General features: G+C 58.8%; 58 protein-coding genes (1 of these 58 cut by a window edge). 29 read left to right on the top strand and 29 right to left on the bottom strand.

The features are described from left to right. Both GZH91_RS00285 and GZH91_RS00280 read right to left on the bottom strand, forming a co-directional pair. Positions 1-1,075, bottom strand: the 5' portion of a protein-coding gene (locus tag GZH91_RS00285) for a CmpA/NrtA family ABC transporter substrate-binding protein (protein WP_147069629.1). 275 nt of this gene lie to the left of the window's left edge; only the first 1,075 of its 1,350 coding nucleotides appear in the window; it begins with the start codon at positions 1,073-1,075; its stop codon lies beyond the left edge, outside the window. Positions 1,076-1,136: 61 nt separating this feature from the next. Further along, positions 1,137-2,000 carry a sulfurtransferase gene (locus GZH91_RS00280; protein WP_147069627.1) on the bottom strand — a complete coding sequence of 288 codons (864 nt, stop codon included), beginning with the start codon at positions 1,998-2,000 and terminating at the stop codon, positions 1,137-1,139. A gap of 175 nt (positions 2,001-2,175) precedes the next feature. Between GZH91_RS00280 and GZH91_RS00275 the strand changes: the two genes are divergently transcribed. From GZH91_RS00275 to GZH91_RS00255, 5 genes are all read left to right on the top strand, one after another. Further along, positions 2,176-3,765, top strand: coding sequence for a sigma-54-dependent Fis family transcriptional regulator (locus GZH91_RS00275; protein WP_147069626.1), 1,590 nt, complete (start codon positions 2,176-2,178; stop codon positions 3,763-3,765). A 201-nt stretch (positions 3,766-3,966) separates the two neighbouring features. Beyond that, entirely contained in the window at positions 3,967-4,509 is a 543-nt protein-coding gene (locus GZH91_RS00270; RefSeq protein WP_147069624.1) for an OsmC family protein, read from the top strand. Positions 4,510-4,576: 67 nt separating this feature from the next. Then, on the top strand, positions 4,577-5,728 hold the full coding sequence (locus GZH91_RS00265; protein ID WP_147069621.1) for an acyl-CoA dehydrogenase family protein: 1,152 nt from the start codon (positions 4,577-4,579) through the stop codon (positions 5,726-5,728). A gap of 26 nt (positions 5,729-5,754) precedes the next feature. Next, positions 5,755-6,147 carry a DUF302 domain-containing protein gene (locus GZH91_RS00260; RefSeq protein ID WP_147069620.1) on the top strand — a complete coding sequence of 131 codons (393 nt, stop codon included), beginning with the start codon at positions 5,755-5,757 and terminating at the stop codon, positions 6,145-6,147. Beyond that, positions 6,144-6,338 carry a rubredoxin gene (locus tag GZH91_RS00255; RefSeq protein ID WP_443098174.1) on the top strand — a complete coding sequence of 65 codons (195 nt, stop codon included), beginning with the start codon at positions 6,144-6,146 and terminating at the stop codon, positions 6,336-6,338. Before GZH91_RS00260 ends, GZH91_RS00255 begins: the two co-directional genes overlap by 4 nt. Before the next feature lie 127 nt (positions 6,339-6,465). Here the strand turns inward: GZH91_RS00255 and GZH91_RS00250 are convergent, their stop codons facing one another. Then, on the bottom strand, positions 6,466-7,743 hold the full coding sequence (locus tag GZH91_RS00250; protein ID WP_147069616.1) for a YhjD/YihY/BrkB family envelope integrity protein: 1,278 nt from the start codon (positions 7,741-7,743) through the stop codon (positions 6,466-6,468). A gap of 82 nt (positions 7,744-7,825) precedes the next feature. Here GZH91_RS00250 and GZH91_RS00245 point away from each other — a divergent pair, with 82 nt between their 5' ends. The 9 genes from GZH91_RS00245 to GZH91_RS00205 all read left to right on the top strand — a co-directional run bounded on the left by GZH91_RS00245 (position 7,826) and on the right by GZH91_RS00205 (position 16,380). Then, positions 7,826-8,383, top strand: a complete 558-nt coding sequence (locus tag GZH91_RS00245) for a YqiA/YcfP family alpha/beta fold hydrolase (RefSeq protein ID WP_147069615.1) — start codon at positions 7,826-7,828, stop codon at positions 8,381-8,383. 35 nt (positions 8,384-8,418) lie between these two features. Continuing rightward, positions 8,419-10,296, top strand: coding sequence for a ribonuclease catalytic domain-containing protein (locus GZH91_RS00240; protein WP_147069613.1), 1,878 nt, complete (start codon positions 8,419-8,421; stop codon positions 10,294-10,296). A gap of 20 nt (positions 10,297-10,316) precedes the next feature. Continuing rightward, entirely contained in the window at positions 10,317-11,219 is a 903-nt protein-coding gene (locus tag GZH91_RS00235) for an energy transducer TonB (protein WP_147069611.1), read from the top strand. A 63-nt stretch (positions 11,220-11,282) separates the two neighbouring features. Next, positions 11,283-12,290, top strand: coding sequence for a class 1 fructose-bisphosphatase (locus GZH91_RS00230; RefSeq protein WP_147069609.1), 1,008 nt, complete (start codon positions 11,283-11,285; stop codon positions 12,288-12,290). A 357-nt stretch (positions 12,291-12,647) separates the two neighbouring features. After that, positions 12,648-13,208 carry a YqgE/AlgH family protein gene (locus GZH91_RS00225; protein WP_147069607.1) on the top strand — a complete coding sequence of 187 codons (561 nt, stop codon included), beginning with the start codon at positions 12,648-12,650 and terminating at the stop codon, positions 13,206-13,208. After that, positions 13,208-13,645: a Holliday junction resolvase RuvX gene (gene ruvX, locus GZH91_RS00220; RefSeq protein ID WP_147069606.1), complete on the top strand. Its 438-nt coding sequence runs from the start codon at positions 13,208-13,210 to the stop codon at positions 13,643-13,645. The genes GZH91_RS00225 and ruvX overlap by 1 nt, the downstream gene beginning before the upstream one ends. After that, the gene (gene pyrR / locus GZH91_RS00215) at positions 13,632-14,132 is read left to right on the top strand and encodes a bifunctional pyr operon transcriptional regulator/uracil phosphoribosyltransferase PyrR (RefSeq protein WP_147069908.1); all 501 of its coding nucleotides are present in this window, start codon (positions 13,632-13,634) and stop codon (positions 14,130-14,132) included. Before ruvX ends, pyrR begins: the two co-directional genes overlap by 14 nt. Continuing rightward, a complete protein-coding gene (locus GZH91_RS00210; protein ID WP_147069604.1) occupies positions 14,129-15,079 on the top strand; it encodes an aspartate carbamoyltransferase catalytic subunit in 951 nt (316 codons plus the stop codon). The genes pyrR and GZH91_RS00210 overlap by 4 nt, the downstream gene beginning before the upstream one ends. 2 nt (positions 15,080-15,081) lie before the next feature. Then, positions 15,082-16,380, top strand: coding sequence for a dihydroorotase (locus GZH91_RS00205; protein ID WP_147069602.1), 1,299 nt, complete (start codon positions 15,082-15,084; stop codon positions 16,378-16,380). Positions 16,381-16,766: 386 nt separating this feature from the next. Here GZH91_RS00205 and GZH91_RS00200 read toward each other — a convergent pair whose 3' ends face one another. Beyond that, positions 16,767-17,318 carry a gamma carbonic anhydrase family protein gene (locus GZH91_RS00200; RefSeq protein ID WP_147069600.1) on the bottom strand — a complete coding sequence of 184 codons (552 nt, stop codon included), beginning with the start codon at positions 17,316-17,318 and terminating at the stop codon, positions 16,767-16,769. A gap of 56 nt (positions 17,319-17,374) precedes the next feature. On the opposite strand from GZH91_RS00200, the gene GZH91_RS00195 reads away from it, so the two are divergent. Both GZH91_RS00195 and GZH91_RS00190 read left to right on the top strand, forming a co-directional pair. Continuing rightward, positions 17,375-19,399 (top strand): M3 family metallopeptidase, encoded by a 2,025-nt coding sequence (locus GZH91_RS00195; RefSeq protein WP_147069598.1) that lies wholly within the window; start codon positions 17,375-17,377, stop codon positions 19,397-19,399. Between the two features lie 25 nt (positions 19,400-19,424). Continuing rightward, entirely contained in the window at positions 19,425-19,985 is a 561-nt protein-coding gene (locus GZH91_RS00190) for a glutaredoxin family protein (protein ID WP_147069596.1), read from the top strand. A 50-nt stretch (positions 19,986-20,035) separates the two neighbouring features. Here the strand turns inward: GZH91_RS00190 and GZH91_RS00185 are convergent, their stop codons facing one another. Then, positions 20,036-20,989 (bottom strand): LysR family transcriptional regulator, encoded by a 954-nt coding sequence (locus GZH91_RS00185; RefSeq protein ID WP_147069594.1) that lies wholly within the window; start codon positions 20,987-20,989, stop codon positions 20,036-20,038. 191 nt (positions 20,990-21,180) lie between these two features. Between GZH91_RS00185 and GZH91_RS00180 the strand changes: the two genes are divergently transcribed. The 5 genes from GZH91_RS00180 (at position 21,181) to xth (ending at position 25,512) form a co-directional block, all read left to right on the top strand. Then, positions 21,181-22,656, top strand: a complete 1,476-nt coding sequence (locus GZH91_RS00180) for a ribulose-bisphosphate carboxylase large subunit (protein WP_147069591.1) — start codon at positions 21,181-21,183, stop codon at positions 22,654-22,656. Positions 22,657-22,676: 20 nt separating this feature from the next. Beyond that, positions 22,677-23,111, top strand: coding sequence for a ribulose bisphosphate carboxylase small subunit (locus GZH91_RS00175; RefSeq protein WP_147069590.1), 435 nt, complete (start codon positions 22,677-22,679; stop codon positions 23,109-23,111). A 79-nt stretch (positions 23,112-23,190) separates the two neighbouring features. Then, entirely contained in the window at positions 23,191-24,156 is a 966-nt protein-coding gene (gene cbbX, locus GZH91_RS00170) for a CbbX protein (protein WP_147069588.1), read from the top strand. Between the two features lie 28 nt (positions 24,157-24,184). Further along, positions 24,185-24,550, top strand: a complete 366-nt coding sequence (locus GZH91_RS00165) for a hypothetical protein (RefSeq protein WP_147069586.1) — start codon at positions 24,185-24,187, stop codon at positions 24,548-24,550. Positions 24,551-24,744: 194 nt separating this feature from the next. Next, the gene (xth, locus tag GZH91_RS00160; protein ID WP_147069584.1) at positions 24,745-25,512 is read left to right on the top strand and encodes an exodeoxyribonuclease III; all 768 of its coding nucleotides are present in this window, start codon (positions 24,745-24,747) and stop codon (positions 25,510-25,512) included. A 6-nt stretch (positions 25,513-25,518) separates the two neighbouring features. Here xth and GZH91_RS00155 read toward each other — a convergent pair whose 3' ends face one another. Genes GZH91_RS00155 through GZH91_RS00140 form a run of 4 tightly spaced genes read right to left on the bottom strand, consistent with a single transcriptional unit; the run spans position 25,519 to position 27,600 of the window. Then, positions 25,519-26,022 (bottom strand): hemerythrin domain-containing protein, encoded by a 504-nt coding sequence (locus tag GZH91_RS00155; protein WP_198415347.1) that lies wholly within the window; start codon positions 26,020-26,022, stop codon positions 25,519-25,521. Between the two features lie 16 nt (positions 26,023-26,038). Further along, positions 26,039-26,746 carry a thioredoxin family protein gene (locus tag GZH91_RS00150; protein ID WP_147069579.1) on the bottom strand — a complete coding sequence of 236 codons (708 nt, stop codon included), beginning with the start codon at positions 26,744-26,746 and terminating at the stop codon, positions 26,039-26,041. 8 nt (positions 26,747-26,754) lie between these two features. Then, on the bottom strand, positions 26,755-27,201 hold the full coding sequence (locus GZH91_RS00145) for a glycine cleavage system protein H (RefSeq protein ID WP_147069578.1): 447 nt from the start codon (positions 27,199-27,201) through the stop codon (positions 26,755-26,757). 3 nt (positions 27,202-27,204) lie between these two features. Beyond that, positions 27,205-27,600, bottom strand: a complete 396-nt coding sequence (locus tag GZH91_RS00140; protein ID WP_147069576.1) for a heme-copper oxidase family protein — start codon at positions 27,598-27,600, stop codon at positions 27,205-27,207. Between the two features lie 77 nt (positions 27,601-27,677). Here GZH91_RS00140 and GZH91_RS00135 point away from each other — a divergent pair, with 77 nt between their 5' ends. Beyond that, a complete protein-coding gene (locus tag GZH91_RS00135; RefSeq protein ID WP_147069574.1) occupies positions 27,678-28,355 on the top strand; it encodes a Crp/Fnr family transcriptional regulator in 678 nt (225 codons plus the stop codon). A 57-nt stretch (positions 28,356-28,412) separates the two neighbouring features. Here GZH91_RS00135 and ntrC read toward each other — a convergent pair whose 3' ends face one another. From ntrC to glnA, 4 genes are all read right to left on the bottom strand, one after another. After that, positions 28,413-29,819 carry a nitrogen regulation protein NR(I) gene (gene ntrC, locus GZH91_RS00130; RefSeq protein ID WP_147069906.1) on the bottom strand — a complete coding sequence of 469 codons (1,407 nt, stop codon included), beginning with the start codon at positions 29,817-29,819 and terminating at the stop codon, positions 28,413-28,415. Between the two features lie 6 nt (positions 29,820-29,825). Further along, on the bottom strand, positions 29,826-30,893 hold the full coding sequence (gene glnL, locus GZH91_RS00125; protein ID WP_147069571.1) for a nitrogen regulation protein NR(II): 1,068 nt from the start codon (positions 30,891-30,893) through the stop codon (positions 29,826-29,828). A gap of 81 nt (positions 30,894-30,974) precedes the next feature. After that, positions 30,975-31,424, bottom strand: a complete 450-nt coding sequence (locus GZH91_RS00120; RefSeq protein ID WP_147069570.1) for a DUF4124 domain-containing protein — start codon at positions 31,422-31,424, stop codon at positions 30,975-30,977. Between the two features lie 137 nt (positions 31,425-31,561). Continuing rightward, complete coding sequence (gene glnA, locus GZH91_RS00115; RefSeq protein WP_147069568.1) at positions 31,562-32,971, bottom strand: glutamate--ammonia ligase; 1,410 nt, start codon at positions 32,969-32,971, stop codon at positions 31,562-31,564. Positions 32,972-33,342: 371 nt separating this feature from the next. Here glnA and GZH91_RS00110 point away from each other — a divergent pair, with 371 nt between their 5' ends. From GZH91_RS00110 to mtgA, 3 genes are read left to right on the top strand one after another with little or no spacing between them, the layout of a single operon-like run. After that, positions 33,343-33,795, top strand: coding sequence for a rhodanese-like domain-containing protein (locus GZH91_RS00110; protein WP_147069566.1), 453 nt, complete (start codon positions 33,343-33,345; stop codon positions 33,793-33,795). 50 nt (positions 33,796-33,845) lie between these two features. Beyond that, positions 33,846-34,664, top strand: a complete 819-nt coding sequence (gene aroE / locus GZH91_RS00105) for a shikimate dehydrogenase (protein ID WP_147069564.1) — start codon at positions 33,846-33,848, stop codon at positions 34,662-34,664. Continuing rightward, positions 34,661-35,353: a monofunctional biosynthetic peptidoglycan transglycosylase gene (gene mtgA, locus GZH91_RS00100; protein ID WP_198415346.1), complete on the top strand. Its 693-nt coding sequence runs from the start codon at positions 34,661-34,663 to the stop codon at positions 35,351-35,353. The genes aroE and mtgA overlap by 4 nt, the downstream gene beginning before the upstream one ends. A 3-nt stretch (positions 35,354-35,356) precedes the next feature. Here the strand turns inward: mtgA and GZH91_RS00095 are convergent, their stop codons facing one another. Both GZH91_RS00095 and GZH91_RS00090 read right to left on the bottom strand, forming a co-directional pair. Beyond that, positions 35,357-35,797: a copper chaperone PCu(A)C gene (locus tag GZH91_RS00095; protein WP_147069563.1), complete on the bottom strand. Its 441-nt coding sequence runs from the start codon at positions 35,795-35,797 to the stop codon at positions 35,357-35,359. Positions 35,798-35,850: 53 nt separating this feature from the next. Next, the gene (locus GZH91_RS00090; protein ID WP_223264432.1) at positions 35,851-36,807 is read right to left on the bottom strand and encodes a hypothetical protein; all 957 of its coding nucleotides are present in this window, start codon (positions 36,805-36,807) and stop codon (positions 35,851-35,853) included. A gap of 106 nt (positions 36,808-36,913) precedes the next feature. Here GZH91_RS00090 and GZH91_RS00085 point away from each other — a divergent pair, with 106 nt between their 5' ends. Beyond that, a complete protein-coding gene (locus GZH91_RS00085; protein ID WP_223264431.1) occupies positions 36,914-38,185 on the top strand; it encodes an ATP-binding protein in 1,272 nt (423 codons plus the stop codon). Next, on the top strand, positions 38,182-38,721 hold the full coding sequence (locus GZH91_RS00080; RefSeq protein WP_147069562.1) for a response regulator transcription factor: 540 nt from the start codon (positions 38,182-38,184) through the stop codon (positions 38,719-38,721). The genes GZH91_RS00085 and GZH91_RS00080 overlap by 4 nt, the downstream gene beginning before the upstream one ends. A 13-nt stretch (positions 38,722-38,734) precedes the next feature. Here GZH91_RS00080 and GZH91_RS17905 read toward each other — a convergent pair whose 3' ends face one another. From GZH91_RS17905 to GZH91_RS00070, 3 genes are all read right to left on the bottom strand, one after another. After that, the gene (locus GZH91_RS17905) at positions 38,735-39,091 is read right to left on the bottom strand and encodes an EamA family transporter (RefSeq protein ID WP_223264430.1); all 357 of its coding nucleotides are present in this window, start codon (positions 39,089-39,091) and stop codon (positions 38,735-38,737) included. Then, positions 39,046-39,285, bottom strand: coding sequence for a hypothetical protein (locus tag GZH91_RS17900; protein ID WP_232522198.1), 240 nt, complete (start codon positions 39,283-39,285; stop codon positions 39,046-39,048). Before GZH91_RS17900 ends, GZH91_RS17905 begins: the two co-directional genes overlap by 46 nt. A gap of 212 nt (positions 39,286-39,497) precedes the next feature. After that, positions 39,498-41,330, bottom strand: a complete 1,833-nt coding sequence (locus GZH91_RS00070; protein ID WP_147069560.1) for a tetratricopeptide repeat protein — start codon at positions 41,328-41,330, stop codon at positions 39,498-39,500. 270 nt (positions 41,331-41,600) lie between these two features. Between GZH91_RS00070 and modB the strand changes: the two genes are divergently transcribed. Next, entirely contained in the window at positions 41,601-42,278 is a 678-nt protein-coding gene (modB, locus tag GZH91_RS00065; protein ID WP_147069558.1) for a molybdate ABC transporter permease subunit, read from the top strand. After that, positions 42,275-43,357 (top strand): molybdenum ABC transporter ATP-binding protein, encoded by a 1,083-nt coding sequence (gene modC, locus GZH91_RS00060; RefSeq protein ID WP_147069556.1) that lies wholly within the window; start codon positions 42,275-42,277, stop codon positions 43,355-43,357. Before modB ends, modC begins: the two co-directional genes overlap by 4 nt. 176 nt (positions 43,358-43,533) lie before the next feature. On the opposite strand, the gene hslU is transcribed toward modC, so the two are convergent. From hslU to dnaA, 11 genes are all read right to left on the bottom strand, one after another. Then, positions 43,534-44,877, bottom strand: coding sequence for an ATP-dependent protease ATPase subunit HslU (hslU, locus tag GZH91_RS00055; RefSeq protein ID WP_147069554.1), 1,344 nt, complete (start codon positions 44,875-44,877; stop codon positions 43,534-43,536). 3 nt (positions 44,878-44,880) lie between these two features. Beyond that, positions 44,881-45,417, bottom strand: a complete 537-nt coding sequence (hslV, locus tag GZH91_RS00050) for an ATP-dependent protease subunit HslV (RefSeq protein ID WP_147069552.1) — start codon at positions 45,415-45,417, stop codon at positions 44,881-44,883. 122 nt (positions 45,418-45,539) lie between these two features. Beyond that, positions 45,540-46,700, bottom strand: a complete 1,161-nt coding sequence (locus tag GZH91_RS00045; RefSeq protein WP_147069549.1) for an STAS domain-containing protein — start codon at positions 46,698-46,700, stop codon at positions 45,540-45,542. A gap of 280 nt (positions 46,701-46,980) precedes the next feature. Further along, on the bottom strand, positions 46,981-48,042 hold the full coding sequence (locus tag GZH91_RS00040) for a CobW family GTP-binding protein (protein WP_147069547.1): 1,062 nt from the start codon (positions 48,040-48,042) through the stop codon (positions 46,981-46,983). Positions 48,043-48,475: 433 nt separating this feature from the next. After that, a complete protein-coding gene (gene xerC, locus GZH91_RS00035; RefSeq protein ID WP_147069545.1) occupies positions 48,476-49,351 on the bottom strand; it encodes a tyrosine recombinase XerC in 876 nt (291 codons plus the stop codon). Further along, on the bottom strand, positions 49,348-49,986 hold the full coding sequence (locus tag GZH91_RS00030; protein WP_147069543.1) for a DUF484 family protein: 639 nt from the start codon (positions 49,984-49,986) through the stop codon (positions 49,348-49,350). Before GZH91_RS00030 ends, xerC begins: the two co-directional genes overlap by 4 nt. Positions 49,987-49,990: 4 nt before the next feature. Then, positions 49,991-50,824 (bottom strand): diaminopimelate epimerase, encoded by an 834-nt coding sequence (gene dapF, locus GZH91_RS00025; RefSeq protein ID WP_147069541.1) that lies wholly within the window; start codon positions 50,822-50,824, stop codon positions 49,991-49,993. 12 nt (positions 50,825-50,836) lie between these two features. Continuing rightward, complete coding sequence (locus GZH91_RS00020; protein ID WP_147069539.1) at positions 50,837-51,250, bottom strand: CoA-binding protein; 414 nt, start codon at positions 51,248-51,250, stop codon at positions 50,837-50,839. Positions 51,251-51,285: 35 nt separating this feature from the next. Then, entirely contained in the window at positions 51,286-53,682 is a 2,397-nt protein-coding gene (gene gyrB / locus GZH91_RS00015; RefSeq protein WP_147069537.1) for a DNA topoisomerase (ATP-hydrolyzing) subunit B, read from the bottom strand. A gap of 49 nt (positions 53,683-53,731) precedes the next feature. Continuing rightward, positions 53,732-54,838, bottom strand: a complete 1,107-nt coding sequence (gene dnaN / locus GZH91_RS00010; protein ID WP_147069535.1) for a DNA polymerase III subunit beta — start codon at positions 54,836-54,838, stop codon at positions 53,732-53,734. Between the two features lie 189 nt (positions 54,839-55,027). Continuing rightward, positions 55,028-56,377: a chromosomal replication initiator protein DnaA gene (gene dnaA / locus GZH91_RS00005; protein WP_147069533.1), complete on the bottom strand. Its 1,350-nt coding sequence runs from the start codon at positions 56,375-56,377 to the stop codon at positions 55,028-55,030.

Here is a 56,377-nt window from a genome sequence, read left to right as displayed (position 1 = left end):
CGTTGCGCACCTTGCCCAGGCCGTCGGCGAAGCGCCCGGTCATCACCTGCTCCAGCACCGGGATGGGCTGGTTGAGGTAATTCGCCGGGGCGATGGCCTTGATGATGTCGGCGCGGTTTTCCGGTTTGTGGGCGTAGTCAGTGGCGCTGGCAATGGCGCGGAACAGCGCGGCGAAGGTATTGGGATGGGTCTTGGCGAACCCCTCCGACACGCCGAAGGCGCAGCACGGATGGCCGTCCCAGATGTCGCGCGACAGGGTGTGGATGAAGCCCACTTCCTCGTACACTGCGCGCTGGTTGAACGGTTCCGGCCCGAGGAAGCCGTCGATGTTGCCGGCGCGCAGATTGGCCACCATGTCGGGCGGCGACATGATGCGCAGTTCCACGTCCTGGTCCGGATCCAGGCCATGTTCGGCCAGGAAATAACGCAGCAGCAGATTGTGAATCGAGTAGTCGAACGGCAGGCCGAACTTGAAGCCTTTCCACTGTTTGGGATCGAGCTTGTCCTTGTGCTTCACATGCAGGGTGATGGCCTGGCCGTTGATGTTCTCGATCGCGGCCACGGCCACCGGCTGTGCCTGCGAACCCAGCCCCAGGCTGATGGCGAGCGGCATTGGCGAGAGCATGTGCGAAGCGTCGTATTCCTTGTTCATCACCTTGTCGCGCACCACGGCCCAACCCGCTGTTTTGAGCAAAGAGACATTCAAACCCTCGCGCGAGTAGAAGCCCATCGGTCCGGCCATGATGATGGGCGTGGCGCAGGTAATGGGGACGAAGCCGATTTTCAGGTCGGTTTTTTCCAGCGCGGCACGGTCTGCAGCAAGCGCCCTGGCGGCGGATAGCGGAAAGAAAGTGGAAACCGCCGCCAGCGCAGTGCCCGCGCCCACCGCGCGAATAAAGTTGCGGCGCGTCTCGTCATGCGGAAACAGTGCGCGCATCACCGTGGATTCAACCACCCGGCTGATACGGGCGTCCTCGTCCTGCCGGTGCTCGGCCTGGCTGGCGTGGCGGCCACAGCTGCAACCCTTGCCGGAGAGCTGGATATTAGGATCAAACGGATCGTCAAAACCGGACATGGATATCTCCCTGATATTGATGGCTGATGTTGGTAGCGACTGGTTAAAAGTGATGTCAGTCTCAGGCAGCCGGAAAGCCTTCTTCAATCGGCAGCGCCGGGTCGCGTGACCACTCGTTCCATGAACCGAAGTAGATTTTCACGTCATGCACACCCGCCTCTTTCAATGCCAGAAAGGTATTGGAAGCACGCGCGCCCTTGAAGCAATAAATGTAAACCCTGGAGTGCGGCTGGATGCCGACGGTCTGGCACTCCGCCAGTACTTCATCGCGCGCCTTGAACTTGACCATGCTGCCCCCGTCTGCGGGCTTCATCAGCCGATACCACTCCAGCCATCGCGCGCCGGGGATACGGCCTTTGCGCGGGCAAAAATCCGGGCCGTAAGGCGAGGAGCTGGTGGCGATCCATTCGTCTACATCACGCACGTCCAGCTTGATCACTGACGGGTCATTCAGCGCTGCCAGCATTTCGTCCTTGTCCACCATTACCGCACCCGGTGCACTGGCGAGCGGGAATTGGGCGGGCGCAGGCAGAGTGGGCTCGGTGGTGGCGGGCAGGCCGGCGCTGACCCAGGCCTGATAACCGCCGTGCAGCACTCTGGCCTTGGGGTAGCCCAGATATTTGAGCAGAAAATAACCCCGGCAAGATTGCCCAAAACCGGTGTTCATGGTGTCTTCGTAGACCACTGCGGTTTCCTTGCCGGACAAGCCTGCCGCGCCAAATGCCGCGGCGAATTTGTGCTGCATGGCTTCCAGGCCTTCGTGGTCGGTGGTGGCGAGGTAGGTAAAAATCTCGCGCAGGTTGACCGCGCCCGGAATATGTCCCCTGGCGTAAGCACCCGGATCGCGCGTGTCGATTACCACGATGGGCTCGGTGGCCATGGCTTGTTGCAATTGTGCTGGTTCGATCAAGACTTGGCCGCTCATGCTGATTCCTTTTGTGCTGGTTTGGGCATGCATCACAAGAGCAGCAAACGTGCCAGTTCGACAAATCGCCTTTCCACGCCATCTGCAGCCTATGGCCAAGATCGCCAGTACGGCGTGCGTCCGGTTTTTGCTTACATTGTGTAGACAAATTGTTATTTCTGCAGGAGCTGCACCCATGCTTGACGCCCAAACCGCCCACCGTCCGCCACCGGAAATTCTGGTGGACGAAGAATTGCTGGTGATTCGCGAAGCCTCCGCACTGATGGGAAAAAGCCCGGATCAGAACTATGTCATCCGCGAGATTTTGCATTTGCTGTCCGAGTTGCTCGGCTTGAACCGGGGACGCGTGGTGCTGCCTGACGCCGAGAGTGCAGCGTTGCATATCGCCCACGCCTATGGATTATCCAGGCAAGAGATGAAACGCGGGCGCTTCCAGCCTGGCGAGGGGATCACCGGGCGCGTGATGCAGAGCGGGCAAATGGTGATTATTCAGGATGTGGATAATGAGCCGGCGTTCCTGTTCCGCAGCGTGGCACGTGAGCATCTGCCGCACGAAACGGTGTCCTTTATTGCCATGCCCGTGGAGCAGGGCGGCCAGGTGCTCGGGGTGCTCGGCGTGCACCGGCTGCGCGACCGCCCGCGACCGCTGGCGCGCGATCTGCAAATACTGAAAATTGCCGCCACGCTGATTGCGCAGGTAATCATGCTCAACCGTCACATTCAGGAACATACCGCGCGCCTGGAGTCGGAAAACCGTGAGCTGAAATGGGCGCTGAACAAGAATCCATCGACTCCGGGCGCATTTGGCATTGTCGGCGAATCCATGCCGCTGCGCCGCGCATTAAAGCAGGTTGAACAGGTGGCACAAACCGATGCGACGGTACTGCTACTGGGCGAATCCGGCACCGGAAAGGAGCTGTTCGCACGCGCCCTGCACCTGTCCAGTGCGCGCCGCGACCATCCCTTCATCAAGGTCAACTGCGGTGCGATTCCGGAAAACCTGTTCGAATCCGAGCTGTTTGGCTATGAAAAAGGCGCGTTTACCGGCGCCACCAGCAGCCGCCCCGGTTATTTCGAGCAGGCCAACAATGGCAGCCTGTTTCTCGATGAAATTGGCGACATGCCGCTGGCGATGCAGGTCAAACTGCTGCGCGTATTGCAGGAGAACACCATCCAGCGCGTCGGCGCACGCCGCGAAACCCCGGTCAATGTTCGCATCGTCGCCGCCACCAATCAGGATTTGCAGCAACTGGTGAGCCGCGGCAAATTTCGTCTGGATTTGTTTTATCGGGTCAACGTCATCCCAGTGCGGCTGCCTTCCCTGCAGGAGCGCCCGGAAGACATCCGCCATCTGGTGCGCTATTACCTGAACCAGATCAACCAGAGCTACCAGCGCAATGTGAATATCGCCCCGGATGCGCTGGAGCGACTGGCTGCTTATAGCTGGCCGGGCAATGTGCGGCAATTGCGCAACGTGCTGGAGCGGCTGGCGCTGCTCTCCGAGAACCGGCTGATTGGTGCCGCGGAGGTGGTCGCGGTGATTGCCGGTGAAACGGTCAGCGAGCCCGTGGCGCGCCCGGTTACCACGTTTGTGACCGCAACACCGGACGGTTTGCGCCCCTACCATGCAGTGCAGGCAGCCGAGCGCGACAGCATCGTGCAGGCACTGGCGCTATGTAATGGCAACAAGTCGCGCGCGGCACAGCACATAGGCATGACCTTGCGCCAGCTGAATTATCGGATTCAGCGCCTGGGAATTGCCTGACCCGACCGCGTACAGAAAGCTGTCGTGCAAATTGTTAACAATCTGTCTACCAGCAGCACCGTTTCAATTTCCCATACTGCCTGAAATAACATTTAAAATCATTGCATTACTTAGACAAAATGGCTCTGGCATGGCGCTTGCGTAGATATCGGCGTGCCCTACAGGCCACCAATATTCGTTTAACACCAGGAGGAATAAACCATGTCCGAAGTTGCCGCACTGAAAATGACCACCACGCTGACCCCGATAGATAAAAACGGGCTCGATGGGCTGGCGCAAAAAGGCAAGGCCAATCCACAGAATGTGGTCACGCTGAAAACAAGAACGGTATGCGAGAGCAAATTCCGCAACCTCAATTTCGTGCGCAACTTGCCCGCACATGTGATTGATGAGCCGCCCCACCTGCTCGGCGATGACAGCGCACCCAATCCTTCCGAAGCAGCCCTGGCCACGCTGGGCTCGTGCCTGTCGGTCGGCCTGCACGCCAATGCCGTCGCACGTGGCATCGCACTTTCCAGGATCGAGCTGGAGCTGGAGGGTGATATCAACGTCACCGCAGTATGGGGCGTGGGCGACGTGTCGCCGGGCAAGGTGCTGGGTTTTACCGATATTCGCGTCAAGGTGCATCTCGAAGGCGATGCCAGCGACAGCGAGCTGCAATCGCTCGTCGCACATGCCAATCAGTGGTCGCCGGTGGCCAATACCCTGCGCAATCCGGTGGGCGTGACGGTGGCCCTGGCCTGATGACAGAATTTAAAAAATGCGCATGGCTGCCTGTCCCGGGCAGCCAGGTGGGAAATAAGGAGCTGTGATGCAAGTCGAAATGTTGAAATATGCGCAGGAAGCCGACGCCGGTGAATCCCTGCCCGGCATCACCGCGCTGATCCGCGACCACCTTTGCCCGCACGTGCTGGATATTGATATCAAAGGCGAATACCCGGGTGAGTTTCTGCACCGGCTCGGCGCAATCGGCGGCTTTGGCGCGATGGTCGTGCCGCAGTTCGGCGGTACGGGCAAGGGGTTGAAAAACGCGGTGCGGGTAATCGAGGACGTGTCGCGCGAATGTGTTTCCACCGGCTTTCTGGTATGGGCGCAGAATGCCTGTGCCTGGTACCTGCAAAACAGCAGCAATATTGCGATTCGTAACAGCGTGTTGCCGCAAATCGCCGGGGGCAAGGTGTTGGGCGGCACCGGCCAGTCGAATGCAATGAAAGCCTGCGTCGCCATCGAGGAAAATCGCCTCAAGGCAGTGCGCGTGAATGGCGGCTATTGCGTGAATGGCACGCTGCCGTGGGTATCCAACATCGGCGCGGACCATTATTTCCACGTCGGCATAGACGTGGCCGGCGAACCGGGGTTGATGATCGCTCTGGTGCGCGGCGACTGCCCCGGCCTGACCCTCAGCCAGAATGCGCATTTTATTGCCATGGAGGGGACCAATACCTTTGCCTGCCAGTTCAAGGATGTATTCATCGCCGACGCTGCCGTGGTATCGCATCCGAGTGAATTCGAGCGCTTTCGCACGCGCACCAAATCCGCCTTTATCCTGATGCAGATGGGCATGGGACTGGGACTGGTGGATGCCTGCGTGAGCATGATGAAGCGCTCCAATAAAACCCACGGGCACGTCAACCGTTTCCTCGATGATCAGGCCGAAGATGTCGAAGCGGCGCTGCTTGGCGCGCGCGCAGCCTGTTACCGTCTGGCGGACAAAATTGACGCCTCGCCCGACACCGGCTACGAGCGCGACACCATCGCCCTGCGCCTGCTGGGCAGCGAGCTGTCGCTCAAGGCGGCCAACTCCGCCATGCTGCATCTTGGTGCCAAGGGATATCTGGTGAGCAACGCCGCGCAGCGGCGCATGCGCGAAGCCTACTTTGTGGCCATCGTCACCCCGGCCATCAAGCATTTACGCAAAGAGTTACACGACATCGACAGCGGCTGCCGCGTATGCAGTGCATAAACGCAGCGCATGACCACGGAGCCTGAATGATCACTTTCACCGTCAACCTGGATGTGGACGCCACGACCGCCAGGCTCACCGAGGCCATCCTCGCCGCACCGATGGGGCTGGTCGCACATATCGACGGCCAGGCCAACGCCGCCAGGCGCGGCATGACGGTGCCGGCCGACCAGATTCTGGAGGTATTCCGCCCGGATTTTGCGGTGCGCGTCTGGCAGGCAGACAAACGCGCCGGGATAGACATCCCGCTGCGCATCCATGTTTACGAGGCGGACGGCAAAACCCACGTCGCCATGCGCAGCCCGGACGCGGTGTTTGCCCCCTACGGCAACCTCCGGCTGGATGGAATTGCAGCCGAGCTGCAGCCGATTTTCGGCAAAATCCTGTCCAGCCTCACCCCCTACAGGCAGGCATCATGAACGCAATGACTGAAACTGGAACGCTGACCCGCAAGTGGGTCTGCATGATCTGTGACTACGTGTACGACGAGGCACGTGGCATCCCCGATGAGGGAATTGCCCCCGGCACCCGTTTCGAAGACATCCCCGACAGCTGGGCGTGTCCGGACTGCGGCGTGACCAAGAGCGATTTTGAACTGATGCAGGAATAGCCTTTAACCCTGTATCTTGAAAAACCGGGCTTGCAAACCCCGGGTTTAAACAGGCTGCACGGTTTCGCCTAACCCACACCACGGCATCAAACCGCTTGCTCATTGCCGTTTTTTCAAGACACATGGTTTAAGCTGTCCGCGCCTGATTCATCCGCTTCAGGCGCTGTGCCAGCGCGCCAATAATCTCCCGCGCCAGTGCTGGACTGGTCGCTATCAGTTCCTCCAGCACCTGCGGCGGGAAAGCAACCAGAAACACGTCGGTGTCTGCGATGACAGTGGCAGTACGCGACTCGCCCAGCAGATAGGCCATTTCGCCGAACATTTCTCCTGCCTGCAAGCTGGCAATTTTTACCGCCTGACCTTGTACGTCCCTGTATAGCGCCACCTGCCCGGATTGCAAGAAGTAGGTGAGTTGTGAGGTTTCGCCCTCCCGGATAATGGTTGTGCCCGCCGTAAGCGCCTGACCGTATTTGTGCAACAGGCGTTGCGAGCGACCAAACAGGAAGCGGTCGGCCAGCGTTGCCTGTTTGCCGCTGCTGGCCAGAAACAGTTTTTCCAGTCCCAGCACATCCACTCTGCCTGCCGCATACAGGCCCTGCGCCCATGCCAGAAAAATCACCGCCACGATATATACCCAGATCAGCGAAAACACCACTGTGCCCAGTGTGCCATAGATCGCCTGGTAGTTATCGAGGTGGACAAAATAACCAAACCCTGCCTTGAGTGCGAGGATGCTGAGCGCGCAAAGCAGGCTCACCAGCGCTGCCAGTTGGCGCGGTGGACGCGGAATGGGCATACGCCAATACGCAGTAAAAATCAGCAGCCACAGCACCAGAAAGGTAGCGACGCCCCCCGCCAGATCGAGATTGGCTGCCAGATGCGTGCCCAGTAATTCCATGCGCGACAAGTAGCCCAGCACGCGTTGCGCCAGTACCGCCAGCACAATCAAACCAAACGCCAGTGGCATGGCCAGCAGCGACACCAGCCAGGCGTGCCAGAAACTGCGCTTGCCGCCCGCGAAAATCACCCGAAACGCACTCTGCAGCGCGTTGAGCAGACCACGCGAGGCCATCACCAGGGTAAGCATGCTGGCGCCGCTGGCAATCGCGCGGGTCTGTTCCGGCAGCAAGCCCATGGCCTTGAGCGCGCCCAGGTTGAGCTGATCCCACAATGCCACAAACAGCAGCGGCATATTCGCCGCAAGTTGCGGCAACTGGGTAAACAAATTGGCCGCGTACAGCAGCAGCAACACAATGGGAACGATGGACAGCAAAAAATAGAACGAGATCGCCGCCGCATGATTGGCCAGCTCGTTGCGTAAAAACAGCTGCACCGATACATAGCCTACCTGGGTCAGCCAATCGAGGCGGTCGCGCGCCGGGGCGGATAATGGAAACCGTTTCATCACTGCAATTTAACCCGCTTTGCGCGGCGGCGGCCAGCCCTGCCTTATAATGCCGGATTAAACCGGTCACACCACGCCCGCAATGATCATTTACATTCACGGTTTCAACAGCGCATCCGGCTCGGGCAAGGCGCGCGAGCTCCATACCTGGCTTGCTGCACACGGGCGCGGTGCGGAGTTTGCCTGCCCCGATCTGCCGCATCGCCCGGCTGCCGCCATCGCGCTGTTGTCCGAACGGATCTCCGCATTGCCAGGCGCGCAGGTGAAGCTCATCGGCAGCTCCCTGGGCGGTTTTTACGCCACCTGGCTGGCGGATCGGTTTGACGTCAAGGCGGCGCTGATCAACCCGGCGGTGCATGTACAACACGCGCTCAAAAGCGCGCTGGGCCCGCAAAAGAACTACCACACCGGCGAGGAGTACGTATTCACCCAGCAACACCTGGATGAGCTCGCCGTGCTCGACAGGCCCGCGCCATTGCGTCCGCAGAATCTGTTGCTGCTGGTGGAAACCGGCGACGCCGTGCTGGATTACCGTGATGCGGTGAACTATTACGCTGCCAGCCGTCAGATTGTCGTGCCGGGTGGCGATCACGGTTTCCAAAGCTTTCCTCAATACATCGAAACCATTCTGGAGTTTTGAACGCCGGGACGCATTACGCGCCCGCGTTATTCACTATGTATTTACTTTACGAAGAAGACGGCAGCTTCAAGGCCGGCACCATCATCACCGACAATGACACCTCGTTGCAGGTGGATACCCAGCACGGCAAGCGTGCCAAGGTGAAGGCCATCACCGTGATGATGCGTTTTAACGCACCGGCGCCGGCGGAATTCATGGACGCGGCGCACGCCGTGCGCGACGAGGCGGACGCGGATTTTCTGTGGGAGGTGGCGGGCAGCGAGGAATTTGGCTTTGCCGATCTGGCACGCGAATATTTCGGCCACGAACCCAAGCCGGTGGAAGCGGCGGGGATACTGATGCGCCTGCACGAAGCGCCCATGCATTTCTACAAGAAGGGCCGCGGCCGCTACAAGCCCGCGCCACCCGAAGCACTGGCCGCCGCCAAGGCCGGCGTGGAACGCAAGCAGCGTGAAGCGGAACTGCTGGCACGTTATGTGGCGCAACTGAGCGCGTATCAATTGCCGGAAGAATTCGCCGCGCACCTCGACATGCTGCTGTACGCGCCGGACAAAAACCGGCTGGAGTGGAAAGCCCTGGACGACGTCTGCAAGGCCACCGGCCTGACCCCGGTCAAGCTGCTGGATCGGTGCGGCGCGATTCCCTCCAGCCACGATTACCATCTGGGCGCGTTCCTGCGCGAGCACTTCCCGCGTGGCACCGGTTTCGGCGACGCCCACGAACTGCCCGACCCGCCGCAACTGCCGGATGCGGGGGTACAGGCGTTCAGCATGGACGACGCCGCCACCACCGAGATTGACGACGCCTTTTCAGTCACGCGTCTGGACACCGGCAACTGGCGCGTGGGCATCCATATCGCCGTCCCCGCGCTGGGCATCGTGCCTGCATCGGCGCTGGACGAAATCGCCGCGCGCCGCCTGTCCACGGTGTATTACCCCGGCGGCAAGATCACCATGCTGCCCGATGCGGCCATCCACCATTACACCCTGGGCGAGACCCACACCTGCCCGGCGCTATCCATGTATGTGGAAGTGAGTGACGGCGAGTGGAAAGTATTGAACCAGGAAACCCGCCTGGAGCAAGTCCATATCGCCGCCAACCTGCGCCATGAGACGCTGGAGGCGCATTTCCATACCGGCAGCATCGCCAATGACAGCGCGGATTACCCGTTCAAGGCTGAACTCGACATGCTCTGGCATTTTTCCGGTGCGCTGGAGGCCGCGCGTGACAAAACCCCCGATCCCAACGTGCCGCCGCGTGCCGATTACAACTTCAAGGTGGAAAACGACCGCGTCAGCATTACCGACCGGGTGCGCGGCAATCCGATCGACCGCGTGGTGTCCGAGTTGATGATCTATGTGAATTCGGAATGGGGGCGCTGGCTGGCGGAAACCGACACCATGGCGCTGTACCGTACCCAGCAGAACGGCAAGGTGAAGATGAGCACCAGGCCCGCGCCGCACGTGGGGCTGGGCGTGGCGCAATACACCTGGGCGAGTTCGCCGCTGCGGCGTTATGTGGATCTGCTCAACCAGCGCCAGATCATGGCGCTGGCGCAGGGCGTGCCCCCCCCTTATGCGCCGAAATCCGAGGTGCTGTATACCGCATTGCGCGATTTCGAGGTGGCTTACGACGCCTACAACAACTTCCAGCGCAACATGGAGCGTTACTGGTGCCTGCGCTGGCTGGTGCAGGAAGGCATCACCGAAATCAACGCGGGCGTCATCAGGGAAAACCTGGTGCGCCTCGACGGTTTGCCGTTTGTGACGCGCGTGCACTCATTGCCGGAACTGCCGCCGGGCAGCCGCGTCAGCCTGGCCGTGGACGGCGTGGACTTGTTCGAGGTGGAACTGCTGTGCAGTTTCCGGCGCAGGCTGGACATGGCGCCTGCCACGGAACCTGCGGTCCAGTAATCCGGGCTAAAATACTGGCCATGACCGCGCCACCTCGTTTGTCCACCCGCACTTCCCGTCTCGGCATCACACCGCTGCTGGGAGGTGCGCTGCTGGCCTCATTGGGTATCCACCTGTTGTTGCTCGGCTTCAGCTTCAAATTGCCGCCGGTGCGCGAGGAAAACTTCCTCAGCCCGCCGCTGGAAGTCGTGCTGGTCAATAGCAAATCGGCCCGCAAGCCGCTCCAGGCCGACGCCCTGGCGCAGGCCAACCTGGACGGTGGCGGCAACACCGATCTCGACCGCCGCGCCAAAAGCCCATTGCCCGCCACTGCGGTGGATCAGCGCGAATCCGGCGCAGACAGGGCACAGCAGCGTGTCAGACAGCTGGAAGCGCAAGCGCGCCAGATCATGACCCGGCTCAAGTCCGAGCAAAGCCTGCCCAACATGCAGAATGCGACGTCGCCAACCGATGCCAAGCCGGTCGAGGCCGACCCCAGGCCGATAAGCCTGGTTGCGCGCAGCCTGGAAATGGCCAAACTGGAAGCGCAAATCTCACGCGAATACGACGCTTATCAAAAGCGTCCCAAGCGCATGTTTATCGGTGCGCGCACGCAGGACTACGTGTTTGCGCGCTATATCGAGGACTGGCGCATCAAGGTGGAACGCATCGGCAACCAGAATTATCCGGCAGCGGCGCGCTCACAAAAACTCTACGGCAAGCTGCAACTCACCGTGTCGATCAAGTCGGACGGCAGCCTCGACGACGTGGAGGTCACGCGCGGCTCGGGCTCCAAGATACTGGATGCAGCCGCTGTCGCCATCGTGCGTGAAGCGGCACCCTACTCGCCATTCCCGGAAGAGATGCGCAACAAGGCGGACATTCTGAGCATCACGCGTACCTGGAATTTCATCCCTGGCGACCAGCTCAGCAGCAACGACTGAGCTTGCCACCCGCGATCTGATACAATCGGACGTTTTGAACGTTATTCCAGAAAGGCCTTGGCCATGCATATCGGCACCACCATCACCCAGTTCATCATCGAAGAGCAGCGTCAGATCAAGGGCGCGACTGGTGATTTCACTTCGCTGTTGAACGACATCGTCACCGCCTGCAAGGTCATCTCCAATGCCGTCAACAAAGGTGCGCTGATCGGCGTGATGGGCAGCCTCGATTCAGAAAACGTGCAGGGCGAAACCCAGAAGAAGCTCGACGTCATCACCAACGAAATCTTCATCCAGTCCAACGAGTGGGCGGGCCACCTCGCCGCCATGGCTTCCGAGGAAATGGACGACGTCTACCAGATCCCCGGCCGATACCCGCGCGGCAAGTACCTGCTGGTGTTCGACCCGCTGGACGGCTCGTCCAACGTCGACGTCAACATCTCCGTCGGCACCATATTCTCCATTCTGCGCTGTCCCGGCGCAGGCGATGCGCCGACTGCCGAGTCCTTCCTGCAACCCGGTACCCAACAGGTCGCCGCCGGTTACGCGCTGTATGGTTCCTCCACCATGCTGGTGCTGACCACCGGCCACGGCGTCAATGGCTTCACGCTGGATCGCGACATCGGCGAGTTCATTCTCACCCACCCCAACATGACCATTCCCGCCGACACCCGGGAATTCGCCATCAACGCCTCCAACCAGCGTTTCTGGGAAGGTCCGGTCAAGCGCTACGTGCAGGAATGCCTGGAAGGCAAGACCGGTCCGCGCGCGCGCGACTTCAACATGCGCTGGGTCGCCTCCATGGTGGCCGAAGTGCACCGCATCCTGGTGCGCGGCGGCATCTTCATGTACCCCAAGGACACCAAAGACCCCGCCAAGGCCGGCAAACTGCGCCTGCTGTACGAGGCCAACCCGATGAGCTTCATCGTCGAGCAGGCCGGCGGCGCTTCCAGCACCGGCCGTCAACGCATCCTCGACCTGCAGCCGGAGGGCCTGCACCAGCGCGTGCCGGTGATCCTCGGCTCGAAAAACGAAGTGGAAAAAGTAGTGGCTTACCACAACGAAACCTGAATTTCAGGTCAGGAACAGACATAAGGGCACAGCGCTGACTGTGCCCTTATGTCTTTGGGCGATCAGTTTTACCCGCCGTCTTGAACTCGCGCAGCACCTGGGCGGCCAGGCCCTCCCAGATGAATTCCACGCGGCGGCCGGCGCGGTCGGCAATGCATCGAGAACGTCTGTGTCGAAAATGAATACAGGTATCGGGCACGGCTCGATTTCAGCGCATGGCAGCGGGCCGCGTGGTCGTCCAGACGCAGGTCGCGGCGCAGCTATACGAGTGCGGTATCGAATTCGGGCATGATATTCAGGGAAGAATTTGTCAGCTAAATTGTGATTGATGCCCGAGGCCGTTACAATTGAATTCACATGCAAACCGTCAACCTCACCGACCATTTCCTGATCGCCATGCCCAGCATGGCTGATCCCAATTTTTCCAAAACGCTGACCTATATCTGCGAGCATAACGAGCAGGGCGCGCTCGGGGTGATTGTGAACCGGCCCACCGATCTGGATATGGCGGCATTGTTCGACCAGATCGGCATCGAGCTGGAACGTACCGAACTGGCCGGGCAAGCCGTCTATTACGGCGGCCCGGTACAGACCGAGCGCGGCTTTGTGCTGCACCAGCCGGCGGGAGAATGGCAGTCCACCATGGCAGTGAATGACCGCCTCGGGCTGACCACGTCCAAAGACATCCTCGAAGCCGTCGGCCGCGGCCACGGCCCGGACAAGCTGCTCGTGTCGCTCGGCTATTCAGGCTGGTCGCCGGGACAACTGGAACATGAACTCGGGCAAAACGCCTGGCTCTCAGTCAAGGCCGATCCGCAGGTGATTTTTGACCTGCCGGTGGAAGAACGCCTGACCGCCGCAATGAAAATCCTCGGTATCGACTTTGCCATGCTGTCGGATGACGCGGGCCACGCCTGATGGGCTCGGGCAGCGTGCTGGGCTTCGATTTCGGCCTGAAACGCATCGGTGTGGCAGTCGGCACACTGGAACTCAAGCTTGCCCACCCGCTGGAGACCATCGCCATTGAAACCACTGACGCGCGTTTTGCCCGCATCGGCAAGCTCATCGAAGAATGGCAACCGGCACTGGCCGTGGTCGGCATCCCGCGCCGCGACGACGGCACACACGAATTTGCACCCACCTGCCTGCGTTTCGCCCAGCGCCTCAAGGGGCGCTTTGGCCTGAACGTGGCGCTGGTGGACGAAAGTTACAGCTCCGCTGCTGCCAGCTCGGCGCTGAACGAATCCGGCATTCGCGGGCGCCAGCAAAAATCCATGCTCGATCAGGTCGCCGCCCAGCACATCCTGCAACATTATTTCGACGAACCCGACCATGCCCATCATTACCTTGCCTGATGCCGAAACGCTCGTCGCCCAGCTGGCGGCGGCGATCAAACCCACGCTGACGCCCAACACCGTGCTGGTAGGCATGTACACCGGCGGCGTGTGGGCGGCGCAACAAATGCACGCGCTGCTTGACCCGGCCATGCCGCACGGCGACCTCGACATCTCCTTTTACCGCGACGACTTCAACCGCATCGGCCTGCACGCGCAGGTCAAACCGACGCGCCTGCCGTTCGAGGTGGAAGGGCGCGACATCCTGCTGGTGGACGACGTGCTCTACACCGGCCGCTCGGTGCGCGCCGCCATGAACGCACTGTTCGACTATGGCCGCCCGGCGCGCATCCGCCTTGCCGTACTGGTGGACCGGATGGGCGACCGCGAGCTGCCCATCATGGCCAATTTTGTCGGCAGCACCGCAACCGTGCCGCCGCACCAGCACATCCATCTGGTCCGCGACGACGCCGGCCATCTCAACCTCAAACTGGTTGATCTCAAATGACCCTGAACCCGCAACTCAACAAAGACGGCGCCCTCAAACACCTGCTTACCATAGACGGCCTGCCGCGCGCCATTCTCACCCACATCCTGGACACCGCCGAGGGCTTCGTTTCGGTCAGCGAGCAGGAGGTCAAAAAGGTGCCGCTGCTGCGCGGCAAGGCGATTTTCAACCTGTTTTTCGAACCCTCGACGCGCACCCGCACCACCTTCGAGATTGCCGCCAAGCGCCTGTCCGCCGACGTCATCAACCTCAACATCAACGCCTCCAGCCAGAGCAAGGGCGAAACCCTGCTCGACACCGTGGATAACCTCGCTGCCATGCAGGCCGACATGTTCGTGGTACGTCACGCCCAGAGCGGCGCCGCACACATGATTGCGCGCCACGTGGCGCCGCATATCCACGTCGTCAACGCCGGGGACGGCCGTCACGCCCACCCCACCCAGGGCTTGCTGGACATGTTCACCATTCGCAAATACAAGGGCGAATTCCACAACCTGCGCGTCGCCATCGTCGGCGACCTGCTGCACTCGCGCGTGGCACGCTCGCAAATCCACGCGCTGACCACGCTGGGCGTGCCGGAAGTGCGCGTCATCGCTCCCAAGACCCTCCTCCCCACCGGCGTCGAGCAGATGGGCGTGCACGTCTACCACGAGATGGCCAAGGGGCTGAAAGACGTCGACGTAGTCATCATGCTGCGCCTGCAAAACGAGCGCATGCGCGGCGCGCTTCTGCCCAGCGCCCAGGAATACTTCAAATACTACGGCCTCACCCCGGACAAGCTGGCGCTGGCCCGGCCCGATGCCATCGTCATGCACCCCGGCCCGATGAACCGCGGTGTCGAGATCGACTCTGCCGTGGCCGACGGCAAGCAATCGGTAATCCTGCCGCAGGTGACCTACGGCATTGCCGTACGCATGGCGGTGATGAGCATACTCGCAGGAAATTAAGCATGAAAATTCACATTAAAAATGGTCGCCTGATCGACCCAAAACACGGTGTCGATACCCGGGCAGACCTTTTTATCGCCGCAGGCAAAATCGCTGCCACCGGCAGCGCGCCCGCGGGTTTTCAAGCCAGCCACGTGATTGACGCCAGCAACTGCATCGTCTGCCCCGGCCTGGTGGACCTCGCCGCACGCCTGCGCGAGCCGGGCTTCGAGTACAAGGCAACACTGGAATCGGAAATGAATGCCGCATGTGCCGGCGGCATCACCAGCCTGGCCTGCCCGCCCGACACCGACCCGCCGCTGGACGAACCCGGCCTGGTGGAAATGCTCAAGTTCCGCGCCATGAACCTCAACCAGGCGCGTGTCTATCCCGTCGGCGCAATGACCCAGAAGCTCGAGGGCGCGCGCCTCACCGAAATGGCCGAGCTGCGCGACGCCGGCTGCGTGGGCTTCTCCCAGGCCGACGCCCCCATTACCGACACCCAGGTGCTGGTGCGCGCGCTGGAATACGCCGCCACCTTCGGCTTCACCGTGTGGCTGCGCCCGCAGGACGCCTACCTCGCCAAAGGCGGCGTGGCGCACGACGGCTTTGTCGCCACGCGCCTGGGTTTGCCCGCCATCCCCACCAGTGCGGAGACCGTGGCCCTCGCCACCATTCTGCTGCTGGCACGCGAAACCGGCGCGCGCGTGCATCTGTGCCGCCTCTCCGCCGCCGAGAGCCTGGCGATGGTACGCACCGCCAAAGCCGCAGGCCTCAACGTGAGCTGCGACGTCGGCATCAACCACGTCCACCTCAGCGAAACGGATATCGGCTATTTCGACACCAACTACCATCTGGTGCCGCCGTTACGCGGCCTGCGCGACCGCGACGCGATCCGCGCCGCGCTCGCCGACGGCACCGTGGACGCGCTGTGCTCCGACCACACCCCGGTGGACGAAGACGGCAAGCAAATGCCCTTTGGCGAATCCGAACCCGGCGCCACCGGGCTGGAACTGCTGCTGCCATTGACGCTGAAATGGGCACGCGAAAGCGGCACCCCGCTCAGCCAGGCGCTGGCGTGCATCACCCATCAACCCGCGCATATCCTTGGTCTCGACACCGGACACCTGGCCATCGGTCATGCCGCAGACATCTGCGTATTCGACCCTGAAGCCACATGGAAAGTCGAACCCGGCGTACTCAAAAGCCAGGGCAAGAACACCCCGTTTTTGGGTTATGAAATGCAGGGGAAGGTGCACGCCACGCTGGTGGACGGGCATGTAGTGTTCGAGGCGGGGAAGAATGGGCCGGGGCAGAGATAGCTACCCCGGCCGACCCTGCGTTTGCTCGCGCCTGACAGGCTCGCCTCTTGCATCGACCACCGCGAGCTGAAAAACACTTTTGCCAAGCCCGATGGCAACAGCAGTATTCGTCCTGGACTCCTGTCGCTGAAGAACGACCCATCCCCATGAGCACCAGTGCACCAGTTTGACGAAAAAAAGGGGGGAGTCCATCGCCGGCGTGAGACCGGTTGGCAATGGCGGAGTCCAAACAGGTTGAGCAGCGCGTTGATTTGCAGTGGTGCGAGGACTACGAGATTCGGATTGCAAAAGTAGAACGCGCCTATGGCAAACCTTCAGCCTGATTCTGCGGCCGAGAAGCGCGCGGCGCATCCTGGATTGCAGGGGCGATGGGAATGTCCCTGGCTTCAGCCTTGCTGATAATCCCGCGCCAGCTTCGCATAATGTTCTGCCGAGTAGTTGAAATACGCCAGCTCCGCGTCGGTCAGCGCCCGCACCAGCTTGGCGGGGCGGCCGATGTAGAGGTGGCCGCTTGACAGCACCTTGCCCTCCGGCACCAGACTCCCCGCACCCAGCAGCACGCGCGGCTCGATCACCACTTTGTCCATGACGATGGAGCCCATGCCGATCAGGCATTCGTCGCCTATCGTGCAGCCGTGCAGGATGACGCTGTGGCCGACGGTGACGTTGGCGCCGATGATCAGCGGGCTGCCGGCAGGATCGCGTCCGGTCTGGTGCGAGACGTGCAGCACGCTGTTGTCCTGGATATTGGTGCCGGCACCGATGCTGATACTATTGACGTCGCCGCGGATGACAGCGCCGCACCATATCGAGACGTTGTCGCCGAGGCTGACGTCGCCGATGACGCGCGCGCTGTCGTGAATCCAGCTGCCGCGCCCAATGCGCGGCCGCACGCCGCGAAAGACCTGAACATTCTGCGCTGAGGGTTGTCCTGACATGAGTGTTATCCTGAAAACGGTTATTATATGGTGCTGAATTTCTTACAGGTTGCGTCATGAATCCTTTGCTCGATTTTTCCGCTCTGCCGCGTTTTTCGCAAATCAAACCCGAACACGTCACGCCTGCGGTGGATGCGCTGCTGGCCGAGAACAAGGCGCTGCTAGAACAGCTCGCCAACGCTGCCGAGGCGCCGACCTGGAAGACTTTCGTGCAGCCGATGGAGGACGCCAACGAGCGCCTGTCGCGTGCGTGGGGGCCGGTATCGCATCTCAACAGCGTGATGAACAGCCCCGAGTTGCGCGAGGTGTATAACGCCAATCTGCCCAAGATAACCCAGTATTATGCCGAGATGTCGCAGAATCTGGCTCTGTTTGCCAAGCTCAAGGCGCTCAAGGACAGCGCGGGCTATATGACGCTGAATCCGGCGCAGAAGAAAATCATCGAGAATGAGCTGCGCGGTTTTCGTCTGGGCGGCGCGGAGTTGCCGGAAGACCGCAAACCGCGTTTCCTGGAAATTCAGCAGACGCTAGCCAAATTGTCGGCCAAATTCGAGGAAAACCTGCTCGACGCCACCAATGCATTCAGCCTGTTTGTCGACGACGCAGCCACGCTCTCCGGCCTGCCCGACGACGTGAAGCAGGCCGCGCGCGAAGCCGCCGAACGCGATGGCAAAGCAGGCTGGAAGCTCACCCTGCATGGACCTTCGTACATGCCGGTGATGCAGTACGCAGACAATCGCGCGCTGCGCGAGCAGATTTATCGGGCTTACGTCACCCGCGCGTCCGAGTTCGGCGCGCCCGACCTGGACAACACCGATCTGATCACCCAGATCGTCAGCTTGCGCCGTGAGGACGCCACCATGCTGGGCTTTGCCAGCTATGCGGAAGAGTCGCTGGCAACCAAGATGGCGGAAACGCCGCGGCAGGTAAAAGATTTTCTGAGCGAGCTGGGCGCCCGCGCCAAACCCCACGCCCAGCGCGACATGGACGAATTGCGCGAATTCGCCAGCGCCGATCTGGGGCTGGCTGATTTGCAAGCCTGGGATGTGACCTACGCCAGCGAAAAGCTGCGCGTGGCGCGTTATGCGTTTTCCGACCAGGAGGTGAAACAATATTTCCCCGAAACCCAGGTACTGCCCGGCATGTTCAAGCTGGTGGAGACGATTTACGGCCTCGATATTCGACCTTCCCATACCGAAACCTGGCACCCGGATGTGAAATTTTTCGACATCCGCGACCGCAGCGGCAGCCTCATCGGCCAGTTCTACCTCGACCTTTACGCGCGCGAACACAAGCGCGGCGGCGCGTGGATGGATGATGCGCTGACCCGGCGCCGCAAAAATGATGTCATCCAGACCCCGGTGGCGTATCTCACCTGCAATTTCTCCGCCCCGGTCGGCAGCAAACCCGCGTTGTTCACCCACGACGAAGTGATTACCCTGTTCCACGAATTCGGCCACGGCCTGCACCACCTGCTGACCAAAATCGAGGACCTGGGCGTGTCCGGCATCAACGGCGTGGAGTGGGATGCGGTGGAACTGCCGTCGCAGTTCATGGAAAATTTCTGCTGGGAATGGGAGGTATTGAAACACCTGACCCGGCACGTGGACAGCAAAGCGCCGCTACCGCGCGCGCTGTTCGACAAAATGATTGCCGCCAAGAATTTCCAGAGCGGCTTGCAGACCTTGCGCCAGATCGAGTTCGCGCTGTTCGACATGCGCCTGCACGACGACTTCGATCCCGCCACCGGCAAAACCGCGCTGCAACTGCTGCAGGAAATCCGCGCGCAGGTGGCGGTACTGATCCCTCCCGACTACAACCGCTTTCCCAACAACTTCTCGCACATCTTCGCGGGTGGCTATGCGGCGGGTTACTATAGCTACAAGTGGGCGGAGGTGCTGTCTGCCGACGCCTACAGCCTGTTTGAGGAAAACGGCGTGCTGTCGGAAACAGTCGGCCACCGCTTCTGGAGCGAAATTCTCGGTGTCGGCGGCTCGCGTCCGGCACTGGAATCGTTCGTTGCCTTCCGTGGACGTGAGCCGACCATCGACGCCTTGCTGCGCCACAACGGCATGGTGTAAATACATAAGGGGAGGGGGACAAGCCATGCGTAAACTTGCGGCTTCAATGGTTTTGCTGCTGTGCGCCACCAGCGTTTATGCCAGCCAGGTTTATCGCTGGGTGGATAAAAACGGCCATGTTCAATACAGCGACCAGCCGCCTCCCGCGGGCGTGAAAAAATCCGAGCAACGCACGATAGGCGGCAATGTGATTGACGGCCAGGACTCCTACCCGCTCAGGCAGGCCATGGCGAAAAATCCGGTTGCACTCTACGCAGGCGAGTGTGGTGTGTTGTGTGACGAGGCGCGCAAACTGCTCGACAAGCGCGGCATCCCCTATGCCGCCAGGGACCCGCAGAACCGCAAGCCCGACGCCGACGAACTGATGAGCCTGATTGGCGTCATGGAGGTGCCGGTGCTCAAGGTGGGCAACAAACCCATCAAGGGCTTCGACGCGGGCCGCTGGAACACGGCATTGGACGAAGCCGGCTACCCCAAGTCGAACACGCCTCTGCGCGAGCGCAAAACCGATGCTACGGCACCGGGCAGGGCGGTAAACAACCCGGCCGCCACGGACCAGTCGCAAACACCTGCGCCTAAAAAATAACTCATCGAGCACGCTCGGGACTCATGCTCGGGACTCATGAAGGGCGCGAACTACTCGGCCTTCTTCACCAGCCTGCCTGGGCGCCCGTGTTCTTGCGCGGACACCACCCCAATATACTTGGACGCCTGTCTGAGATAATCAACAAATGTGCTGGCCACAATGGATAACTGTTTGCCCGCGGGATACGCGAAATACCAGTGGCGCCGGATCGGGAAGCCCTGCACATCGAGCACCACAAATTGCCGTGCCGGTGCATCCAGCGCAAGCGTATGACTAGACAACACCGAAATACCCAAACCACCGATCACCGCCTGTTTAATCGCTTCATTACTACCCAATTCCATCCGCACTTTGAGCTTGAGCCCCTGCGTGGCGAACACCCGCTCTGTCGCCATGCGCGTTCCCGAACCCGGTTCGCGCAGTAAAAAAGGTTCTTCGGCTATACGCGCCAGAGGAATTTTTTTCTTTTTTGCGAGCGCATGATGCGCGGGAGCGATCACCACCAGGGTGTTCTCCAGAAACGCTTCCGCCACAGCATCCGCTTCTTCGGGCGGTTGGCCCAGGATGTAAAGATCGTCCTGGTTGGCCGCCAGGCGCTCCAACACACGCTCGCGGTTGGATACTTTGAGCGAGACCTCCACCCCCGGATACTGCTGGCAAAACATTCCCAGCAAGCGCGGCGCGAAATATTTGGCGGTGGTCACCACCGCGAGCCGGAGTTTGCCGGTCTTCAGCCCTTTCATATCCGCCGTCACCATCTCGAAATGCGCCAGATGCTCGAAAATGCCTCGGCAAGTTCGGTGCAACTCGTGCCCTGCATCGGTGAGATAAATTTTTTTGCCGACTTGCTCGAATAGCGGCAAACCAACTGCATCGGATAGCTTTTTGATTTGCATCGACACCGTGGGCTGGGTCAAAAACAGCTCCTCCGCTGCGCGCGTAAAACTGCCCAGGCGTGCAATGGCTTCAAACACTTCGAGTTGGCGCAAAGTACGGTGGCGCATGATTCGCTCCATCTAACCATAGACACTAGTCTATCGAACTCATCAAAAAAATTGACTGTTATTGATGGATTATCTTCAGCATGATGCCTGCAACGCGCTGAAACAAATACCTTTATATTTAAATGGGTATTGCCCACCCTTATCTTATTAGGCGGGCACGGTGCGGTTTTTTTAACAATTAGGAGAAGACCATGACATCTGAAACGATCAAAGAAGGTAAAGACCGCTACAAAGCTGGCGTACTGCCCTATAAGAAGATGGGCTATTGGGAGCCCGACTACCAAGTCAAAGAGACCGATGTGGTGGCATTGTTCCGTATTACGCCGCAAGAAGGCGTGGACCCGGAAGAAGCCGCTGCTGCCGTGGCTGGCGAATCCTCTACTGCAACCTGGACGGTGGTATGGACTGACCGTTTGACCGCATGCGAGCTGTATCGCGCCAAGGCTTACCGCGTGGACCCGGTGCCGAATACCGGTGCAGGCACCAAAACCGAGGCCCAGTTTTTTGCCTATATCGCTTATGACCTGGATTTGTTCGAGGGCGGCTCCATCGCTAACCTGACGGCGTCCATTATCGGTAACGTGTTTGGCTTCAAGGCCGTTAAAGCCTTGCGCCTGGAAGACATGCGCATCCCCGTGGCATACCTGAAGACCTTCCAGGGTCCGGCTACCGGCATCGTGGTTGAGCGTGAGCGTATGGACAAGTTTGGCCGCCCGCTGCTGGGCGCCACCACCAAACCCAAGCTGGGTCTGTCTGGCCGCAACTATGGACGCGTGGTGTACGAAGGGCTCAAAGGCGGTCTCGACTTCATGAAGGATGACGAGAACATCAACTCGCAGGCCTTCATGCACTGGCGCGATCGGTTCCTGTATTGCATGGAAGCGGTCAACAAGGCTTCCGCCGCAACCGGCGAAGTCAAGGGCCATTATCTCAACGTGACCGCAGGCACCATGGAAGAAATGTACGAGCGCGCTGAATTCGCCAAAGAGCTGGGTTCGATCATCATCATGATCGACCTGGTGATCGGCTATACCGCGATCCAGTCCATGGCCAAATGGGCACGCAGGAACGACATGATCCTGCACCTGCACCGCGCCGGTAACTCGACCTATTCGCGCCAGAAAAATCACGGCATGAACTTCCGCGTGATCTGCAAGTGGATGCGCATGGCGGGGGTGGACCACATCCACGCCGGTACCGTGGTCGGCAAGCTTGAAGGCGACCCGCTGATGATCAAGGGCTTTTACGACACGCTGCGCGAAACCCACACGCCGCAAAACCTGGAGACCGGTCTGTTCTTCGATCAGGACTGGGCCTCGCTCAACAAAGTCATGCCGGTGGCATCGGGCGGCATCCATGCCGGTCAGATGCACCAGTTGATTCACTACCTGGGCGAAGACGTGATCCTGCAATTCGGCGGCGGCACCATCGGCCATCCGCAAGGCATCCAGGCAGGCGCGGTGGCTAATCGCGTGGCCCTGGAAGCGATGATCATGGCGCGTAACGAAGGCCGCGATTATCTCAAGGAAGGCCCGCAGATTCTGGAGGCGGCTGCCAAGTGGTGTTCCCCGCTGAAAGCCGCACTGGATACCTGGAAGGACATCAGCTTCAACTACGAGTCCACCGATACCCCCGACTTTGTGCCGTCCACCACGGCCAGCGTTTAATCATTTAAGGAGAAACCACCATGATGACCAATCCTGGCAATCGGATCACGCAAGGGCAGTTTTCATTCCTGCCCGATCTCACCGACCAACAGATCACTGCGCAAATCAAATACGCGTTGAAAAAAGGTTGGGCGCTGAGCGTCGAGTACACCGATGACCCGCATCCGCGCAACACCTATTGGGAAATGTTCGGCATGCCGATGTTTGATTTGAAAGATCCCGCCGGGATCCTGATGGAGGTCAACAACTGCCGCAAGACTTTCCCCGACCATTACATCCGCGTGATGGCTTTTGACTCCACACGCGGCGTGGAAAGCCCAGCCATGTCTTACATCGTCAATCGTCCGAAGAAAGAACCGGGCTTTGGTGTGGTACGGCAAGAAGGGCCCGGCCGCACCATCCACTACACCGTGCATTCCTATGCCACGGACAAAGCGGAAGGCGAGCGTTATTAAACACGCAGCCGTCACGGTGACGAGTGTGATGTAACACGCGTCACCGTTTTTCACCCTTGTGGCTACCGGAACCGTTGTTATGAGCGATACGAATAATCCTGACAGCGCGCAACGCTCTACCGTACTGGCAGATGATGCGCAGGTCGATCTTGAGGCCGAATTTCAGGCCTCAAATGTTCAAGAAGTGCTCGATAAGCTCGACCGCGAGCTGATCGGGTTGAAGCCGGTCAAGACGCGCATTCGCGAAATCGCGGCGCTGTTATTGGTGGACAGGCTGCGCAAGCAGTTTGCACTGACCTCCGAAACCCCCACCCTGCACATGAACTTCACCGGCAACCCCGGTACCGGCAAGACCACTGTGGCCATGCGTATGGCCGAGATTTTGCATCGCCTGGGCTATGTGCGCGAAGGCCATCTGATTTCCGTGACCCGCGATGACCTGGTCGGACAATACATCGGCCACACCGCGCCCAAAACCAAAGAAGTCATCAAAAAAGCCATGGGCGGCGTGTTGTTCATCGACGAAGCCTATTATCTCTACAAGCCGGAAAACGAGCGCGACTATGGCGCGGAATCCATCGAGATCTTGCTCCAGGTCATGGAAAACAACCGTGACGACCTGGTGGTGATTCTGGCCGGCTACAAAGACCGCATGGACAGGTTCTTCTCCAGCAATCCCGGCATGCGCTCGCGCATCGCGCACCATATCGACTTCCCCGATTACAGCGCGCAAGAATTGCTCGCCATCGCCAAACTCATGCTGGCGGCGCAGAACTATCGCTTCAGCCCAGCGGCGGAACAGGCTTTTTCCGAATACCTCAAGCTGCGCATGAAACTAGAGCACTTCGCCAATGCGCGTTCGGTACGCAATGCGCTTGACCGCGCACGGCTACGTCAAGCTAATCGCCTCTTCGCTTGCGGCAAGAAAACGCTCACCAAAATCGATCTGATGACCCTTGAGGCAGAAGATATTTTGGCCAGCCGGGTGTTTGTGGACGGCCAACCCGACAGCGAACCCGGTGCCGATACGGCGGTGCAAAAATAGGCCCGCGCATCATGGCGCCATAAGCCGCATGGACGCGCCGCACGAAACGCTGCCGCTACGCATATTTCCCAAGCAGATTGAGGCGGCCTGTTATAACCGGGTGCGGCTCGCATTGCTGCGCCTGGGAAACCCCTTGCGCATAGCGCTGGTGCAACATCGCGGTCTGGAAGTCATCCTGCACGACGATATCTGGCTGTGCATCGATAGCCTGGCTGACGGGCAGGCGGTGCTGGCGTGGCGAGAATTCCAGGTTCACGCGCGTGATAACCTGCACCAGCCCGTCGCTTGTGAACTGTGGCTATACCATAACTGCGCCGGTCTCATCATGGGGGCAGCGCTGGATGATTTACGGCAAACGGTCGAACAGCAATTGGCGCAACCCGGCGCAACATGAAAGACCGGTCACCACAGAGCACGGAATCCACATGGCCTGGCGGCGGAACACTGCCGCGCGTCGGTCAAAGTCATCGGCAGCGAGGGCATCCATCCCGATCATGCCGCCTTTGGCTGCCAATTATTACGCCCGTCGCACATGATAGAATCCGTAGCGGCCTGTGCCGCATGGATAAAAGTTTTCGACGTATACATATGAAAATAGCCACCTGGAACGTCAACTCCCTCAAGGTTCGCCTGCCGCAATTGCTCGATTGGCTGGCCGTGCGCCAGCCCGATGTGGTGTGCCTGCAGGAAACCAAGCTGGAGGACGGCAAATTTCCGTGCACCGAAATCGCCGCCGCCGGGTATCAAGTCGTTTATGCAGGACAAAAAACCTACAATGGCGTAGCCATTCTCAGCAGGCAACCGCTGCTTGACGTGGCGGCGGGCATGGCTGGCTTTGATGACCTGCAACAACGCGTGCTCGCCGCCACGGTGGATGGCATTCGGGTGATCTGTGTCTATGTGCCCAACGGCCAGAGTGTGGATTCGGACAAATATCTGTACAAGCTGGCCTGGCTGCAGGCACTTACCAAGCTGCTCGGGGACGAGCTTGCGCGCTACCCGAAACTGGTCGTGCTGGGCGATTACAACATCGCTCCCGATGACCGCGACGTGCACGACCCGGCAGCGTGGGCGGGCTCGGTACTGGTATCCGAAGCGGAGCGGGCAGCGTGGCGCGGCTTGCTGGCACTGGGATTGCAAGACAGCTTTCGCCTGTTCGAACAGCCGGAACAGACCTTCAGCTGGTGGGATTACCGCATGGCCGCGTTCCGCCGCAACAGGGGGCTGCGCATTGACCACATCCTGCTCTCCGACGCCTTGGCATCCACCTGCACCGCGTGCGTTGTGGACAAGGACATACGCCGCCTGGAACGTCCCTCCGACCATGCGCCGGTAGTGGCGGAGCTGGCCAGATAGCAGCCGCTATATTTGCCGGCGCGCCTGCATGACGCGGCCCAGAACACCCAGCGCCGCTGCATCCAGATAACGTTCGGCAAGCGGAAAGATTTCCTGCTCTTCCACGGCGATATGCGCGCGTGTCAGCGCCACGAATGGCTGCACGGGGAGGTCGGCTGGCGCGCCTCTGGAAATGGCTTGCAAGGCGGCCTCCAGCTGAACCCATAGCGTATCCAGTTCGCGGTGCTGGACCACCAGGTTTTCCAGCACTGCGCGCTGGAAGGCCGGAAAACCCGAATGGGCGCGCAGTGCCGGAAACAGATCGCGCTCTTCATCTTCGTGATGCAGCGGTGCCCCGACCTGGAAATAGCGCAGAATGCGCGCCGCTGCCAGCTGCGCATCCTGGTCGGCACCGTGCCGTCGCAGATGCGACACCAGCCGCTCCAGGGTATCGCAATGGCCGAGGATGCGTTCATGGCAGGCGCGCAGCAGGCCGAGCGGATCATCGAATCCTGGCGCTGGTTTGGGCATAAGCTGCATGGCCTGGCTACGCCCCCGGTTGAATATGCACCTGGATGGCCATGCCGTTGTTGCGCGGCTTGGGCCATAGCACCGGCCAGATGCGCACGGTAAACACCAGCAGCGACAGCCATATCAGCGCGCCGCCGGCGATGACCACAGGATAGACCCCCACCAGGAAACCGGCGCTGTAAGCCAGCAACCCGGCATGCACCAGACCCATCTGTATCCACGGCCACACGCCCATCAGGATAGGGTTGCCGGTAAACCGCGGCAGCATGTGCGCGCCCAGGCCATACACCAGCATCAGCATGAAACCCACCGTGACGAGATGCAGCGCCACCGGGCGTGCCGGGCCGGACAGCAGCGCACCGTTAATGACCAGCCCCAGCCCGCCCAGCATCAGGTAGACCATGGCGCCCAGAATGAACAGGCGGTTATCCGGCGACAGCGCGAGGCCGGCATGCTGCATGCCGGCCTTCTGCCTGGCGGATGCGCCAGCCACCCAGGCACGCGCTTCGGCAAAGGTTTGCACACCGATGCCCTTCAATTCACCGTCGATCACCAGCGCCGGGATGGTCTTCAGGCGCAGCCGGCTCACCAGGGCGCGCCCCTCGGGCTGGCCCATATCCAGCACCGCGAATTCGATATCCTTTTCTTCGGCCACCTCGCGCCAGATTTTTTCCGACTGATGGCAGGAGGCGCACCATTCCGAAACCAGCAATTCGACTTTCATGTTTGTTCCTAATCCTGGCAGCGCATGCACTGCACGCCATAGCGCTCTATCCATGCCTTGAGCGCTTCCTGTGCGGTGCTGCCGGTGGTGAGATGGGCCAGCGCCATGGCCGGGTCGTCCGGCTTCATGCGCACCAGCCAGGCGTCGTGGTAGGGATCGATATTGATCAGGTTGGGGTTGGCCAGTACCGTCTCGTTGCGCGCCACGATCACGCCGGGGAAGGGCGCCGGGATGCCGCCCGCCCACTTGCCCGACTCCAGCCGTGCCATCGGTTTTTTCCATTCTCGATGGGTGCCGGCGTCCTTGATCCATACATACTGGACCTTGCCCGACATGGTCTGCGCCGGGTCGGTGAGGCCGATGGTGCAGGTGCCGTCTTCTTCCGGCCGCACCCAGACGTAATCCAGATCGTAGTAGAGGTCTTCCGGCAGTTCGCAGCCGCGGTGTTCGGACATGATTTATCTCCATGGTCCATGGGGCTTGACGGTGAACAGCATATTGACGCCGAACAGTACAATGGCGGAATAAGCGATCGCGCCGCCCAACAGCACCAGCCAATTGAGCAGGGTCAGCCAACCGGCTATCATGAGCGGCAATCCGGCGTTGGCGAGATAGAGCTGCCAGTTCGCCATGCGCTCGGAATGCAGCGCATTGCCGGAAAAGCGCGGCAGCACGTGCAAGGCCACGCCATAGATCATCATCAGGATGAAGCCGAGCAGCATGATATGGCCGTGCATGCGCGCCACGTTACCGGGAATCAGGCCTGGGGCGCTCAAGTGGACAAGCGCGACCAGTCCCCCTAGCAGGCCGTAAACGAGAGCAATGGTAACAAACCAGCGATTGCGCTTGTGCATGGCGGGCCTCCAGTGACACCTGAGGCACCAGCCTAGCCGGTTTGTTTTGTTAACACCTTGATCTAGATCAAACGCCCATGCCAGCTCCACCCGACATCAAGGATTTCCGCCTCGCCTACCTGTTCCGCGATCTGGATCGGGCGCTGCTTGCACAAATCGCGGAGCGTGCGTGCTGGCGCGAGCTGGACGCCGGCGCACCGCTGTTCGCAAAAAATGATCCGGGCAACCGGTTTTATCTGGTCAAGACGGGGACGATGAAGCTGTTTCTGCTTGCGGAAGATGGGCAGGAACACGTCATGGAACTGATCGGGCGCGAGCAGCTGTTCGCCGAGGCGGTGATGTTCATGGGCGGGCGCTACCCGGTCCATGCAGCCGCGCTGGAGCCAACGCGACTGATTGCCTTCGACGCCGATTTTTTCCTGGGACTGCTGCGCGGCAATACGGATTTATGCCTGGCCCTGCTGGCTGCAATGAGTCGGCGCGTGCATGGCCTGGTTACGGAAATTGATCGTCTCGCCCTGCAAACCGGCGTGCAACGCTTTGCCCAATACCTGCTTGCCCAGCCCGCGCAAAAAACCGCCGGCACCCGCATTGTGCGCCTGCCGGCGACCAAACAGACGATTGCCTCGCTGCTGGGTATCCAGCCGGAGACGCTGTCGCGCATCCTGTCCAAGCTGCGTGACGACGGCTTGATCCAGGTCAGCGCTGAAACCGTCGTCGTGCTCAAGCCCGACGCGCTGGGTCGTATTTCCTGAAATACCTGCATGAATCCCTGCTTCAGGGGTATCTGGCATGCAGCGCTTTGCCGCTGCTTATTCTGCAGGTGCGTCTTTGCTTTCCAGGCCCAGTTCCTGAATCTTTCGCGTCAGGGTGTTGCGTCCCAGACCCAACAGATTGGCGGCCTCTATGCGCCGGCCACCGGTGTGCTTGAGCGCAACCGTGATGAGCGTTTTTTCAAATTCCTGGGTGAGTCCATCGATAATCCCCACTTCGCCCCGGCCCAGTGCGGCATCCGCCTCGCGTGCCAGCGACTGCGCCCAGTTGCCGCCGGTAGGCGCAAGGCTGCCTGCACCCAGCAGCTCGGGCGGCAAATCGGCTACATCAATATTTTGCCCGGGCGCCATCACGGTGAGCCAGTGGCAGACGTTTTCCAGTTGGCGCACGTTGCCGCTCCACGCCAGCTGACCAAGATATTTGAGTGCCGCATCGGAGAGCTTTTTAGGTTCCACGCCCTGTTCGCGTGCCGTCTTCTGCAAAAAATGCCGCGTCAGAATGGGAATATCCTCGCCTCGTTCACGTAACGCAGGCAAACGTAAGCGAATCACATTCAGACGATGGTAAAGGTCTTCACGGAACAGGCCTTCTTTCACCCGTGTTTCCAGGTCCTGATGGGTGGCGGCAATCACCCGCACATTCACCTTGATCGGCTGGTGGCCGCCCACGCGATAAAACTGCCCATCCGCCAGCACCCGCAGCAGGCGGGTTTGCAGCTCGGGCGGCATGTCGCCGATTTCGTCCAGGAACAGGGTGCCCCCGTCGGCCTGCTCAAACCGGCCACGACGCTGGGCCTGTGCGCCGGTAAAGGCACCACGCTCGTGGCCGAACAATTCGGACTCCAGCAAATCCCTGGGGATAGCCGCCGTATTCAGCGCAATGAAGGGCTTGGCTGCACGTGGGCTGTGGCGGTGCAGGGCCGACGCGACCAGCTCCTTGCCGCTGCCGGATTCGCCGGTGATAAGCACCGTGGTATGCGATTGCGAAAGCCGGCCAATGGCACGGAATACCTCTTGCATGGCGGGCGCCTGACCGAGGATTTCCGGCACCGCCTCGCTTGGCGCAGCAGCTTCGTCTTCGCGCAGGCTCTCGTCAATGGCGCGGCGGATCAGCTCGATGGCATGATCCACATCGAATGGCTTGGGCAGGTATTCGAACGCACCACCCTGAAACGCGGCGACGGCAGATTCCAGGTCCGAATAGGCGGTCATGATGATGACGGGAAGGCGCGGATAGCGTCCTTTGAGCCGTTGCAGCAAATCCAGGCCGGAAGCGCCCGGCATACGGATGTCGCTCACCACCACCTGCGGGGTGTCCTTTTCCAGTGCGGCTTCGACCTCCTGCACCGAGGAGAAGCTCATAAACGGAATACCCTCGCGCTTCAGGGCTTTTTCAAACACCCAGCGAATGGAGCGGTCGTCGTCGATAATCCAGACAGGTTTCATCATGATTTATAGTCCGTTAGCCTTGCTGCCGTTTTGTCCCAGCGGCAACAGCAGGGTAAAGCAGGTATGCCCGGGGCGGCTGTCCGCCTCGATGGTGCCCTGATGCTGGTGCACAAACGTCTGCGCCAGGGTCAGGCCAAGACCACTGCCGCCTTCGCGTGCCGACACCAGCGGATAAAAAATCCGGTCGCGTACCGATTCCGGGATGCCCGGACCGTTGTCAATAATCTGGATTTGCACCGCCAGCGGGTGGCGCTTCATGGTCAATGTCACCTGCCGTGCAATCCGCGTACGCAGCACGATTTCGCCCTCGCCGTGCAGCGCCTGAACTGCATTGCGCACGATATTGAGGGTGGCCTGGATAAGCTGTTCACGGTCTCCGGTAATGTCAGGGATGCTGGTGTCATAGTCGCGACGGATAGTGAGCCCGCGCGGGGTTTCCGCCAGCACCACGCTACGTACCCGCTCCAGCACTTCAAGAATGTTTACTGCACTGATTTGCGGCAAGCGGTGTGGCGTAAGCAGCCGATCCATCAACGATTGCAGGCGGTCGGACTCCTGGATGATGACCTGGGTATATTCGCGCGTTTCTTTGGGCAGCTCGTGCTCCAGCAACTGCGCCGCACCACGGATGCCGCCCAGCGGGTTTTTGATCTCATGCGCGAGGTTGCGGATCAGTTCGCGGTTGGCCTGCTGTTGCAACAGCATGCGCTCGTCGCGGGCGATTTTGAGTTGTTGATCCATGGGGTGGAACTCAAGCATGAATGCCACCGGTGCACTTTCCAGCGGGGTTACCGTGCAGCTCACCTGCAGGCGGTTGGCGTTCACTTCCAGGACAAGTTCGTGCTCGGTAAAACTGGCATTGTGCGAGAGCGCATAATCGAGCGCTGCGTGTAATTGGGTCGGGGAGTTGAACAGCGCATCCAGCGGCATGCCTGCGGCCTGGCTGGCGGAAAGGCCCAGCAGATTTTCGGCGGCGGGGTTCAGATAGCATACCTCGCGTGCCGCATCCAGCGCCAGCACCGCGGTGGCCAGGAGTTCCAGACCCATCAACTGGCTGTCTATAACTTGCATCGTGAGGGGCTGGGTTTTGGTAATTTGAGTGAACGCATCCAGCAGGTTTAGCAAGTACCGCGCCAGAAATACAGAATGGAATTATTTAATGCTGGCCAACTCTTTTTTCAGGGCACGGATGTTGTCTTCGTGAAGCTTGACGATATCGCGCAGTTTGTCGTTGCGCGCACGCCAGCTTGCACTGCCTGGCTGTTCCCCGCTGCGCAGGACTTCACCCGCTTTTTGCGCCGCCGTCGCTTCTGCCAGATTGCGCTCTTCAGTGCGCAGTTCGTCCTGCAATACGCTACGCCGCAAATCATCGCGCTTGCGCTGGGTACTGCCATCCACGCGCGGGAAATTGGCCGGCGCGCCTACTTCTTTTTTGCGCGCAGGTGCGGCGGGGGTTGCAACTGGGCCCAGATTAAGTCGCTTGGCGCCGCGCTTGGGCAGGTTGGTGTAGGTGACTTGTCCGGATTCATCCACGTATTTATAAATTTCTGCGTGGACGGGTAGGCAGACGATAAGGCCGATGATGAGCAGGGCTGCTTTCATATCCAGAATGGGTAAAGACAATACACGCTATAACGGCCGGAACAGCGGAGAGTTTATGGCAAACGCGGGCCATGAACAATCCATGCACAAAAAAAGGGCGGGAAAATCCCGCCCTTTCTGCGCTGCGATACCCTTGATTACAAAGAGTAGTACATTTCGAATTCCACCGGGTGGGTGGTCATGCGGAAGCGGGTAACCTCTTCCATTTTCAGCTCGATGTAGGCATCAATCATCTCATTGGAGAACACGCCGCCACGCGTCAGGAACTCGCGGTCCTGGTCCAGGTGCTCCAGCGCCATTTCCAGCGAGTGGCACACTTTCGGAATCTTGGCTTCTTCTTCCGGCGGCAGATCGTACAGGTTCTTGTCCATCGCATCGCCGGGGTGGATCTTGTTCTGGATGCCATCCAGGCCGGCCATCATCATCGCCGTGAAAGCAAGATAGGGGTTCGCGGTCGGATCCGGGAAACGCACTTCGATGCGACGCGCTTTATCGCTGGCCACGTAAGGAATGCGAATCGAGGCGGAACGGTTTTTGGCGGAGTAGGCCAGCATCACCGGGGCTTCGAAACCGGGCACCAGGCGCTTGTAGGAGTTGGTGCCGGGGTTGGTGATGGCATTCAGCGCCCTGGCGTGTTTGATGATGCCGCCGATGTAATACAGCGCGGTCTCGGAGAGGCCGGCATAACCATTGCCCGCGAACAGGTTTTTGCCATCTTTCCAGATGGACTGGTGCACGTGCATGCCTGAACCGTTGTCGCCCACGATGGGCTTGGGCATGAAGGTCGCGGTTTTGCCATAGGCGTGGGCGACATTTTGCACCACGTATTTAAGGGTCTGGGTCCAGTCAGCGCGCTTGGTCAGAGTGCTGAACAGCGTGCCGATTTCGCACTGGCCGGCAGTGGCGACTTCGTGGTGGTGCACTTCCACCGGCACGCCCATGTCCTCGAGCGCCAGGCACATGGCGGAACGGATGTCCTGCAGGCTGTCCACGGGGGGGACCGGGAAGTAGCCGCCCTTCACGCCGGGGCGGTGGCCCATGTTGCCGCCTTCGTACTTTTCGGCAGAGCTCCAGGCAGCCTCTTCGGAATTGATTCTGACTGACGTGCCGGACATGTCGGTATGCCAGGTCACCGAATCGAAAACGAAGAATTCGGGTTCAGGGCCAAAATAGGCAGCGTCACCAATACCCGTGGATTTGAGGTAGGCCTCGCCGCGCTTGGCGATGGAACGCGGGTCACGGTCATAGCCTTTCATGTCACTCGGCTCAATCACGTCGCAGGTCAGGAGCAGTGTTGATTCGTCCATGAACGGGTCCATGCGGGCGCTGTCTGGATCCGGCATCAGGATCATGTCGGAGGCCTGGATACCTTTCCAGCCGGCGATGGAGGAACCGTCAAAGGCGTGGCCGTCGGTGAACTTTTCTTCGTTGAGCTGTTTCACTGGCACGGTTACATGCTGCTCTTTGCCACGGGTATCGGTAAAACGAAAGTCAACGAACTTCACATCGTTTTCCTTGACCAATTTCATTACGTCGGCTACCGCCATTTAAATCTCCTCATTGAGTTGCGTTTGCATAAAAAATGGATGCACTTTCCCGCTGGGGCACTGTTGCAGCAGAAAACATGCCAGCAAAAAAACGCGCACCCCGTACCCTGGTTTTTGCAGCAGGCGCGGCTTATGTATGCTGATATTACCAAGTGCCGGACAGACAGCTGGGTGAACGGCCTCCCAAGACCGACAATTGTGCCACAAGCGCTTTCATCTCAGAAACAAAAAACGCGCCCTATTTTGGGGCGCATTGGCACAAAAATGCCTCATATTGGTGCCTATATGGATCTGCTCGCGTATATGCCTCCTCAACACGATTCTGGCTATACTGAAATCAGGATTTTACAACACACAGCAAGGAAGCGGCCATGCCCACCATCAGCGCCATTCTCGAACGCGCCCAACAACGCGGCAAGCTGGCCGGGTTGCCCTATGCAGGTGCGCTCACCCCCACCGAGGCACATTTCATCTGGTGCCATGCCCCCGGTACCCGCCTGGTGGACGTGCGCTCGCACGCGGAATGGGATCTGGTCGGCGAAATTCCCGGTACCGTGCAGCTGGAGTGGCAAGCCTATCCGGGCTGGGTGCTTAACCCCTACTTCGTGCAGCAACTCAAACAGCAAGTGGATGTGGAGGCGCTGGTCATGTTCATCTGCCGCAGCGGCGGACGTTCGCACCAGGCAGCCGTGGTTGCCCACAACGCGGGCTATACCGAAGTCTACAATGTGCTGGAGGGCTTCGAAGGCAACAAAAGCGCGGACGGCAGACGGGGCCAGGGCTGTGGCTGGAAAGCCGCCGACTTGCCATGGAAGCATCGCTAGCCCGCCATTATCCGCTAAAATCGGCGCAGTTTTTTATTCAGTGAGCCGCCATGTCCCACCTTTATGCCGTTATCGGCAACCCGATCGGGCATTCAAAATCGCCGCAGATTCACGCTGCTTTTGCCCGTGAAACAGGGCAGGATATGGTCTATGAGCGTCTACTCGCGCCACTGGACGGGTTCACTGCCGCGGTAAATGCATTCCGCCGTGCGGGAGGTGCCGGGGTAAACGTGACCGTGCCATTCAAGGAACAGGCCTTTGCGTTGGCGGACTGGCTCTCCGAACGCGCGCGACTCGCGGGTGCAGTCAACACCCTGAAATTTACCGACGTGCGTATTGAGGGCGACAACACGGATGGCGCCGGACTGGTGGCCGACATCACGCGCAATCTCGGTTTTGGCATTGCCCGCAAACGCATACTGATCATGGGTGCGGGTGGCGCGGCGCGTGGCGTAGTCTTGCCGCTCCTGGCTGAGCACCCGGCGCTACTGGTCATTGCCAACCGCAGTGTGGGCAAAGCGGTGCTGCTGCAACATCAATTTTCCCCCTACGGAGTAGTGGAGGCGTGCGATTATGCGGCCCTGGCCGGGTTGCAGTTTGACCTGGTTATCAATGCCACCTCGGCCAGCCTGACGGGCGAGCAGGTGCCGTTGCCAGCCAATCTCTACGCACAGAACAGCCTGGCCTACGACATGATGTACGGCACAGGCGAAACGCCATTTCTCGCGCATGCCCGCAGTCACGGCGCAGGGCGGTGCGCGGATGGGCTGGGGATGCTGGTCGAGCAGGCAGCAGAAGCGTTTTATGTTTGGCGCAAGCTGCGCCCGGCGACCGCGTCGGTGATTGCGATGCTGCGCCAACACGCATGATGGGAAAATGGATACGGCGCGGTCTGCTCGCGCTGCTGGCGCTGGGGCTGTGCTATCAGCTGTGGATTTTCGCCCATATATGGTGGTGGGTGGATCACAACCCGGCCAACAGCGCGTTCATGGATGAACGCCTGGACATCCTGCAGCAGAACAACCCCGACGCCGAACTGCGCCACAAATGGGTACCGTACGCACGAATCTCCGGCAACCTCAAGCGTGCACTCATCGCGGCAGAAGATGCGCGTTTTCTCAGCCATGATGGCTTTGACTGGGAGGGCATCCAGCTCGCCGCGGAAAAAAACCTGAAACAAGGCAGGATCGTCGCAGGCGGATCCACCATCAGCCAGCAACTCGCCAAGAATTTGTTTCTGTCGGGCAACCGCACACCGTGGCGCAAGATCGAGGAAGCGATCATCACGGTGATGCTGGAAAAAATGATGCACAAACGCCGCATTCTGGAGATCTACATGAATGTAATCGAATGGGGCAATGGCGTATTCGGTGCACAGGCAGCGGCACATTATTATTATCGCAGCTCGGCAGCAGCGCTGACATCGGCACAGGCCGCCAAACTTGCCGCAATGGTGCCCAATCCACGCTACTACGACACCCACCGCAACGCACGCGGCCTGTTGCACCGCGCAGCCATCATCCAGGCGCGCATGGGTTCGGCGGCGGTACCGCGCTGAGCCTCAATGCATCATCTGGCCATTCAGGTCGCGCACCTGGGCGGTGACGTCCATGGTTTCACGCTTTTTGTCCGCTGTTTCGATGGTAAGCTTGATCGGCACCGTCTCGCCGGTTTTGAACGGCCGTTTGAGATCAAACAGCATCAGGTGAAAACCACCTGGCGCGAGTTTCACTGTCTTGCCCCTGGGCAGCGGCAATGCTTTGACCTCACGCATTTCCATCACGCCATGATGGATCCGCATGAAGTGTATTTCCATGCTGCCGGCTGCCGCACTCTGAACGCCAACCAGCCTGGCATTTACCGGGCTGGTAATGTCCATGTAAGCGCCCGCCACCTGTTGGCCTGGTACGGTGGCACGCATCCAGACATTCTCCACTTTCACGTCTGCAGCCATTGCAGTCTGCGCAATAAACGCCAACGCCAGCATCCCAAATCGACCCATCTCTAATACTCCTTGAATTGATTTCGTCCAATGGTAACGCGCCACAGCGGGGTTTAGAAGCGCACGTTCACCCCTGCCGCAGCCGTCCAGTCGGCGGTGAGCTGGGTGCCGCGCACCGACTGATACAGCGGTAGCTGCACAAAACCATATAGGCGCGTGTCCTTGCTTACAGCAAATGCCAGCCCCGGGCTGATGTGCGCGTACTCGCCACCTGAATCAGCAGGCTCCGCGTTGCTGCCACTATCCCGATCTTTCCAGCGCAGGTTAAGCTGGAGCAAGCCTTGCAGGCGAGTCGTCAGCGCCTGCGCATAACCGGCATCCAGGCTCACCGTATCGCCCGGCCGGTAATTGTCGCGGATCGCGACTGCATGTTGCCACTGAATCTGGCTAAACCAGTTGCCGCCTGGTGCGCCGGGTGCGCCATAAAATGCACCCGCCACGACGTCGGTGCTGCCACTGCCGGGCTGCAGGCTGCGCTCCGCCAGTTCGCCGCCGGCATTGCGTTGTGCAATGCTGCCGGTCGGCAGTTTCACGCCAAAGCGCAATCCGGCGCTGGCCGGCGACGTGTGGCCGGGATCAAAACGGTACAACCCGAGCAGCTGCACATCGCCCAGCGCGGAAAATTTCCAGGTCTCTGGCTGCGCGCCATTGATCGGGTCGTTGTGGATATGCTCATGCTTGCGCGCGACAACCGGCAAGCGCAGCGCAATACCCCAGTTCGAATCCAGGCTGTGATCCAGGGTGGCGATGGTATTGCGGTTGAGGGTTTTGACTTCGTCATGCGTATCCGCAATGCCCGCCGCCGCGGCTTTTGCGGTACCCGAACGCAGCTGGCCCTGGCGTACCCATTCGTAGCGCAGGTCGAGCCGCGTTCCGCTGTGTTCCCACGCTCCCTGGATTCCCCAGTCGCTATTGAGCGTACAGAATGCAGCACCGCAGCTGGCATTGGCCATTTCGCTGCATGACGCCAGCGCCACGGACAGCATCAAGACATTGGTTTTTTTCCGCATGGTTTTCTCCCGTTGTGGAAGGGATTGTCCCGCCATGTCCTGCGCCATGGAATGCGACTAATTGTCGCAGCGATGCACGTATCGCTGCAGCGTACAATGACACGCCATGATGTTTACCAACCGTTTTCGCACCGTTCCCGTCGCCGGCATGTTGCGCCGCCTGTTTGTGCTGCGCCTGTATGCCATTGCGGGGCAGGCGCTGGCGATAACCGGCGTCAACTTTGGTCTCGACATCCGGCTTCCGCTACTGCCAATGCTTGTGGTAGTAGGGCTGCTTGCGCTGCTCAACCTGGCGACCTGGGTGCGCCTGGCGCAGCCCTGGCCGGTCACCGCCATGGAGTTTTTCGGGCAACTGCTGGTGGATGTGACGGCGCTGACCGTGCTGCTGTTCTACAGCGGCGGCTCGACCAATCCGTTTGTTTCGCTGTACCTGCTGCCCATCATCATCGCGGCAATTACCTTGCCTGCGCTATATGCCTGGGCGCTGACCGCGATTTGCGTGGCCGCATACAGCTTTCTGATGTTTTTCTATCTGTCCCTGGACATGCCGCACGGCGCTGCGGCGTTTGCATTGCATGTGGCGGGCATGTGGCTCAATTTCATTGCCAGCGCGGTATTGATCACCTTCTTCATTGGCCGCATGGCCGCTTCGATCCGCAGCCGTGAGCGTGAGCTGGCCGAGGCACGCGAGACCGGCTTGCGCAACGAACAGATCGTGGCGCTGGGCAGCCTGGCGGCGGGCGCCGCACACGAGTTGTCCACCCCGCTGGCCACCATGGCAGTGGTTGCCGGCGAGCTGCAATACGAACACGGCGCCAACCCGGCATTGGCCGCCAGCCTGCACATCCTGCGCAACCAGGTCGCGGCCTGCAAGGTGATTCTCACTCGGCTCACGGCCACAGGCGGGACGGGGCGTGCCGAAGACGCGCGCTGGCTGGCAGTAGACGTTTATCTCGATGAACTGGTGGCGCAATGGCAACTGATGCGCCCCACGATTGGCCTGCAAACTTGTTGGGAAGGCGCGCGCCCGGCACCGCGCATCCTGGCTGAGGCAACGCTTGGCCAGGCACTGCTCAGCCTGTTCAACAACGCCGCAGACGCCGCCCCCTTTGAGGTAGCGCTGGAAGCGCGCTGGGACAGCCGGGCATTAACACTCGATATCCTCGACCGCGGACAAGGCTTTAACCATGAGGCAGCAGCCCGTGCCGGCGAAGTATTTTTTACCACCAAACTTGAACAGGGCGGGTTCGGGCTGGGCCTGTTCCTGGCCAACGCCACCATCGAGCGTCTGGGCGGCAGTGTGCGCATGCTGCCGCGCGAAGGCGGCGGCGCGCACATCGTAGTATGCCTGCCCGTGCACGAGACGCGCACGCCATGACCGCAGATTGCCCCAGCCTGTTGCTGGTCGACGACGATGCCACTTTTCGCGAAGTATTGACGCGGGCGTTGACTCGGCGTGGTTATAAAGTCAGCAGCGCGGCCAATGTTGCGGCGGCGCTGCTATTGGCCGAACAAAACCCGCCCGAATACGCCGTGGTGGACCTGAAAATGCCAGGCGCAACCGGCTTGCAACTGGTGGCGCGCCTGAAGCAGCTGGACGAGCACACCCGCATCGTCATGCTCACCGGCTATGCCAGCATTGCCACCGCCATCGAGGCAATCAAGCTCGGCGCCACCCACTACCTCGCCAAACCCGCAGAAGTCGACGAAATCATAATGGCCCTGCAGCGTGGCGGCGGCGATACCAATGTGGAATTACCCCCCCGCCCGCCATCGGTGGAACGCATGGAATGGGAACACATCCAGCGCGTGCTCAGTGAAAATGACAACAATATCTCCGCCACCGCGCGTGCACTCAACATGCACCGGCGCACGCTGCAGCGCAAGCTGGCGAAGCGCCCGGTACGCCAGTAAACGCAGCCTCGTCTCAACGGCCGCCGCGCTTGATGCTGATTGCCAGTACGCCTGCCAGCACCAGCATCGATCCGGTAATCTGGGTGAGAGAGACGCCCTCGCCAAGAAACACCCAGGCCAGATAAATCGTGGACACCGGCCCTATTGCGCCAATCAGCGCTGTTGTGCCGGCGCCGATGCGTGCAATACTGTGATTCGCGCCGATCAGGTAGATCGCGTAGGCCAACGCGCTGCCAAATACCAGCAACGCACCGGTCCATACGCCGTTTTCGCGCATTCCCACATCATGTACGAAAACCAGCGCGATACCGGCATAACTCAATATCAACGCGAGCTTTTCGCGCGGTTTGATGCCTGCCGGTACAACCATGCGGTCAATACCACGACCATGGTCGGATAGAGGAACAGGATCAGCCGCTCCAGTCGCGCCGAGATGTATTGCAGGCCAAGGAAATCCAGATAGCTGGCGAGGTAGTAACCGGTCAGCCCCAGTGCCAGCAGCGCGAACAGCGCGCCCGTTACTGCATGGCGCTGGATCGCTTCATGCTTCAATGAATTTGCCACAAAGACCCTTTCGATGAAGATGCGGGTCAATGGGCGGGCACAACAATCGCAGCAAGACCCGCGATTGTTTTCTGAGTTAAATCAATAGAAAGCGACCGCAGCGGTGGACCGTTTCCACAGCCACAGCCGTTGAGGTGCGCATTGTGCAGCGCAGCATTGAAGTGATGTTGTCATGCCTGGCAAATTTAGCTGCGCGCGCCGGAGGTGTCAATTTATGCTGCGTGTCGGTAAGGATAAAACTCATCCCCCACCCGGCTCATGCGTGATTGATGGAAACGCGCTTTGTCTGCGCCGGTGAATTGCCCCTCCATTTCGCCGTAGGCCTGCGCGGCCCACGCACGGTCACGGAAGCTTTCAGTGATCCCCTCTACCCAGCGCAGCTTGTCGGCAGGGGAGGTGAGGGCGCTACCGCAGGTTTCATAAATCTTGCGCAATTGGGCTTCGGGAAGTTCGTAGGATTTGAGGCGATCGAGCAGCTGCTGACAGGCCTCTCCGGAAGCACACACCGCGGCGGCCTCCAGGTAGAGCGCTTCAGCGCCGGCGGCATCACCCGCCTGGGCGGTGAGCTGGCCGATATGGGCGAGGGCATAGTGATCCTTGGCGCAGGATCTGGCCTCGTTTAGCAACGCATTACCCCAGGTCGCATCGCCGAGATCGGCGATCACGGCTTGCGCCAGCTTGGTGTAGTCATACACACCGGCATTGCCGCCCTTGAGTCTGGCTTCCCAGTCTTTCAGATAGGTGCGCGCCTTTTCGCGGCCAAGCTCGGCGTGACGCGGCAGATGCGCAGCGGTGTGAACGACTTCCTTGAACCAGATGAAATCGGTAGTCTTGGCGGCCGATTCGTCAAGCAGACGCGCCAGCCAGGCGGTGTCGTCGGTGTGCTTGTCCACCGCTACAATCAGCGGCTGGGTACGGCTGAACTGGAATGGCTCCTCCGCCAGCATTTTTTCTGCGCGGTCGAGCAGTTTTGCGGCATAGAACGGATCGGCCAATTCGACCGCCACCCGATCAGCGAGGTGCAGCGTGGCCTTGACGCTGGACAAGGCGTTTTCCAGGGTCTGGAATTCGACGTAGCGCGCCTGGTTGGCGATGCGTTTTTCCAGCTTTTGCCTGCCACGTTCCAGGCGTGCCGTATCTTCGGGAAAATGGCGGGCAGTGGCGTCCACCACCTTCTGCATTTCATCCGCACTGGTGACCTTGTCTTCAGCGGCATCCAGCGTCTTGCTGGCGTTGGCAGCGTCACCCAATGTCATGAAGCCATCAGTGAGCGAGAGCAGATCCGGCGTGGTAGTGGCCAGCCCGGCCATTTTTTCCAGGATGAGTTTGACGAAACTGGTGTCATTGGCGGCCTGTGCGGCTTCCAGCAGCTTGGCGAGACTTTGTACGTCGTTGCTGCCTTCCAGTACCTTGGTGTAGAGCGGCCTGGCGCGTATCGGGTCGTTCATGGAATTGGCCAGCAACAGCAGATCTGCGGGCGCGCTGAGCTTGGCCGCGGCACGCTCGTACAATTCGGCGACAAACGCCGGATCGCGCAGGTCGGCGGCGGCCGCTTGACCCAGTTTGACATATTCGGCGGCACGGGCAGCGACGGTTTCCGCCTTGGCCTCTGCCTTGGCGTAGATTTTCTTGGCGAAGTCTTTGTCGCCGATGACCTTCAGCACGGTTTTCGACAATTCCAGCAGCGGCGCAACGTTGGCAGTCTCTTTCAGCGCCTGTTCGTAAGCGGCAATAGCCCCCGCCTTGTCGCCCAGCACCTTGAACTTGCCTTCAGCCAAGGCGATTTGCTCCTCGCCGCTCATGCAATAATCCTCGGCCTGCTGCATCAGTTCGGCCGCTTGCACATCATCTCCCAGCGCCTTGTACACCGTGGCAACCGCCACCAGGTCTTTGGTGAACTGGCAATCACCAGCGATATCATCCACCAGCTTCTTCGCGTATTCGGCATCGACCGGCTCGGCCAGCGCCTCGTGCGCCAGGGCTGCCCAGTCCTCCGGGCTGTTGCAGGATGCCTCTTTAGCAGTAAGGGTATCGCGGGTGGCCATGCTGGTCTCCTGAGTTTATGGGTTGTTTGAGCATTCTACCGAGATGTACCGCATATGTTGAACGGCGCTTTTTATGATGCCATATCGTTGATTTATAACGTACCGATGGATTGCTTGAGAGGCCTGTCAAATACTGCGCTTGTACCGGCAATCAGCCGCATTATATTGTTGAATATATATCGAAAAACCAAGCAAGCCCAAGACATGATCAAGCCTGACGGTTACACGCGGCAGGATTGCGTGTTTAAATGTAAATTTTTGGCGTGATGTATGCATTTTGACAATCCTGATCTTGCCGCGGTCTGGCTAACCGTCAGGCTGGCCGCGCTCACGACTTCAATCCTGATCGTTATCGGCACGCCCATTGCCTGGTGGCTGGCACGCACCCGCTCCTGGTGGAAAGGTCCAGCGGGCGCGCTGGTAGCCTTGCCAATTGTACTGCCGCCTACAGTGCTGGGTTTTTATCTGCTGGTTGCGATGGGCCCTGACGGCCCGGTCGGCCATTTCACCCAATCACTGGGTTTGGGGCTACTTCCTTTTACTTTTTGGGGCCTGGTGGTTGCTTCAGTTTTTTACTCACTGCCTTTTGTCGTGCAGCCGATACAGAATGCGTTCGAGGCCATCAGTGAGCGTCATGCCGAGGCGGCCGCTACTTTACGGGCCTCGCCACTGGATACTTTCTTCACCATTGTACTGCCCCTGGCCAAGCCCGGCTACCTTACCGCCACGGTGATGGGGTTCGCGCACACAGTTGGCGAGTTCGGCGTGGTGTTGATGATAGGCGGCAATATTCCAGACAAAACCCGCGTAGTGTCAGTGCAAATTTACGACCATGTTGAGGCGATGGAATATGGACACGCACACAGCCTGGCAGCAGGCATGGTGGTATTTTCCTTCCTCGTATTGCTGGGGTTGTACACACTCAACCCAACCGGACGGCGCAAATGAACACGACAATCGGCGCTCGTTTCAAACTTGATTACAGCGGATTTTCGCTGGATGTCGACCTTGACCTGCCTGGGCGCGGTGTCACCGCCCTGTTCGGTCATTCTGGCTCTGGCAAGACGACACTGTTGCGTTGCATTGCCGGGTTGGAGCGTGTAGCGGATGGCTTTTTGCAAGTAAATGGCGCGGTCTGGCAAGACGACGCTAAACGGATTTATCTACCCACACACCAGCGTCCTTTGGGTTATGTGTTCCAGGAAGCCAGCCTTTTTCCGCACCTCAATGTACGCCGCAATCTGGAATATGGCATGAAGCGCGTGCCTGCATCCGAGCGGCGTGTTTCGCTGGATCAGGCCATCGAATTACTTGGTATCGGCGCGTTATTGGCGCAAAAACCCGGCACGCTTTCTGGCGGCGAACGCCAGCGCGTAGGCATCGCCCGTGCGCTGGCAGTAAGTCCGAAAATATTGCTCATGGATGAACCCCTTGTTGCGCTCGACCTGGCGCGCAAGCAAGAAATACTGCCTTATCTGGAGCATCTGCACGATGAACTGGAAATACCGATCTTGTATGTCAGCCATGCGCCAGACGAAGTGGCACGACTGGCGGATCACATCGTCGTCATGGACGGCGGCCGCGTGCTGGCGAATGGCCCACTGAGTGAAACACTGGCGCGGCTTGATTTGCCCATTCGCCTGGGCGAAGACGCCGGCGTAGTGGTCGACGCCATAGTCGGCATGCGTGACAAGAAATGGCATCTACTGCGCGCAGATTTTGCCGGCGGCGGCTTGTGGGTGCGGGATATGGGCGCGGCCATGGGGGAGCCGGTACGAATAAGGATCTTGGCGCGAGACGTGAGCCTGGCATTGGCGCGACCGGACAATACCAGCATCCTCAACCAGCTACACGGCAAGGTAGTCGCACTGGCCGACGATACCCATCCCAGCCTTGCCCTGATTCGCCTGCAGGTTGGAGATGTGCCGCTGCTGGGCCGCGTCACCAAGCTCTCCGCTGACACGCTCGGTTTGGCGCCCGGCAAATCGGTGTGGGTGCAAGTCAAATCAGTAGCCCTGATGAGATGAACCCATCATGCGAACAGCTGAGGTTGTTTGTAAATCGTTAAAAATATATCGCCATGTCGCTACAGATTTAACCAGGGCACATTTGTCTTGATTAACAATAATGCTCAACCGCCCGCAGCCATATTTCAACCTCACCAGGGTGTGGTGGCAAGCCACACGAAACATTAATCAATTTCTCACAATATGTAGCGCACCAAATCTTCGCGCACCGCCAGATTCTTCAGGCGTGCATCCACAAAGGCAGCGTCCACGCTGACATGCTGGCCGCTGTATTTTCCGGCGTCGAACGAGACCTCTTCCAGCAGGCGCTCCATCACGGTATGCAGGCGCCGTGCGCCGATATTTTCGGTGGTTTCGTTGACCTGAAAAGCAATTTCGGCGAGGCGGCGGATGCCGTCCGGGGTGAAGTTGACTTCCATACCCTCGGTGGCGAGCAGCGCCTGGTACTGACGCGTCAAACAGGCATCGGTGGCGGTGAGGATCGCCTCAAAATCGCCCACCGCCAGCGAGGTCAGCTCAACGCGGATAGGAAAACGGCCTTGCAGCTCTGGAATGAGGTCCGACGGTTTGGCCAGATGGAACGCGCCACTGGCGATGAACAGAATGTGATCGGTATTGACCATGCCGTACTTGGTGGTGACAGTGGTGCCTTCTACCAGCGGCAACAGATCGCGCTGCACGCCCTGACGCGAGACTTCGCCGCCGCTGGCTTCGTTGCGGCTGGTAATTTTGTCGATTTCGTCGAGGAACACAATGCCGTTTTGCTCGACGCTGGCCAGTGCACGCTGTTTGATGTCTTCCTCGTTCACCATTTGCGCGGCTTCTTCTTCGGTGATGAGCTTCATTGCCTCGGCGATTTTCAACTTGCGGGTTTTGCGCCGTCCGCCGCCCATGTTCTGGAACATGCCCTGAATCTGGCTGGTAAGGTCTTCCATACCGGGCGGAGCGAAGATCTGCGCGGTGGCCTGCATGGCGGCGACCTCGATCTCAATCTCCTTTTCATCCAATGCACCCTCGCGCAGCATCTTGCGAAATTTCTGGCGCGTGGCGGAATCTTCCGGTTTGGCGCTGGTTTCCGCAGCGAGCTGATAGGCCACATCGCGCGCCGGCGGCAGCAGGGCATCGAGAATGCGTTCCTCGGCGGCGTCTTCGGCACGCATTTTGTGCCTGGCCATGTCCTGCTCGCGCAGGTCTTTGATCGCGGTCTCCATCAGGTCACGAATGATGGAATCGACGTCGCGCCCAACATAACCGACTTCGGTAAATTTGGTCGCCTCCACCTTGATGAACGGTGCATCGGCCAGCCGTGCCAGGCGCCGCGCGATTTCGGTCTTGCCGACTCCGGTGGGGCCGATCATCAGGATATTTTTGGGGGTGATCTCGTGGCGCAGCGGTTCCGCCACCTGGGCGCGCCGCCAGCGGTTGCGCAAGGCGACGGCGACGGCGCGTTTGGCAGCATCCTGGCCGATGATGTGTTTGTCGAGTTCGTGGACGATTTCTTGCGGGGTCATCTGGGACATGGGTTATTCAAGCACTTCGATCACATGATTCTGGTTGGTGTAAATGCACAGGTCGCCGGCAATCGCCAGGGACCTGGCGACGATATCGCGCGCATGCAGCTCGGTATTTTCCAGCAGCCCGCGGGCGGCGGCCTGGGCGTAGGCGCCGCCGCTGCCGATGGCGACGATGCCATATTCCGGCTCCAGCACGTCGCCGTTGCCGGTGATAATAAGGGAGTGCTCGCTATCAGCCACCGCCAGCATGGCTTCCAGACGGCGCAGAATGCGATCAGTGCGCCAGTCCTTGGCCAGCTCCACGGCGGAGCGCAGCAAATTTCCCTGGTGCTGGTCGAGTTTGGCTTCAAAGCGCTCGAACAAGGTAAAGGCGTCTGCGGTGCCGCCCGCGAATCCGGCCAGAATTTTTTCCTGGTACAGGCGACGCACCTTGCGCGCAGTGGATTTGATAACGATATTGCCAAGGGTAACCTGGCCGTCCCCACCCAGTGCGACCTGATTGCCACGCCGTACCGAAAGGATGGTGGTGCCGCGATATTGCTCCATGAGTTAGCTTTCCGTGATGACCAGCGAATTTTTCTTGAGGGGATTAAAGAGGCGATGGAAAACAAGGTGGGGGCCGACGGCCGGTTTCTCAACCCCGTGCAGCCAATATCCCGCGTTTACATTTAATTGGCCTTGCGTCGCACCACTTCGGCCATCTGGTCCACACCCATGACGATCAGGACGACGTTGACCATTTCATTGCCGCCGACGATGCGCACGCGTTTGCCTGCTTGCAGCAGACTCGTCAACGCATCCATGAACAGATTGACACTGGCGAACTCGACCCGTTGCACATCTGCCAGATCCAGCTCGACTTCACTGCGGGTCGCAGCAAATGCCCGAAACTCATCAAAGAGCGCGGCACTGCCGCCATTAATCACTCCATGCATGGCAAAACCATTGGAGGAAGCGTCTTCGGCAGCCTCGGCAGGAGCCACCGGGGCAATGCTCTGTGCCAATTTGCCCGGGGTTTCCCAGGACGGCGGGGAGACTTCGAAACGCACTGCATACTCCACGGCGAGGTCTTCAAATTCAGCCTGTTTGCCCTGCACCTGGTACAGCTGCAACAACAGCAACCAGTACGCGGGCTCGTGCTGACTGGCCTCCTCGGTATGGTGCTGGAGCAGGCTGATCAACGCGCCGCTGGCAATTTGTAGCAGGGCACGCTTTTTTTGCAGATGGGCAAGGGCATCCTTAAGCAGTTGGCTGCCGCTAGCTGTGATTGCGTTGATGCCTGACAGGTCGAGCTGGATTGCTCCTTGCGCGGCTGCGCTCTGCAGCAGCGCGATGCGGTCGGCACTGGTCTCGTCGAGGCTGCCTTTGAGGCTGAACAGTTGACCGCTCGACTTCGTCGCATCCGCGGCGATACCTTTTCCTGGTTGTTTTGCCGCCGCCCCATCCACCCACACCGGTGGTGAAGTTTCGCATTGCACCGCGTAATCCAGTGCCAATTGCTCAAATGCATCACGCTGTCGGGTCACCCGGTACAGGTCAAACAGCATGCGCCATTGCGCGTCGCCTGCATCCGCACCTGCAAGGTAGGTTTTGAGCAGCGCAATGGCCTCATTGGCTCGGTCGCTGGCGTAGAGCATGGCGGCTTCCTCGATGCCGGGGGCGAGTTTGGCGCCGGTTTCCACTACGTCAATTCCACCGTGCGCGGGTGCGGAACCGAACTGCTCCTCGGTGAGTGGTGCTTGATTAATAGCCTCTATCGCTGCGGCTTTGCCTGATTTTTTGGCGGGTGCCGACTTGTTCTTGTCTTTGCGGAAAAACGAAAAATCCAATTTAGAGTACCTTGCTAACGCACGCGCCGCGGTCGTGGGACATGTATCGAGAGAGGGTGACCAGCATGTATTCGAACCATATTTTGATGATAGGCGCTAAGCATAACAAATATCAAGCGCGCGCACGCACCCGGAGCAGCCTTCCGGTCACGCCTGTCAATGCAATTGTCCACATGTTCACCGCTCCCGCAGGCAGGTCAAACAGCGCCGATGCGGCAAGTCCCGGCGCATAACCAGGCAAACCGACCATATAAGCCAGAGCCAGCGTGCGGCGCGGGCCTCAGCGGGCTGCTGCCGGCGCCGGCAGCAGCCCGCTCGCGTAAGCGTCATTGAATTCCCGCAGGATTTGTGGCACCAGCTCGGCGTCAAGGTCTGCGACGATGAACACGAAGCGGCTGTGGCGGTTGTCATCCGGCCATTCCGGCAGCTCTGCCGGCGGGTGGAGAATGTGCTGCACCGCGTGCAGAACGGTGGGTTTATCCTTGCCCTTGAGGTTGACGATAGCCTTCATGCGCAACAGCGACTTGGCGCGCAAGTTCAACAGCATTTGCAGCGCCGCGTAAATGCCCGTCCACTCCAGCGGTTTATCGAATGTCACGCTGAATGAGCGGATACGGTTGTCGTGTACTGGTGCCTCCGCGGACCTGCCCATCACCGTGATGCTCGCCGCCGGACGATAGCGCCTTTCATTCAGCCATTTTTTTACCTCGCTGGTTTGATTGGCCGGGTCATACAAGCCGGCGTTGAGGATGAGCGCAGGGTCAACCCGGCCATGTTGCACGGTGATGACTGGTGCCGCCGGGTTGATTGCAGCCAGCCGCGCCTGCAGCGCCGCCGCAGAGTGATGGTCAGCCAGATCAGTCTTGGTCAGGAGCAGGCGATCTGCAACCGCCACCTGTTTGACCGCCTCGAAGTAGCTGTCCAATTGTTGGTCTCCGAGCACCGCATCCACCGTGGTCACCACGCTGTTTAGCTGAAAGCGCGCAGCAATCCAGCGTTCGTTGATGAGGGTATCAAATATCGGTGCCGGATCGGCAATCCCGGTGGTTTCGATAATGACGCGCTCGAATTGCGGAATTTCGCCCCGACTGGATGCCATGAACAGGTTTTTCAGCGTGGGTGAAAGCGCGCCTACCACAGTACAACAAATACAACCGCCTGAGAGCAGCGCCAGTGGCCCATCGGTTTTTTTCAGTAGCTGGTGGTCCAGTCCGATTTCGCCGAATTCGTTCATGATAATGGCACTGCGTGGCAACTGCTGGATCAGCTGGTTAAGCAGCGTGGTCTTGCCGCTACCCAGGAATCCGGTGAGCAGGGTTACAGGTATGGGTTCGGTGAACATGGTGTTTTATTTCCTGATTTATCGGACCGGTTCACCGATTTTTTAAATGCAGCCTTGTTGCAGATTATCTTGGCAAAATCCGGAATGCAAGTAATGCGAATCTATTGCCGCGATACCTAACTCGCTACGAATGCCTTTAGCCGAGAGCTCAATGTGCTGTGATTGAAAACCTCCCGGCAAGCTGTATCGCAAATGCCGTGGATTCTCTGCCCAGGCAGAAAACCTGACCACATTGCGCACACTTGGGATGCGCGTGATTATGCGCTTCGGCCCATCCGGCATTGTTGCGTGTAGTGCGGCCTTCCCCCGAGACATGGTGTGCCAGCGCTGCTTCACCAGCCAGCCGAGTGTGCGTTAGTGGCGTGCTCCAGTACGCCATGCGCATCCAGGCGCTGGGCAAGCAGGCATCTGGTTGCGCCGCTATACAGCGCGCTCAGCTTTTACGCCTGGCGCGGGGATGGGCGGCGTCGTAAACTTTGGCCAGATGCTGAAAATCCAGCCGGGTATATATCTGTGTGGTGCTGATGCTGGCATGGCCGAGCATTTCCTGCACCGCTCGTAGATCGCCCGAAGACTGCAACAGGTGGGAAGCGAAGGAATGGCGCAGAATGTGGGGATGGATGTTGACTTCCAGCCCGGCGCGCACGGCCCACAGTTTCAGGCGCAACTCGATGGCACGCTGACCCAGGTGCGCGCCAGCGCGCCCCGGAAACACATAGTCTGTGCCCGCCGGCCGCAGTGCCAGCCAGCGGGCCAACGCCTGCGCCGCGCGGTTACCCACGGGCACAATACGGGTCTTGTTACCTTTACCGGTAACCGTTACTTCGCCGCTAATCAAATCAAGCTGGGCGCACTTGAGTTCGGCCAGTTCCGAGAGACGCAGGCCGGAGGAATAAAACAGTTCCAGTATCGCCAGATCACGTATTTGCAGTGGCGTGCCTGTCGGCGCTTCGAGCAGATGCCGGGTTTGATCGGGCGACAGCGCCTTGGGCAGGGACCTTGGTGATTTCGGCGCACGCAGGCTTTCGCAAGGATTGTGGCTGTATCCGTGGCGCTTCGCCAGATAGTGATAAAAGCCGCGCCAGGCGGAGAGCGTGCGTGCCAGGCTTTTGCCCGACAAGCCTTGCGCATGCAGTCCCGCGAGCACGCGACGGATATCCTGGGTTTGCAAAGCGTCCAGCCTGACTTCGCCAATTTTTCCGAACAGCACGCGCAAATCGCGCGCGTAGTTTTCCTGTGTGTGGCGAGACAGGCCACGCTCGCTGCTTAGATGCATCAAATAAGCTTCGAGCAGGGCTGCCGGAGTCACGGCAGCAGGCGCTGTAGTGCGGCGGCGAGCAGCTCGCCCAGACGCTGCAGGTAGAGCGTGCCCATTTGTGGGTAAAAACGCTGCGCGTCTTCCGAGGCCAGCACCAGAATGCCGACGCTGTGGTCCGCTTTTAATGGCACGGCTGCGAACGAGCGCGGATGGCTGGCACCAGCAAACCAGTCCGCCATTTCTGCCAAGGGCAGGGTACCGCAATGCGGTTGGCTGGTTTGTGCAGCCCAGTTTTTGACGGCTTCGGATACGGCTGCAAACTCCGGCAGTGGTGCCGTGCCCTGCCAAATGCGCAATGCTGTGTGTGGAATGCCAAAATCGTCATGCAAATTGAGCTTGAGCATTTGCAGTAATGTGGGCAATTCGCGTGCCGACATTAACGCCCGTGTCAGATGCTGCATTTTTTCCGAGATGGCGTCGTTTTCTTCACCAAATTCAATCAGCTCCGCCAGCTTTGTTTCCAGCAGCTTATATTTTTCGCGCAGATTGAGGATCTGCCGCTCGGCGATGGACACGGCACGCCCATCAAACGGATGGCTGACACGTATATCGGTCAGCAAATGCGGATGTTGGTCGAAAAACTCGGGGTGGCCTGCAAGATAGCGGGCAATGTCTTCTGTCTGCATGTGCTTATCCTAGTTCAATTTCGCCTTCGAATACATTCGCTGCGGGGCCGGTCATCGATACCGGCGTGTCCGCCCCCGCCCAGTGAATAGTGAGCAGACCCCCGCGCGCAGCCACGTGCACAGTGGCGTCCAGCGAACCTCGACTGATGCCTGCTACCACGGCTGCACACGCACCCGTGCCACACGCCAGGGTTTCGCCTGCGCCACGTTCATACACGCGCAGACGGATATTCTGGCGATCCACTATCTGCATGAAGCCCGCGTTCACTTTATTGGGAAAGCGCGGATGCGCCTCGATCTGTGGCCCCTGTCTTGCAACCGGGGCAGTGTCGATGTCATCTACATATTGCACGGCGTGCGGGTTGCCAATGGACAGGGCACTAATCGTGACCGTCTCGCCTTCCAGCTCAAGCTCATAAGTAAGTGCACACTTATCCACCATGAATGGTATGTCATGTGGATCAAAGTGTGGTGTGCCCATATTGACAGTAATCCGCCCGTCCGCTTCAAGGCGCGGCTGGATGATTCCGGAAGCGGTCTCGACGCGGATTTCGCTTTGCCGAGAGAGTTTTTTATCATGCACAAAACGCATAAAGCAGCGCGCGCCGTTGCCGCATTGTTCTACCTCACCGCCATCGGCGTTAAAGATACGATAACGAAAATCGGCGTCATTCCGGGTAGGCCGCTCCACCAGCAGCAGTTGGTCGCAGCCGACGCCAAAATGGCGCTCGGCAATGAACCGTACCTGCTCGGCGCTCAGCTCAACACGCTGGTTGATGGCATCGAACACGACAAAATCATTGCCTGTACCGTGCATTTTGCTAAAACGTAGTTTCATTCTGTTTGCGTCTCAGACCATCAGTTCAAGGTAATCTCGATAAATACAGCGATCCATGACCACGATCAGGCCCGCCTGGCTAGCACGTTGGGCGGCTTCCTCATTGACGATGCCCTGTTGTATCCAGATTGCCGGACATGCAATCCGGATACACTCTTCCACTAGCTGAGGCAGATGCTCCGCCGCACGAAACACGTTGACAATATCCACCGGAAACGGCAGTTCGGTCAGGCTGGTGTAGGCTTTCTCCCCCAACACCTCCTCCATCATCGGCCGCACCGGCACCACGCGATAGCCAAACTGCTGCATGTGGCGTGCTACGCTATGGCTGGGGCGCTTAGGGTGCGGCGACAGCCCCACCACGGCAATGCTACGCGTGCGCTGCAAAAGCGCCTTGATGGCGGCAGGACCAGGATTATTGAACATCGCTGGATGTTAATTCTGTGTTGCCACCGGCGTGTTCATACATCCAGGTTGCGCACGCCCAGCGCATTGGTCTCGATGAAGGCACGGCGTGGTTCTACCTGATCGCCCATCAAGGTAATGAAAATCTCGTCGGCGGTGATCGCATCTTCAATCTGCACACGCATCAAACGACGCACGCTGGGATCCATGGTGGTTTCCCACAGTTGAGCTGGATTCATCTCGCCCAGTCCTTTATAGCGCTGAATAGCCAGACCGCGTTTGACTTCGTTGAGCATCCATTCCAGGGCCTCCTTGAAGCTTGACACCGGTTGCGCCTTTTCGCCTCGCATGGCGCGGGCTCCTGCACCCAGCAGGTGTTGCAACACCTGGCTGGTATCGCGGATTTGTGCATAATCGCCGCTGGCAATGAAATCGGCATCCAGACGCGTGGCCTGAATGTTGCCGTGGTAGCGACGCAGAATTTTCAGTGTATGTTGCTCGGACTCGGCATCATACTCCGCGCTGATTTCAACTGCCTCATCCCGCACAGCGATCTCTAGCGCGGATGCTGCCCGCTGCGCCTCGTCTGCACTGCTGAGACTGACCGGAGCAATATCCATCAATGCGTGCATGACCGCACCATCAATCAAGCGGCTCATGCGCTCAATAACCGCCTCAGCCAGCAGGTAGGATTTGGCGATGTTTTCCAGCGCCTCGCCACTGATTTCGCTACCATCCTGTTCAGCAGTAACCAGTCGTGCGTCCTTGATCGCCTCAGCCAGCAAAAACGCCTTCAATTCATGTTCATCCTTGAGATAGCGCTCGGTTTTACCGTACTTGACCTTGTATAGCGGTGGCTGTGCAATGTAAATGTGACCACGTTCAACCAGTTCGGGCATCTGGCGGTAGAAAAAGGTGAGGAGCAATGTACGTATATGGGAGCCGTCCACATCCGCGTCGGTCATGATGATAATACGGTGATAACGCAACTTGTCGGCATTGTACTCATCCTTGCCGATGCCCGTGCCAAGCGCGGTAATCAGGGTGGCAATTTCCTGGCTGGAGATGAGTTTGTCGAAACGCGCTTTTTCCACGTTAAGAATCTTGCCTTTGAGCGGCAGGATCGCCTGGAACTTGCGGTCGCGTCCCTGCTTGGCGGACCCGCCGGCAGAATCACCCTCTACCAGATAGATTTCGGATTGTGCAGGATCTTTTTCCTGGCAATCGGCGAGCTTGCCGGGCAGACCCATGCCATCCAGAACACCTTTGCGCCGGGTCATTTCACGGGCCTTCCGTGCGGCCTCGCGGGCACGTGCAGCGTCTACAATTTTGCCGCAGATAATTTTCGCGTCGTTAGGGTTTTCCAGCAAAAACTCACTCAATTTCTGACTGACTATCTCCGACACTACCGGCTGCACTTCGGACGACACCAGCTTATCCTTGGTCTGGGACGAAAACTTGGGTTCGGGCACTTTAACCGAAAGCACGCAGGTCAAACCTTCGCGCATATCGTCACCGCTGGTCTCTACCCTGGCTTTTTTCGCCTGTTCGCTCTGCTCGATATACTGGTTAAGTGTACGCGTCATTGCGGTACGCAAACCGGTCAGATGGCTGCCACCATCGCGCTGGGGGATATTATTGGTAAAACATTGCACGGTTTCCGCGTAGGAGTCATTCCATTGCATAGAGACCTCTACGATCATGCCGTCTTTTTCGCCCACCGCATGGAAAATGTGTGGGTGTAGCACACTCTTGGAACGGTTCATGTACTGCACAAAACCCATCACGCCACCAGAGAAGGCGAAATTTTCGCTTTTTCCATCTCGCTGGTCGATGAGCTCGATTTTGACACCGTTGTTCAGGAATGATAACTCACGAATACGCTTGGCGAGAATATCATAGTGATATTCAACCAGTCCAAACGTTTCTATCGAAGCCATAAAATGCACTTCGGTACCATGACGCTCTGACGGGCCTGCCTCAACCAGGGGAGCAACGGCCACACCATGATGAAACTCCATCTGATACGCCTTGCCATTGCGCCAGATACGCAATTTAAGCCAGTCTGACAGGGCATTGACCACAGAAACACCCACTCCATGCAGTCCGCCAGATACTTTGTAGGAGTTCTGGTCAAATTTTCCACCTGCATGTAATTCTGTCATTACAATTTCTGCTGCGGAACGCTTGAATTCGTCATCCTGTTTGATGTCTGTAGGGATACCCCGTCCGTTATCAGTCACCGAAACGGAATTATCCGTATGAATAATGACCTTGATGTCATCGCAATACCCGCCTAACGCCTCGTCGATAGCATTATCAAGCACCTCAAACACCATGTGATGCAAACCGGTGCCATCAGAAGTGTCTCCGATATACATGCCAGGGCGTTTACGTACCGCATCCAGTCCTTTCAGGATTTTGATGCTGCTGGAATCATAATTATTGCTCATGACTGGCGCTTTCTTTGCGTTGGGCGGTGTTTCACGTGAAACATCAAGATTAGATGCGCATCGGCATCACGACATATTTGAAGCCGGCATCATCCGGTTGAATCAACAGCATGCTGCTGTTCGCGTCGTCAAACAGGCATTGAACTGTGTCACACGACAAATTATTCAACGCATCCAGCAAATAGGAAACGTTGAAGCCAATATCCAGTGCTTCCCCATGGTAATCGACCTCCAGTTCTTCCTGCGCTTCTTCCTGTTCATTGTTATTACAAATAATGCGTAATTCGCTCTGGCTCAGTACCAGACGTACGCCTCTGAATTTTTCGTTGGAGAGGATGGCCACACGTTGTAGCGCCTGCAGCAATGCTGTTCTCGCAACCTGGAGCACATTGCTGTGGTTACTGGGGATAACGCGGTTGTAATCTGGAAACTTGCCTTCGATTACCTTGGAAACCAGTTCTATCCTGGCAAAATTGAACGCCACCTGGTTTCTGCGCACTTTGATATGAATCAGGTCATCGCTGTCTGTTAACTGCCTGCCTAACTCCTGCACGGTTTTGCGCGGAACTATAATCTCCAGCGACGCGCTTTCTTGTTCCAGTTCTGCAGATGCAAGGCTCAGGCGATGGCCGTCTGTTGCAACTACCATGATGGTTTTGCCGTTCAGCACCAGCAACATGCCGTTAAGGTAATAGCGGATATCCTGCTGCGCCATCGCATACTGGACCCGCTCAATCAGGTGTTTGAACGTTTTTTGTGGAAGACTGGCGCGGCTTTCTGTTTCGCCATTGGATTCTATCACCGGGAAGTCCGCAGCTGGCAGGGTTTGCAGGTTAAAACGGCTTTTTCCGGCCGTGATTTGTATATGTTCGTCACTGGCCTCAAGACGGATATGCGCTTTGTCCGGTAGGGCACGGCAAATATCCTGTAATTTTTTTGCTGATACGGTAATGGCAAAATTGTCTTCGGTTGCACTCGCCTGGGTAGAAGTTCGTATCTGGATTTCCAGATCCGTCGCTGTCATGGCCAACACCCCCGCATTTTTTTCAATCAGCACGTTCGACAGGATAGGGAGCGTATGGCGTTTTTCCACTACTCCGGTAACGGCTTGCAGGGGAAAAAGCAAAGTATCACGTTCTGCTTCTAGTAATAACATATATAACCTTAATAATAATAGTTAAGGATGGGGTATATTCGGGATAAGTGTAACTTCTGTTTTATGATCAATTAATTACAACATTTTTTAAGATGCGGTTAAGGCCAGTATGACATACGGACAAATTGTGGATAATTTTTATCATGGGTAAAAAAATCGACTTATCCACATATTGTGCACAGCTAGCCCCTAACTTGTTAGCACCTGCAACAGCAACGCATATTCCCGGCTCATCGTGGCGTCTTGTTCCTTGAGTTCAATAATCTTACGGCATGCGTGCAAAACCGTGGTGTGATCACGACCACCGAATGCTTCTCCAATATCAGGCAGGCTCAGCGAAGTCAATTCTTTGGCCAGAGACATTGCCATTTGGCGTGGACGAACCAGAGACCGGGTACGTTTTTTTGAGTACATTTCAACAACTTTAATTTTGTAGAAATCGGCCACGGTTTTCTGGATATTTTCGATAGATACCTGGCGACTTTGTACGGCGAGCAGATCTTTCAGTGATTCTTTTACAAGGTCCAGCGAGATGTTTCGAGCTGAAAACCGGGCGTAGGCGAACACGCGTTTAAGCGCGCCCTCCAACTCACGCACATTGGAACGCACCTGTTTGGCTATGAAAAACGCGATATTTTCTTCTAGTACAATACCTTCGGCTGCGGCTTTCTTAAGCAGGATCGCCACGCGCATTTCCAGTTCAGGTGGTTCGATTGCAACTGTCAAACCCCAGCCAAAACGGGATTTGAGGCGGTCTTCCATACCAGCGATTTCCTTAGGGTAGGTGTCACAGGTAATGATGACCTGTTTGCGTGCTTCGATTAGCGCGTTGAAGGCGTAGAAAAACTCTTCCTGGGTGCGACCTTTACCATTGAAAAACTGAATATCGTCAATCAGCAACAAATCCAATGAATGATAGTGGCGCTTGAAATCATCGAAGGTTTTGTGTCGATAGGCGCGCACCACATCAGATACATAGTTTTCGGCATGAATATAACTAATGCGCGCTTCCGGATTGTAGGCGTGCACCACGTTGCCGATAGCCTGGATTAGGTGTGTTTTGCCGAGTCCCACGCCCCCATAAATAAATAGGGGATTGTATGCAGTGCCCGGGTTTTCGGCGACCTGGATCGCGGCGGCACGGGCAAGCTGGTTGGCCTTGCCGGTGACGAAACTATCGAAAGTAAATGTCGGATTAAGGCGTTTAGGCGATTCACGCTGGCTTGTGGCGGGAGTAACCACAGGCGAAGCTACGGCGCCGGCCGGCGCCGTAGCTAGCACAGGTCTGGGAGAGGAAATTACCTGCTCGCTGAGACCGAGATTAATTTCCTTGGGTTCCCCAAAGTAAGCAAGCGCCAATCCTTCTATTCGCACCAAAAATTTTTCTTTTACCCAGTCGAGCACAAATCGGTTGGGCGCCAGCAGCCGAAAAGAATCTCCGTCTAGCGCCGGTTTGAGGGGCTTGATCCAAGTATTGAACTGCTGCGGTGGCAGGTCTTCAGCTAGATGGTTTAGGCAGCTCTGCCAAAACTCATTCAT

It is taken from the genome of Sulfuriferula plumbiphila (assembly GCF_009938015.1).
Taxonomy (GTDB): domain Bacteria; phylum Pseudomonadota; class Gammaproteobacteria; order Burkholderiales; family Sulfuriferulaceae; genus Sulfuriferula; species Sulfuriferula plumbiphila.
Note: the sequence above shows the minus strand (reverse complement) of the source record. Positions and strands in the feature narration are given on the sequence as shown.

Coding starts and splice junctions, on each gene's coding strand:
- GZH91_RS00280 (WP_147069627.1), bottom strand. CDS start 2,000: ATGAGCGGCCAAGTCTTGATCGAACCAGCACAATTGCAACAAGCCATG.
- GZH91_RS00275 (WP_147069626.1), top strand. CDS start 2,176: ATGCTTGACGCCCAAACCGCCCACCGTCCGCCACCGGAAATTCTGGTG.
- GZH91_RS00270 (WP_147069624.1), top strand. CDS start 3,967: ATGTCCGAAGTTGCCGCACTGAAAATGACCACCACGCTGACCCCGATA.
- GZH91_RS00265 (WP_147069621.1), top strand. CDS start 4,577: ATGCAAGTCGAAATGTTGAAATATGCGCAGGAAGCCGACGCCGGTGAA.
- GZH91_RS00260 (WP_147069620.1), top strand. CDS start 5,755: ATGATCACTTTCACCGTCAACCTGGATGTGGACGCCACGACCGCCAGG.
- GZH91_RS00255 (WP_443098174.1), top strand. CDS start 6,144: ATGAACGCAATGACTGAAACTGGAACGCTGACCCGCAAGTGGGTCTGC.
- GZH91_RS00250 (WP_147069616.1), bottom strand. CDS start 7,743: ATGAAACGGTTTCCATTATCCGCCCCGGCGCGCGACCGCCTCGATTGG.
- GZH91_RS00245 (WP_147069615.1), top strand. CDS start 7,826: ATGATCATTTACATTCACGGTTTCAACAGCGCATCCGGCTCGGGCAAG.
- GZH91_RS00240 (WP_147069613.1), top strand. CDS start 8,419: ATGTATTTACTTTACGAAGAAGACGGCAGCTTCAAGGCCGGCACCATC.
- GZH91_RS00235 (WP_147069611.1), top strand. CDS start 10,317: ATGACCGCGCCACCTCGTTTGTCCACCCGCACTTCCCGTCTCGGCATC.
- GZH91_RS00230 (WP_147069609.1), top strand. CDS start 11,283: ATGCATATCGGCACCACCATCACCCAGTTCATCATCGAAGAGCAGCGT.
- GZH91_RS00225 (WP_147069607.1), top strand. CDS start 12,648: ATGCAAACCGTCAACCTCACCGACCATTTCCTGATCGCCATGCCCAGC.
- ruvX (WP_147069606.1), top strand. CDS start 13,208: ATGGGCTCGGGCAGCGTGCTGGGCTTCGATTTCGGCCTGAAACGCATC.
- GZH91_RS00210 (WP_147069604.1), top strand. CDS start 14,129: ATGACCCTGAACCCGCAACTCAACAAAGACGGCGCCCTCAAACACCTG.
- GZH91_RS00205 (WP_147069602.1), top strand. CDS start 15,082: ATGAAAATTCACATTAAAAATGGTCGCCTGATCGACCCAAAACACGGT.
- GZH91_RS00200 (WP_147069600.1), bottom strand. CDS start 17,318: ATGTCAGGACAACCCTCAGCGCAGAATGTTCAGGTCTTTCGCGGCGTG.
- GZH91_RS00195 (WP_147069598.1), top strand. CDS start 17,375: ATGAATCCTTTGCTCGATTTTTCCGCTCTGCCGCGTTTTTCGCAAATC.
- GZH91_RS00190 (WP_147069596.1), top strand. CDS start 19,425: ATGCGTAAACTTGCGGCTTCAATGGTTTTGCTGCTGTGCGCCACCAGC.
- GZH91_RS00185 (WP_147069594.1), bottom strand. CDS start 20,989: ATGCGCCACCGTACTTTGCGCCAACTCGAAGTGTTTGAAGCCATTGCA.
- GZH91_RS00180 (WP_147069591.1), top strand. CDS start 21,181: ATGACATCTGAAACGATCAAAGAAGGTAAAGACCGCTACAAAGCTGGC.
- GZH91_RS00175 (WP_147069590.1), top strand. CDS start 22,677: ATGATGACCAATCCTGGCAATCGGATCACGCAAGGGCAGTTTTCATTC.
- cbbX (WP_147069588.1), top strand. CDS start 23,191: ATGAGCGATACGAATAATCCTGACAGCGCGCAACGCTCTACCGTACTG.
- GZH91_RS00165 (WP_147069586.1), top strand. CDS start 24,185: ATGGACGCGCCGCACGAAACGCTGCCGCTACGCATATTTCCCAAGCAG.
- xth (WP_147069584.1), top strand. CDS start 24,745: ATGAAAATAGCCACCTGGAACGTCAACTCCCTCAAGGTTCGCCTGCCG.
- GZH91_RS00155 (WP_198415347.1), bottom strand. CDS start 26,022: ATGCCCAAACCAGCGCCAGGATTCGATGATCCGCTCGGCCTGCTGCGC.
- GZH91_RS00150 (WP_147069579.1), bottom strand. CDS start 26,746: ATGAAAGTCGAATTGCTGGTTTCGGAATGGTGCGCCTCCTGCCATCAG.
- GZH91_RS00145 (WP_147069578.1), bottom strand. CDS start 27,201: ATGTCCGAACACCGCGGCTGCGAACTGCCGGAAGACCTCTACTACGAT.
- GZH91_RS00140 (WP_147069576.1), bottom strand. CDS start 27,600: ATGCACAAGCGCAATCGCTGGTTTGTTACCATTGCTCTCGTTTACGGC.
- GZH91_RS00135 (WP_147069574.1), top strand. CDS start 27,678: ATGCCAGCTCCACCCGACATCAAGGATTTCCGCCTCGCCTACCTGTTC.
- ntrC (WP_147069906.1), bottom strand. CDS start 29,819: ATGAAACCTGTCTGGATTATCGACGACGACCGCTCCATTCGCTGGGTG.
- glnL (WP_147069571.1), bottom strand. CDS start 30,893: ATGCAAGTTATAGACAGCCAGTTGATGGGTCTGGAACTCCTGGCCACC.
- GZH91_RS00120 (WP_147069570.1), bottom strand. CDS start 31,424: ATGAAAGCAGCCCTGCTCATCATCGGCCTTATCGTCTGCCTACCCGTC.
- glnA (WP_147069568.1), bottom strand. CDS start 32,971: ATGGCGGTAGCCGACGTAATGAAATTGGTCAAGGAAAACGATGTGAAG.
- GZH91_RS00110 (WP_147069566.1), top strand. CDS start 33,343: ATGCCCACCATCAGCGCCATTCTCGAACGCGCCCAACAACGCGGCAAG.
- aroE (WP_147069564.1), top strand. CDS start 33,846: ATGTCCCACCTTTATGCCGTTATCGGCAACCCGATCGGGCATTCAAAA.
- mtgA (WP_198415346.1), top strand. CDS start 34,661: ATGATGGGAAAATGGATACGGCGCGGTCTGCTCGCGCTGCTGGCGCTG.
- GZH91_RS00095 (WP_147069563.1), bottom strand. CDS start 35,797: ATGGGTCGATTTGGGATGCTGGCGTTGGCGTTTATTGCGCAGACTGCA.
- GZH91_RS00090 (WP_223264432.1), bottom strand. CDS start 36,807: ATGCGGAAAAAAACCAATGTCTTGATGCTGTCCGTGGCGCTGGCGTCA.
- GZH91_RS00085 (WP_223264431.1), top strand. CDS start 36,914: ATGATGTTTACCAACCGTTTTCGCACCGTTCCCGTCGCCGGCATGTTG.
- GZH91_RS00080 (WP_147069562.1), top strand. CDS start 38,182: ATGACCGCAGATTGCCCCAGCCTGTTGCTGGTCGACGACGATGCCACT.
- GZH91_RS17905 (WP_223264430.1), bottom strand. CDS start 39,091: ATGGTTGTACCGGCAGGCATCAAACCGCGCGAAAAGCTCGCGTTGATA.
- GZH91_RS00070 (WP_147069560.1), bottom strand. CDS start 41,330: ATGGCCACCCGCGATACCCTTACTGCTAAAGAGGCATCCTGCAACAGC.
- modB (WP_147069558.1), top strand. CDS start 41,601: ATGCATTTTGACAATCCTGATCTTGCCGCGGTCTGGCTAACCGTCAGG.
- modC (WP_147069556.1), top strand. CDS start 42,275: ATGAACACGACAATCGGCGCTCGTTTCAAACTTGATTACAGCGGATTT.
- hslU (WP_147069554.1), bottom strand. CDS start 44,877: ATGTCCCAGATGACCCCGCAAGAAATCGTCCACGAACTCGACAAACAC.
- hslV (WP_147069552.1), bottom strand. CDS start 45,417: ATGGAGCAATATCGCGGCACCACCATCCTTTCGGTACGGCGTGGCAAT.
- GZH91_RS00040 (WP_147069547.1), bottom strand. CDS start 48,042: ATGTTCACCGAACCCATACCTGTAACCCTGCTCACCGGATTCCTGGGT.
- GZH91_RS00030 (WP_147069543.1), bottom strand. CDS start 49,986: ATGCAGACAGAAGACATTGCCCGCTATCTTGCAGGCCACCCCGAGTTT.
- dapF (WP_147069541.1), bottom strand. CDS start 50,824: ATGAAACTACGTTTTAGCAAAATGCACGGTACAGGCAATGATTTTGTC.
- GZH91_RS00020 (WP_147069539.1), bottom strand. CDS start 51,250: ATGTTCAATAATCCTGGTCCTGCCGCCATCAAGGCGCTTTTGCAGCGC.
- gyrB (WP_147069537.1), bottom strand. CDS start 53,682: ATGAGCAATAATTATGATTCCAGCAGCATCAAAATCCTGAAAGGACTG.
- dnaN (WP_147069535.1), bottom strand. CDS start 54,838: ATGTTATTACTAGAAGCAGAACGTGATACTTTGCTTTTTCCCCTGCAA.
- dnaA (WP_147069533.1), bottom strand. CDS start 56,377: ATGAATGAGTTTTGGCAGAGCTGCCTAAACCATCTAGCTGAAGACCTG.